Annotated in this window: 45 protein-coding genes and 6 pseudogenes (2 of these 51 running past the window's edge); 26 read left to right on the top strand and 25 right to left on the bottom strand. The window is 62.1% G+C overall.

Features of this window, described 5'->3' with window-relative positions:
• Positions 1-951 carry the 5' portion of a CaiB/BaiF CoA transferase family protein gene (locus QM841_RS28145; RefSeq protein WP_133988314.1) on the bottom strand. It extends 231 nt beyond the left edge of the window, so 951 of the gene's 1,182 nt are visible here — the first part of the coding sequence; its start codon is at positions 949-951; its stop codon lies off the left edge, out of view.
• Positions 952-1,501: 550 nt separating this feature from the next.
• Between QM841_RS28145 and QM841_RS28140 the strand changes: the two genes are divergently transcribed.
• The 5 genes and pseudogenes from QM841_RS28140 to QM841_RS28120 all read left to right on the top strand — a co-directional run.
• Complete coding sequence (locus QM841_RS28140) at positions 1,502-2,521, top strand: LacI family DNA-binding transcriptional regulator (RefSeq protein WP_349307425.1); 1,020 nt, start codon at positions 1,502-1,504, stop codon at positions 2,519-2,521.
• A 377-nt stretch (positions 2,522-2,898) separates the two neighbouring features.
• Positions 2,899-4,290 carry an MFS transporter gene (locus QM841_RS28135; RefSeq protein WP_133988313.1) on the top strand — a complete coding sequence of 464 codons (1,392 nt, stop codon included), beginning with the start codon at positions 2,899-2,901 and terminating at the stop codon, positions 4,288-4,290.
• 370 nt (positions 4,291-4,660) lie between these two features.
• On the top strand, positions 4,661-6,388 hold the full coding sequence (locus QM841_RS28130; protein WP_283334584.1) for a dihydroxy-acid dehydratase: 1,728 nt from the start codon (positions 4,661-4,663) through the stop codon (positions 6,386-6,388).
• Positions 6,389-6,411: 23 nt separating this feature from the next.
• Positions 6,412-7,758, top strand: coding sequence for an MFS transporter (locus QM841_RS28125; protein WP_283334583.1), 1,347 nt, complete (start codon positions 6,412-6,414; stop codon positions 7,756-7,758).
• Between the two features lie 1,181 nt (positions 7,759-8,939).
• Positions 8,940-10,083 (top strand): annotated as a pseudogene (locus tag QM841_RS28120) (ISL3 family transposase); the annotation flags it as partial.
• 540 nt (positions 10,084-10,623) lie between these two features.
• Here the strand turns inward: QM841_RS28120 and QM841_RS28115 are convergent.
• The 5 genes and pseudogenes from QM841_RS28115 to QM841_RS28095 form a co-directional block, all read right to left on the bottom strand.
• Positions 10,624-12,018: an IS1380 family transposase gene (locus tag QM841_RS28115; RefSeq protein ID WP_283334582.1), complete on the bottom strand. Its 1,395-nt coding sequence runs from the start codon at positions 12,016-12,018 to the stop codon at positions 10,624-10,626.
• 519 nt (positions 12,019-12,537) lie between these two features.
• Positions 12,538-12,723, bottom strand: a complete 186-nt coding sequence (locus tag QM841_RS28110) for a hypothetical protein (protein ID WP_133988310.1) — start codon at positions 12,721-12,723, stop codon at positions 12,538-12,540.
• A 574-nt stretch (positions 12,724-13,297) separates the two neighbouring features.
• The gene (locus QM841_RS28105; protein WP_133988309.1) at positions 13,298-14,719 is read right to left on the bottom strand and encodes an amidase; all 1,422 of its coding nucleotides are present in this window, start codon (positions 14,717-14,719) and stop codon (positions 13,298-13,300) included.
• Between the two features lie 211 nt (positions 14,720-14,930).
• A complete protein-coding gene (locus QM841_RS28100) occupies positions 14,931-16,394 on the bottom strand; it encodes a purine-cytosine permease family protein (RefSeq protein ID WP_133988308.1) in 1,464 nt (487 codons plus the stop codon).
• A gap of 673 nt (positions 16,395-17,067) precedes the next feature.
• Positions 17,068-17,260 (bottom strand): annotated as a pseudogene (locus tag QM841_RS28095) (transposase); the annotation flags it as partial.
• 210 nt (positions 17,261-17,470) lie between these two features.
• On the opposite strand from QM841_RS28095, the gene QM841_RS28090 reads away from it, so the two are divergent.
• Together QM841_RS28090 and QM841_RS28085 are read left to right on the top strand one after the other, a co-directional pair.
• Positions 17,471-19,492, top strand: coding sequence for an NADPH-dependent 2,4-dienoyl-CoA reductase (locus QM841_RS28090; RefSeq protein WP_133988307.1), 2,022 nt, complete (start codon positions 17,471-17,473; stop codon positions 19,490-19,492).
• A gap of 131 nt (positions 19,493-19,623) precedes the next feature.
• Positions 19,624-20,181, top strand: coding sequence for a PadR family transcriptional regulator (locus QM841_RS28085; protein ID WP_169693675.1), 558 nt, complete (start codon positions 19,624-19,626; stop codon positions 20,179-20,181).
• Here QM841_RS28085 and QM841_RS28080 read toward each other — a convergent pair.
• Positions 20,175-20,999 (bottom strand): crotonase/enoyl-CoA hydratase family protein, encoded by an 825-nt coding sequence (locus tag QM841_RS28080; RefSeq protein ID WP_283334581.1) that lies wholly within the window; start codon positions 20,997-20,999, stop codon positions 20,175-20,177. The genes QM841_RS28085 and QM841_RS28080 overlap by 7 nt on opposite strands.
• Before the next feature lie 165 nt (positions 21,000-21,164).
• Between QM841_RS28080 and QM841_RS28075 the strand changes: the two genes are divergently transcribed.
• From QM841_RS28075 to QM841_RS28055, 5 genes are read left to right on the top strand one after another with little or no spacing between them, the layout of a single operon-like run.
• The gene (locus tag QM841_RS28075; protein WP_133988304.1) at positions 21,165-22,292 is read left to right on the top strand and encodes an acyl-CoA dehydrogenase family protein; all 1,128 of its coding nucleotides are present in this window, start codon (positions 21,165-21,167) and stop codon (positions 22,290-22,292) included.
• Positions 22,289-23,062: an SDR family NAD(P)-dependent oxidoreductase gene (locus QM841_RS28070; protein ID WP_283334580.1), complete on the top strand. Its 774-nt coding sequence runs from the start codon at positions 22,289-22,291 to the stop codon at positions 23,060-23,062. The genes QM841_RS28075 and QM841_RS28070 overlap by 4 nt, the downstream gene beginning before the upstream one ends.
• Before the next feature lie 12 nt (positions 23,063-23,074).
• Positions 23,075-24,592 carry a class I adenylate-forming enzyme family protein gene (locus tag QM841_RS28065; RefSeq protein WP_133988302.1) on the top strand — a complete coding sequence of 506 codons (1,518 nt, stop codon included), beginning with the start codon at positions 23,075-23,077 and terminating at the stop codon, positions 24,590-24,592.
• A gap of 10 nt (positions 24,593-24,602) precedes the next feature.
• A complete protein-coding gene (locus QM841_RS28060; RefSeq protein WP_164060214.1) occupies positions 24,603-25,475 on the top strand; it encodes an SMP-30/gluconolactonase/LRE family protein in 873 nt (290 codons plus the stop codon).
• A gap of 37 nt (positions 25,476-25,512) precedes the next feature.
• The gene (locus QM841_RS28055; protein WP_206017105.1) at positions 25,513-26,604 is read left to right on the top strand and encodes a phosphotransferase family protein; all 1,092 of its coding nucleotides are present in this window, start codon (positions 25,513-25,515) and stop codon (positions 26,602-26,604) included.
• A gap of 234 nt (positions 26,605-26,838) precedes the next feature.
• On the opposite strand, the gene QM841_RS28050 is transcribed toward QM841_RS28055, so the two are convergent.
• From QM841_RS28050 to QM841_RS28035, 4 genes are all read right to left on the bottom strand, one after another.
• Positions 26,839-27,315 carry a hypothetical protein gene (locus QM841_RS28050; RefSeq protein WP_283334579.1) on the bottom strand — a complete coding sequence of 159 codons (477 nt, stop codon included), beginning with the start codon at positions 27,313-27,315 and terminating at the stop codon, positions 26,839-26,841.
• 293 nt (positions 27,316-27,608) lie between these two features.
• Complete coding sequence (locus QM841_RS28045) at positions 27,609-27,950, bottom strand: hypothetical protein (protein ID WP_283334578.1); 342 nt, start codon at positions 27,948-27,950, stop codon at positions 27,609-27,611.
• A gap of 203 nt (positions 27,951-28,153) precedes the next feature.
• On the bottom strand, positions 28,154-28,957 hold the full coding sequence (locus tag QM841_RS28040) for an enoyl-CoA hydratase/isomerase family protein (RefSeq protein ID WP_133988299.1): 804 nt from the start codon (positions 28,955-28,957) through the stop codon (positions 28,154-28,156).
• A complete protein-coding gene (locus QM841_RS28035) occupies positions 28,954-30,105 on the bottom strand; it encodes a CaiB/BaiF CoA transferase family protein (protein WP_133988465.1) in 1,152 nt (383 codons plus the stop codon). Before QM841_RS28035 ends, QM841_RS28040 begins: the two co-directional genes overlap by 4 nt.
• A 166-nt stretch (positions 30,106-30,271) precedes the next feature.
• On the opposite strand from QM841_RS28035, the gene QM841_RS28030 reads away from it, so the two are divergent.
• The 10 genes from QM841_RS28030 (at position 30,272) to QM841_RS27990 (ending at position 39,776) form a co-directional block, all read left to right on the top strand.
• Positions 30,272-31,606: an acyl-CoA dehydrogenase family protein gene (locus QM841_RS28030; RefSeq protein WP_133988463.1), complete on the top strand. Its 1,335-nt coding sequence runs from the start codon at positions 30,272-30,274 to the stop codon at positions 31,604-31,606.
• A 2-nt stretch (positions 31,607-31,608) separates the two neighbouring features.
• Positions 31,609-32,610: an NADPH:quinone oxidoreductase family protein gene (locus QM841_RS28025; RefSeq protein WP_283334577.1), complete on the top strand. Its 1,002-nt coding sequence runs from the start codon at positions 31,609-31,611 to the stop codon at positions 32,608-32,610.
• Between the two features lie 48 nt (positions 32,611-32,658).
• The gene (locus QM841_RS28020; RefSeq protein ID WP_164060212.1) at positions 32,659-33,279 is read left to right on the top strand and encodes a TetR/AcrR family transcriptional regulator; all 621 of its coding nucleotides are present in this window, start codon (positions 32,659-32,661) and stop codon (positions 33,277-33,279) included.
• A 214-nt stretch (positions 33,280-33,493) separates the two neighbouring features.
• Positions 33,494-34,678 carry an ABC transporter substrate-binding protein gene (locus tag QM841_RS28015; protein WP_164060211.1) on the top strand — a complete coding sequence of 395 codons (1,185 nt, stop codon included), beginning with the start codon at positions 33,494-33,496 and terminating at the stop codon, positions 34,676-34,678.
• 14 nt (positions 34,679-34,692) lie between these two features.
• Positions 34,693-35,559, top strand: a complete 867-nt coding sequence (locus QM841_RS28010; protein WP_283334576.1) for a branched-chain amino acid ABC transporter permease — start codon at positions 34,693-34,695, stop codon at positions 35,557-35,559.
• 73 nt (positions 35,560-35,632) lie between these two features.
• Positions 35,633-37,615, top strand: a complete 1,983-nt coding sequence (locus QM841_RS28005; protein ID WP_133988294.1) for a branched-chain amino acid ABC transporter ATP-binding protein/permease — start codon at positions 35,633-35,635, stop codon at positions 37,613-37,615.
• Positions 37,612-38,331, top strand: coding sequence for an ABC transporter ATP-binding protein (locus tag QM841_RS28000; protein WP_133988293.1), 720 nt, complete (start codon positions 37,612-37,614; stop codon positions 38,329-38,331). Before QM841_RS28005 ends, QM841_RS28000 begins: the two co-directional genes overlap by 4 nt.
• Position 38,332: 1 nt before the next feature.
• Positions 38,333-38,785: an FAS1-like dehydratase domain-containing protein gene (locus tag QM841_RS27995; RefSeq protein ID WP_164060209.1), complete on the top strand. Its 453-nt coding sequence runs from the start codon at positions 38,333-38,335 to the stop codon at positions 38,783-38,785.
• Positions 38,782-39,207 carry a MaoC family dehydratase gene (locus QM841_RS43515; protein WP_133988291.1) on the top strand — a complete coding sequence of 142 codons (426 nt, stop codon included), beginning with the start codon at positions 38,782-38,784 and terminating at the stop codon, positions 39,205-39,207. The genes QM841_RS27995 and QM841_RS43515 overlap by 4 nt, the downstream gene beginning before the upstream one ends.
• Positions 39,208-39,527: 320 nt before the next feature.
• Positions 39,528-39,776, top strand: a complete 249-nt coding sequence (locus QM841_RS27990) for a DUF3263 domain-containing protein (RefSeq protein ID WP_169693669.1) — start codon at positions 39,528-39,530, stop codon at positions 39,774-39,776.
• Between the two features lie 46 nt (positions 39,777-39,822).
• Here QM841_RS27990 and QM841_RS43510 read toward each other — a convergent pair.
• The 5 genes and pseudogenes from QM841_RS43510 to QM841_RS27960 all read right to left on the bottom strand — a co-directional run.
• Positions 39,823-40,157, bottom strand: a pseudogene (locus tag QM841_RS43510) (acetate--CoA ligase family protein).
• 178 nt (positions 40,158-40,335) lie between these two features.
• Complete coding sequence (locus QM841_RS27975; protein ID WP_283334575.1) at positions 40,336-40,821, bottom strand: DUF6262 family protein; 486 nt, start codon at positions 40,819-40,821, stop codon at positions 40,336-40,338.
• On the bottom strand, positions 40,821-41,753 hold the full coding sequence (locus QM841_RS43505) for a tyrosine-type recombinase/integrase (RefSeq protein WP_502943294.1): 933 nt from the start codon (positions 41,751-41,753) through the stop codon (positions 40,821-40,823). The genes QM841_RS27975 and QM841_RS43505 overlap by 1 nt, the downstream gene beginning before the upstream one ends.
• 1,031 nt (positions 41,754-42,784) lie before the next feature.
• Positions 42,785-43,879 carry a tyrosine-type recombinase/integrase gene (locus QM841_RS27965; protein WP_283334574.1) on the bottom strand — a complete coding sequence of 365 codons (1,095 nt, stop codon included), beginning with the start codon at positions 43,877-43,879 and terminating at the stop codon, positions 42,785-42,787.
• 175 nt (positions 43,880-44,054) lie between these two features.
• Positions 44,055-45,153 (bottom strand): annotated as a pseudogene (locus QM841_RS27960) (ISL3 family transposase); the annotation flags it as partial.
• Positions 45,154-45,457: 304 nt separating this feature from the next.
• Here QM841_RS27960 and QM841_RS27955 point away from each other — a divergent pair.
• Positions 45,458-45,625, top strand: a pseudogene (locus QM841_RS27955) (aldehyde dehydrogenase family protein); the annotation flags it as partial.
• 631 nt (positions 45,626-46,256) lie between these two features.
• Here QM841_RS27955 and QM841_RS27950 read toward each other — a convergent pair.
• The 8 genes and pseudogenes from QM841_RS27950 to QM841_RS27915 all read right to left on the bottom strand — a co-directional run.
• Positions 46,257-46,563, bottom strand: a pseudogene (locus QM841_RS27950) (thiolase family protein); the annotation flags it as partial.
• 51 nt (positions 46,564-46,614) lie between these two features.
• Complete coding sequence (locus QM841_RS27945; protein ID WP_283334573.1) at positions 46,615-47,382, bottom strand: enoyl-CoA hydratase-related protein; 768 nt, start codon at positions 47,380-47,382, stop codon at positions 46,615-46,617.
• Positions 47,363-47,710, bottom strand: a complete 348-nt coding sequence (locus tag QM841_RS27940) for a hypothetical protein (protein ID WP_283334572.1) — start codon at positions 47,708-47,710, stop codon at positions 47,363-47,365. Before QM841_RS27940 ends, QM841_RS27945 begins: the two co-directional genes overlap by 20 nt.
• Before the next feature lie 296 nt (positions 47,711-48,006).
• Positions 48,007-49,356 carry an MFS transporter gene (locus QM841_RS27935; RefSeq protein ID WP_283334571.1) on the bottom strand — a complete coding sequence of 450 codons (1,350 nt, stop codon included), beginning with the start codon at positions 49,354-49,356 and terminating at the stop codon, positions 48,007-48,009.
• 385 nt (positions 49,357-49,741) lie between these two features.
• On the bottom strand, positions 49,742-50,053 hold the full coding sequence (locus tag QM841_RS27930) for a TetR family transcriptional regulator C-terminal domain-containing protein (RefSeq protein WP_133988285.1): 312 nt from the start codon (positions 50,051-50,053) through the stop codon (positions 49,742-49,744).
• A gap of 431 nt (positions 50,054-50,484) precedes the next feature.
• Positions 50,485-51,369: an SMP-30/gluconolactonase/LRE family protein gene (locus QM841_RS27925; protein WP_133988284.1), complete on the bottom strand. Its 885-nt coding sequence runs from the start codon at positions 51,367-51,369 to the stop codon at positions 50,485-50,487.
• 54 nt (positions 51,370-51,423) lie between these two features.
• Positions 51,424-51,936 carry a cupin domain-containing protein gene (locus tag QM841_RS27920; protein ID WP_164060205.1) on the bottom strand — a complete coding sequence of 171 codons (513 nt, stop codon included), beginning with the start codon at positions 51,934-51,936 and terminating at the stop codon, positions 51,424-51,426.
• Positions 51,937-51,992: 56 nt separating this feature from the next.
• Positions 51,993-53,444, bottom strand: a complete 1,452-nt coding sequence (locus tag QM841_RS27915) for an amidohydrolase family protein (protein ID WP_283334570.1) — start codon at positions 53,442-53,444, stop codon at positions 51,993-51,995.
• Between the two features lie 346 nt (positions 53,445-53,790).
• On the opposite strand from QM841_RS27915, the gene QM841_RS27910 reads away from it, so the two are divergent.
• The 3 genes from QM841_RS27910 to QM841_RS27900 all read left to right on the top strand — a co-directional run bounded on the left by QM841_RS27910 (position 53,791) and on the right by QM841_RS27900 (position 56,955).
• Positions 53,791-54,684, top strand: coding sequence for an SDR family oxidoreductase (locus QM841_RS27910; RefSeq protein ID WP_133988281.1), 894 nt, complete (start codon positions 53,791-53,793; stop codon positions 54,682-54,684).
• Between the two features lie 201 nt (positions 54,685-54,885).
• A complete protein-coding gene (locus QM841_RS27905; RefSeq protein ID WP_283334569.1) occupies positions 54,886-55,959 on the top strand; it encodes a fumarylacetoacetate hydrolase family protein in 1,074 nt (357 codons plus the stop codon).
• A gap of 30 nt (positions 55,960-55,989) precedes the next feature.
• Positions 55,990-56,955 (top strand): zinc-binding dehydrogenase, encoded by a 966-nt coding sequence (locus tag QM841_RS27900; protein ID WP_133988280.1) that lies wholly within the window; start codon positions 55,990-55,992, stop codon positions 56,953-56,955.
• Between the two features lie 54 nt (positions 56,956-57,009).
• On the opposite strand, the gene QM841_RS27895 is transcribed toward QM841_RS27900, so the two are convergent.
• A protein-coding gene (locus tag QM841_RS27895) for a LysR family transcriptional regulator (RefSeq protein ID WP_283334568.1) crosses the window boundary here: on the bottom strand, positions 57,010-57,671 show its 3' portion. Its footprint extends 232 nt past the window's final position; only the last 662 of its 894 coding nucleotides appear in the window; its start codon lies off the right edge, out of view; the stop codon is at positions 57,010-57,012.

The following is a 57,671-nucleotide window of genomic DNA, read 5'->3' as shown; positions in this document are numbered from 1 at the left end:
GTTGACGACGGCTTCGTAGTCGTTGACGGGGGCGAACCAGACCTTGTGCTCGGTGAAGTGCGCCTCCCACTCCTGGGTTGTCCGCTCGGCGAGGTGTTTGGAGATGCGCTCGTTGATCTCCTCACGGCGGTCGTATTCGTCGTCCGCGGCGATCGTGGTGAACCAGTCGTCGTCGAACGCCTCGGAAAGGATCGACAGGGCGGTGATCGAAACGGTGATGTGCCCGTCCGCGGTGCGGTAGATCCCGTACGGCGCCTTGTAGTAGCGCGACCCGATACCGGTCGAGCTCCGCTCGCCCCGGAATCCGTTGAGATAGTAAGATATCGGTTCGATCTGCAGGTCGAGTGCGGCGTTGAGTAGGTTACTTTCGACCTTGCATCCTTTGCCGGTGCGTTCGCGGCCGAGGAGGGCACCGAGGATGCCGAACGCGCCCAGGACGGCACCGTGCTGATCGATGACGGAGGCGCCCACCGACGTGGGCGGTGAGTCGGCGCTGCCGGTCGCGTGCGCGAGCCCGGACAGCGACTGCAACAGTAGATCCTGGCCTGGCCGATCGCGGTACGGGCCGGCGGAGCCGTACCCGGACAGCGAGCAGTACACCAGCCGCGGATTGCGGGCGGACAGTTCCTCGTAGCCGAATCCGAGCCGCTTGAGGGCGCCTGGCCGGAAGCTCTCGATGAGCACGTCCGCGTCGTCGATCAGTTTCAGCAAGATCGACTTGGCCTTCTCGGATTTCAGATCGATCGACAGGCTCTGGACATTCCGGTTGCCGAGCAGGAAGAAGACGCTGGCATCGCCGACATAGGCGTCAGGTCCCGACCAGCTTCGCTCGAAAGCGCCTGCGGGAGATTCGATCTTGACTACCTCGGCACCGAGGTCCGCGAGCATCTGGGTGGCCGACGGCCCCTGCAGGAAATGGGTGAAACTGACAACGCGTATTCCGGACAGCATGAACCCTCCCGGGCGTGAGTGTGAATGACCGGTCGCATCGACCTGTGCGCTGCGAGCTACGGGCTGGCTTGTGGGCCCCGCCCGGTGTGTCTCGGTGCGAGGCAGTTGGTACTTAATGCAGTAAAGCACGGCAGCACCATTTGCACAACCGGTTGTTCATCGGGCTTTGCGCTATGCCTACGACGTCGGAGGGCAGGGCAATCGGTCGCCAGATGGCGAGCTGAGAAGCCTGGGTGCCACCTGGAGCAACGTCGTCGTGTGGCTTTGCCTGCTGGCCGAAGAGTCAGCGGCGTGATCCACGGCGAACAACTCGAACTCCTCGGCGACCGCCGTGACCATCAACGCAAGGTGTGGACCCGTGATCGATCAGGCGCTGCTAACGCGCCCGAAGGACGCGCACTCGAAGAACAAGAGAGACCTTCTGTCGAATCCCGGAGGTCCTCGACAACGTCGCCGCCCTCGCCTGGACATGGGTCAAGATCGCTGCGGCATCCGAGAGCCGCCATGACCGTGCCGGTGCTGATCGATATCCTGCTCTCTATACTGAGTCATGATGGTGAGCCTCAATGACGTCGCACGCGCCGCCGGCGTGTCGAAATCCGTTGCGTCCAGGGCGCTCAACGGTGACGTCAACGCACGGATTCGCGAGGACACCCGCACCCGAATCCTCGAGATTGCGGAGCAACTCGGGTATGTCCCGAACCGGCGCGCCATCGCACTGCGCTTCAATCGCTCCGGCGCCATCGCACTGATCGTCCCCGACCCGAACAACCACGTCTTCGCCGAGATGCTGTCCGGAATCCAGCAGGTTGCCACCCCAGCGGGGATCGATGTCCTCATCGGCACCGTCGACCACGCGCCGGAAGGCCGCGATGCCGTGCAGCGCCTGCTCAAGCAAGGGCGAGTTGACGGTATTTTGATCCAGCGCCGCGAAGACTTCGATGACAACGAGCTTCGCGAAGTTGTCCCCGAGGGCATCCCCACTGTCTTTGTCAACTGCCGACTCGATGACCGGACAGGATCGGTCATCTTGCCGGATGCCGAAGGCGTCCGTATCGCGACAGAGCATCTGATAGACCTCGGTCACCGCGACCTCGGATTCATTGGCGGATCGCCCACACACGACACCGCAGTCCGCCGCCGAATCGGTTTCGAGGAAACACTTGCCTCACACGGCCTTGCCTCTCGGCCGGAATGGGTACATGAGCTTGGATGGGAGGCTCCCTCTGGAGCGGCCGCGGTCGATGCCATCCTCGTCCGGCCCGATCGGCCAACTGCACTAGTGGTGGCGAGTGTGAACGCTGCAGTAGGTGCACTCTCCCAACTGCAGCGAGCGCAGGTGAAGGTTCCCGAGGAGATGTCCATCGTCGGGATCCACACCACCTGGGTATCGGAGACGGTATTCCCGGCCATCACCACCGTGCGAATGCCGCTGTCGAAGATCGGCAGCACGGCGGCGGAGATGCTCCTCGGGCACCTCGACGGGGAGGCGCTCTCCAATGTGACGATCGACGATCCCGCCCCCGAACTACTGGTGCGGGGCACCTCGATTGCCCCGACGAAGGCGTGACTCGGGACTAGCGGGCCCGATCGCGGACCAAGAACGACCTGCCCTTACCGCGGAAGCGTCCGCGGAGGTCAAGGACGCACCACCGTTTCAGCTCGGGTAGTCCGACTCGGCGGCGACTTGCCGCCCCGCGATCGATCAGCGAGCTCCACGATGTCGCCCCGGCGAAAGGAACCGCAGCGACATTCGACTAGCAGGCAGCGCGACCGTAAATTCGCCAGGATTCGGTCCCGTCAGGTTTCGAGGATCTCGAGTTCTGTTCTGGAAGCAATTGCACAACCGGTTGCGCACCGGGGGCAGTGGGTGCTTTACTTACTTCACCCGCCTTGTGACTGCGACCACAGTCGTGCGTCCAACCCCGCTCCTCCTGAAGGAATGCAATGAATCCTCCCGAGCGAACCTCGATGGCTTCGCCAATGACCGAATCGTCCCAGCCGTCGAATAACGGCCTGCGCAAGGTAGTCGCCGCCTCGATGGCCGGGACTGTCGCGGAGTGGTACGAGTTTCTTCTGTACTCCGCGGCTTCCGCGTTAGTCTTCGGCACCCTGTTCTTTCCGAAGACCGACAACGCCCTCGACGGCGTACTTAGTGCACTGCTCATCTACGCGGTCGGCTTTCTCGCCCGTCCGCTCGGCGGTGTGGTTTTCGGTCTCTACGGCGACAAGTTCGGCCGCAAGAAGCTGCTGCAGTTCAGCCTTCTGCTGGTCGGGATCTCAACGTTCGGAATGGGCTGCCTCCCCGGCTTCGGCAGTATCGGCTATTGGGCGCCAGGGCTTCTCGTGATTCTCCGCTTTATTCAGGGATTCGCAGTCGGAGGCGAATGGGGTGGTGCAGTTCTGTTGGTCAGCGAGCACAGCTCCGATCGTCGCCGCGGCTTCTGGGCGAGCTGGCCACAGGCGGGGCTTCCTTTGGGGAACCTTGTCGCGACCATGGTCTTGTCCGTGCTTGCCTTCGTCATGCCGGAATCGGCATTCCTTGGTTGGGGATGGCGACTGGCGTTCTGGCTCTCAGCGGTTATCATCATCATCGGCTACTACATTCGCACGCATGTCGACGACGCGCCGATCTTCCTGGAGTCGCTGAAGGCCGAGGAACAGCGCAGCGAGAACCGGTCCAGTGTGTCGCAGGCGATTCGACAGTATCCGCGGCAGATTGCGATCGCGATGGGACTACGTGTCGGCGAGAATATCCTATATCAGGTTGTCGTGACCTTCTCGATCACGTACCTGGCCTTCAAGGTCGGAATGAAGATCGAAAATGTCTTGCTGGTTATGTTAATTCCGCATCTGCTGCATTTCATCCTGATTCCCGTGATTGGCGGCCTTACCGATCGGATCGGGCGCAAACCCATCTATATGACCGGTGCGCTGCTAATGGTGTTGTGGGCGTTCACTTCCTACCCCTTAATGAACACGGGAAACATCGTGCTCGTGATCGTGGCGCTGACGCTTGGACTGGCCGTTCATGCGCTGGTCTACGCGCCGCAGGCTGCGATGATGTCCGAGATGTTCCCGACACGTATTCGGTATTCCGGGGTATCGCTCGGCTACCAAGTGACCTCAGTCTTCGCCGGGTCGGTTGCCCCATTCATCGCGACTTACCTTCTGCGTGAGTATCATTCGTGGATCCCGATTGCGATTTACCTGGTAGTCGCGGCGAGTGTTTCACTGGTCGCAATCTCGGCCGCGCGCGAGACCTGCGGCATCTCATTGCAGGATGTCGACGCCCAGGACCGGACGAGATTTCCACCGAGTTCGAACCAGCAGCGCTGAGAAAACAGCGCTCACCGGTACCCCCAATCTCTCATTTGTCCAGCAGGACAGCAGGTTGCCATGAGTAGGCTCATCGGCGACTACTGCGAGAGCCCGTACCTCAGCCTCGTTCCGAGACGCGGCGAAGGAAGTATCGTCGCCGGACGACCTCTCGGCGCCGATCATCAAAAATTGTCCTCTTACCGCGCAGTGTTTCGAGTACGGTCACGCCGCAGCACACGGACCATTCGATCGCCGCCGAACTCCATCGCCTACCGAGACATCGGTCGCGCAGAGGTGCGAAGGGGCATGCAACGTTCCGGCAGTGCACTCTGACCTTCCTATTTAAAGTTCTTCACGCGGTCATTTCGACTGCAGTACAGGAGTAAACATGCCCATCAACCGACCCATCTCCACGACGGCTGACGCGTTGCCAGATAATGATCGCGGTCAGCCCGGCCAACTCAGAAGTCGCTTCGTCCCTGGCACAACCCGGTGGGCTGTCCGTCGCGCCCAATGGACCGCGCTCGGGCGATCGGTTGAGGATCAGGGGCGACCACAGATCGCCATCGTAAACACCTCATCCCGGCTTTCTGTCTGTTTCGCCCATCTCGACGACATCGTCGATGTGGTAGCTGAGGCGATCTGGGAAGCTGGCGGCTTGCCGCTTGAGATACGAACTGTCGCACCAAGCGATTTCGTAACCAGCGCCGGACGAAAAGCGCGATACCTCCTTCCCACCCGTGACCTCATTGTCAACGATGTGGAAGCCGCAGTGGAAGGGGCCGTACTCGACGGAATGGTCTGCTTGTCCTCCTGCGACAAGACGGCCCCCGCCCATCTCATGGCGTCAGCACGACTAGACATCCCCTCCATTCTGGTCATCGGCGGGTATCAACGGGGAGGCACATACGCAGGCTGCTCGGTGGATATCGACACCGTCTACGAGTCCGTCGGCGCCGTCAAGGCCGGCGAGATGACCGTCGATCAGCTCGGCGACCTAGCCGATGCCGCGATTCAAGGGCCGGGCGTCTGCGCAGGACTCGCCACCGCGAACACCATGCACATCCTATCCGAAGCCCTCGGAATGACAATGCCTGGCTCGGCACCCATTCGAGCGAACTCAGACAGGATGCGCGAACGCGCTGCTGCTGCTGGTACTCGAATCGTCGAAATGGTTGCCGAAGGATTGACCGCACGAAAGGTGCTGACCAAAGACGCCGTCGAGAATGCTGTCGAAGTTGCCCTTGCACTGGGGGGGTCGGTCAATTGTATTCGTCATCTCGCAGCAGTTGCCAATGAAGCCGACCTCGATATGGATGTTGTCGCCACATTCGAGGAACGAGCAAAATCCGGCGTCCAACTCGCGGCAATACGACCGAACGGGACCGACCAGGTATGGGATCTCGAGCGGGTAGGAGGCACTCAAGCCGCAATGAAGGCTTTGCTTCCACGACTACACGGCACAGCGTTGACAGTGACAGGTGACACCGTGATGGAGCGAGCCGAGACAGCCCCTCAACCGGACGGCGAAGTGTTGCATGAACTCTCGGAGCCGATTCGCAACGAGAGTGGGTTGCTGATTCTTCGTGGTTCGCTTGCTCCTGATGGGTGCATCGTCAAAGTCGCGGGCGTCGGTAACGCACGTCGTCAGTTCTCGGGCTCAGCGAAGGTATTCCTAGGCGAGGACCAGGCAATCATGGCTCTCGGTAACCGGGAAATTACGCCAGGCGATGTCATTGTCCTTCGCGGTATGGGGCCACGCGGTGGCCCGGGCACGGTGTTCGCGGCAAGCTTCGTGGCGGCCCTCAACGGCGCAGGGCTCGGCGGCCAGGTCGCGGTCGTGACAGACGGCGAACTGTCAGGACTCAACCATGGACTAGTCGTCGGCCAGGTCATGCCTGAAGCAGCGGACGGGGGGCCACTCGCCGGCGTGGAACCTGGTGACATCATCTCCATCGACCTCGACACACGCACGCTTGATGCGGACCCTATTCGGCAGGGAGCGCCCGTACATTCCGGTACCCCGGGCCGAGAACGCGGTTGGCTCGGCCAGTATGCCCAACTTGTGGGCCCCATACAGCAGGGTGCGGTCCTGAGACGCCCGATATCGCAGTAGGCGTTCAGAAAGGAATCGAGACGTTGTCGAAAACAGCAACTCAGCCGAGGAGGGCCGCCATCGCCGCCCTCGTCGGAACAGTGCTCGAGTGGTACGACTTCATCGTGTACGGCACCGCCGCTGCGGTAGTTCTCAACAGACTGTTTTTTCCGTCCGAGAATCCGCTGGTGGGGACCTTGGCCGCCTTCGCCACATACGCGGTCGGGTTCCTGGCGCGACCCATTGGAGGGTTGATCCTTGGGCGAATGGGCGACCGGCTTGGCCGCAAGAAGGTCTTGGTTTCGACCTTATTGCTCATGGGCGGTGCGACAACGGCGATCGGCCTCCTCCCGACGTACGCGACCATCGGTATCGCTGCCCCCATCCTGCTCGTTGTTTTGCGCCTGATTCAAGGATTCGGAGCGGGAGGGGAGTACGCAGGCGCAGTAGTACTCTCGGTCGAGCACTCGGTACCCGACAAGCGCGGTCTTGCGGGTGCATGGGCGCCACTCGGTTTCTCAGTCGCCACGTTGCTGGCGAACGCCGTATTCTATCTCTTCCTACTCATGCCCGAGGAGCAGTTCGAATCGTGGGGGTGGCGAGTTCCGTTCCTCCTCGGTGCGGTGTGCGTAGTAGTTGGCTACATCATCCGGCGACGAGTGGAGGAGCCGCCAGCCTTCGAAAAGATGCAATCACACCGCACCGCACCACCGAAGCCGTCGCTGTTCGCTGCGCTCAAAGAGCATCCGCGTAGCTTCCTCATCGTCGTGGGTACGCGGATGGGGGAGAACGGTTTCGCCTACCTTCTGCCCGTCTTCGGTGTCGCCTACGTTTCGAAGACTCTCGAGTTGGGTGACTCGGTGGCGTTGTGGGCAGTGATGATTGCTTCAGCAATACAGCTGATTACTGTGCCGTTCTATGGTGCGCTGTCCGACCGAGTCGGCCGGAAACCCGTCTACATCGCAGGAGCGGTCGGGTCCATGCTGTGGCTCGCACCATTCTTCATGCTGACGGGGACAGGCTCGACGGGCGCAGTGATCTTGGCTTTCGTCATCGGGTTGGGTTTCGCCTACCCCGCCATGCTTGCCCCCCAAGCCGCCTGGTACGCCGAACTGTTCGATACAGAATTCCGGTTGTCCGGCTTTGCGTTCTCGCGGGAAGTCGGCTCCGTTCTGGCCGGCGGGTTGGCTCCGTTCGTTGCTACTGCCCTGTTCGCATGGACCGGGTCATGGTGGGCGATCGTGGGATACATGACAGCTCTGGCGGTGATTGCATTGGTGGCATTGTGGATGGGGCCGGAGACGTTGCGCCGGGAGATGGAGGCGACTGATGCCAAGCCTGGAGGCGACGAGACGACACGCTTTGCAGCGTCTGACTCAGGTCGGCAATGACACACAAGTCCAGCGACTTCGGTATTACGTGTCGGGCGGCTTTGATGCCGCGGTAGGGTACGCGCGGAAGCAGAGGACGCTTGTTCGGCTGCTCGGATGTCCCGCATGATCCTTTCGGTTGCCCCGTGGTCTTGATCAATTCGAACGCTGAAGAGCTGAAGAAGGGACAAGCGCGACACATGGGCGCCCGCCTCGATTGGGATCCCGCCGATTTCGGCGCAGTCACGAACGTGGCAAGTCGGTGAAGGCGCTCGTCTCCCTTGAGGTGAGTGCCGTCGCGACTGGGGAATCAGCATACAAACGCCCTGGAACGATAGAGATCCTTCCCGAACATCCAGAAACCGTGAGCAGGTAAATCCGTCGCGGGTCGCTCCGAACCGCCCCGGTGGGGCTGCCGTCAGCGGAACCGAAACTGACCCGACAAGAAACTTGGGCGGCAGCCCCTGCCCGGACGGATCCCGGCTACACCTTCACGAGCTGGACACCCCATGCACCACAAATCAACTCGAAGCCCCGACACCGTGCAGCGGCAGTCGCCCATGACGCTGTGGAACAGTCGCAGCGACGATGACATTCTCGACTTTGCGCTACTCTGGGCGCCGATTGGTGGTCCCACCCCGAGGAACATTACAATCGTCATCTCGATAGACGTCACGGAGTTCAAGCACCGAGTCCGAGATGCTGTGAGGCTCGAAGTGGCCCGACTTAGCGCGGTATCACCTCTTCGGAGAGAATCTATGGCCTGTCCGCGATTGCGGCACTCGATCGTAGTTCACGCACAAGCACGTCGTAGGAAGCGCTCATCGATGGCGGCGTAACCGTCAACTTGCTCACCCCGCCAAGGTCAGTGTCGCACCGCTTTGGCGTCAGCGACATTCATCCACAAACCACGCTGATCGCGTTCGGTGATCATGTGTTCGGTTCCGGCTGGCATGCAGGATTCCATCAGTGTCTTGGCCAACCTGGAGGCCTGCTTGTGCAGTGTGGCGTAACGGCGCGTCGCCTGTGTGGTCGAGGTCTGGTCCGGTTCTGGTGTCGACGAGGTGCGGCAGGTACGAGGCGATGGAGCCCAGCAGGTGAGTTAAGTCGAAAAAGGGGCTCTACTGCTGTGATCGTGGGTGGTAGCCGGGTCTGGTGTGGGCGCACGCCGTTGCCCCAGTAGCGTTCTGGCTTGTCTAGGGTCAGTCGGCTACATGTGTGGAGAACGGCGTGCGCGAAGCCCGGACTGCGGTCTGATCCGTACCTTCGTCGAGGCCGAGACACCCCGGGTGGCCTGCCGCGAACTCGGGGTGACGGTGGCCGCGGTGCCCTGGGCCCGGCACCGCGCCGGCCACACCTATTCGTTCGATCAGACGGTGGCGTGGCTGGCCACGCATACCTCCAAGGCGGCGACCTGCGAGTTGATGCGCACCGCGTGGCGTACGGTCGGGGCGATCGTGGAGCGGGTGTGGGCCGACACCGCACCCGCCCGGGATCCGCTGGCCGGGCTGCGGCGGATCGGGATCGACGAAATCTCGTACAAGAAGGGCCACAAGTATCTGACCGTCGTCGTCGATCACGACTCCGGTCGGCTGGTGTGGGCGGCCCCGGCCGCGACACGGCCACCCTGTCCGAGTTCTTCGACCTGCTCGGGCCCGAACGCTGCGCGAAGATCACCCACGTCACCTCGGACGCGGCCGGGTGGATCGCGTCGGTGGTGACCCGGTACTGCCCCGCCGCGATCCGCTGCGCGGACCCGTTCCACGTGGTCGCCTGGGCCACCGAGGCGCTGGACGCGGTGCGGCGGGCCGCGTGGAACCGGGCCCGGGCCGGGCGAGTAACGCCTCCCGCGGCGGCTGGAAACCGCGCCGACGCCCGAAGGCCGGGCCGGCTCAGACGGTCAAACGCAGCCGGTGGGCGCTGCTGAAGAACCCGGACACGCTCAGTGCGCAGCAACAGGCGAGTCTGCGGTGGATCGCATTGCACGATCCGGTGCTACACCGGGGATACCGGCTTAAGGAGGGCCTGCGGTTGATCCTGCAGCTCCCGGCCACCGAAGCCGCCACCGAACTCGACCGGTGGATCGGCTGGGCGAGACGGTCCCGGATCCCGGAGTTCGTCGCGTTGCAGAAAAGCATCCTCGCCCACAAACCCGCGATCCTCGCCGCCATCGAACACGGGCTCTCGTACGGCCGGATCGAATCGGTCAACACCAAGATCCGCCTCATCACCCGCCGCGGCTTCGGGTTCCACACCCCCGAAGCCGTCATCGCACTCGCAATGCTCAGCCTCGGGGGCGCCCGGCCACAATTACCCGGCCGAACCCAACCACGAATGAGTCAGTAGAGCCCAAAAAGGCGCGCCCAAGTGCAGCGACGCCATCCTCGTCTCCCTCTGAGGCATGACCGCCAAAAAGGACGGCGACATGTAAGGGCGATGACGGTAGGCGTGCGCGCATGCAGTGCCGTCGCTGTATCGAAGTGACGAGGTGTCTGAACGTCGAGGAGTGAAGTAGGAAGCTATCGGCTCGCTGGTGAGGGTGTCCTGTACCGCTCGGACACCCGTTCGCGCCCCGTCCTCGGGTCGGCGCAACTCCGCGGGATCGTCACTGTCTCCAAGCCGGTTCGGATGTTCCATGGACGTGTCGGGGTGACGGACACGAGGTCGGACTTGCCTTCCGGTTCATGCCGACCTCGAGTCAGTTCACCACGTTTGCAAGACTAAACCTGAATCCGTGGATCGGTGATTTCGGTTCCACCGGGTCGGATTCTGGTGATGTCGACGGGCGGGTGCCATGAGATGGGCATGGCTGACCTGCTGACCTGGTTGTCAGCTCATCCACGTTGGTGTTCTGGGGTCGGGACCGATATGGCCAGGAAGGTTGGGTCAGGCCGCTTGTGGCGGTTCGTAGTCGATGACGTTGTTCCAGAGGGTCTTCCAGTCGTTTTGCCGCGGCCAGTGGATCGGTAGGTGGAGCACGGGTTTGCGTGCCGGACGGGCGAATCGGGCCGGAACATTCACCACATGCCGGCGCAGGGTGGATCCACGGGCAACGGCGTGACTTCCTCCGCAGACGGTGCCCGCGGCGCGCAGCAGATTGTGGGTGATCGCGGCGCAGAGCACCCAGGCACTGTTCGCGCCGAAACGACCGGAGGGAACATGCGCGAGTGGTCCATCGATCAGATCCGCGAACACCGTTTCCACGATCGCGTGTTTGCGATGGATGATGTCTGCGTCGACGGTGGGCAGGTCGGAATTGGTGAAGAACGGGTGGTAGCGCCACACCGGGAACAAGGCGTCAGGGTGGTTCGCGTCCTTTACCCGGCGCACGATCAGGCGGGCGGTGACCTTGTGCCGTCCGGAGAACGCGGTGTACTCGACCTCGGCGACCTCGGCGTCGGAGATCAACTCCCCGGTATCGGGGTCGGTCACCGCACCGGGATAGTGCACCGGCGTCCACTCCTGCTCGTCGATACTCTCGATTGCCCGGGTGACCCGCGGGTTCCGGGTCATCACCAGCGAGAATTCGATGCCGGCGGCGACCGCGGCCCCGATGACGGCCTTGTTGCCGAATGCCGAATCACCGCGGACCATGATCTTGCCCGTCGCACCGCAGGCGCGGGCGGTGCTGATTGCCGAGCGCAGTTGGGAGGCGGCGCCGCGGCCGGATCCGGTCTTGCCGGCCCGCAGCCGCATCTCCGCGACCACCGGCGCCGCCTGCGCCGTGGACAGGGTCGTGACCAGCGGCGACAGCCCCTTGCGGAGCAGAGCGCGGCCGGCGATCTTCGCGTGCCCGTAGGACGCTCCCTGTTTCTGGTGCCCGTAGACCGGCCGCAGCAACGAGTCGATGTCGAGGAATGCCCGGCCGGCGATGCCGGGCAGCAGCGGGGTGCGGGCGGCGAGGCCGATCAGATGCCGGCGCAGCACCGCCCCGAGCTGCAGACTGTTCCCGAAGGTGAACTCGCGCAAGAAGATCCCCAACGTCGACGGGGCGTACACCTGGTCGAACACGATCGGGCTGCCGCCGGCGCGGATCGTGTCCACGTCGTCGATGCTGTCCGCTCCGGTAAGCATCCCGCCGATGATCGAGGTGAGTTTCCCTGCCGGGTTCGCCGCACCCGAGGCCACCCGCGTGGAGGCGAGGTCGACATGGGTGTCGATCAGCTCCGACAAGCCGGCTTGTTCGGCGAGTCCGAGGACCGGGACCAATCCTGCCGCCGACACGAGATTGTATTCGTCGAACACCGCGGACCCAGCCGTGAACGTGTGCGATGATTGCACTGAAAGTGCCTTTCCGTATGTGGACAATTGTGATGTGAGAATCTTGATTGTGTCACTACGGGAGGCACTTTCGTCATTCACACGCCGTTACGGCCGGCGCAGTCTCCACGGATCCAGGCTAAACGCCCCCTCGAGATCAATCGTATAGCCGACGAAGTCGGCCACCTACCGCGCATATCCCCCCTCGACTGGGCACAACCTGCGGACCTCTTCGCCGACGCTTGCAGGCACGGCGAAGAATTCTCGAACAATGCTGGGAGTGAGCGGAGTTCAAACCCAAACGACGTCTCGATCGACCTCCGACAGCAGATCATCCACCGCCGGAGCCGGTTCGGCGCGGTGGCAGAAGTAGGCCGAGTTCGCCCGCGCCATAATCTGCACTGGACACCCCGGCGGTGCTGGCGCAGCCGACGGCCTCCGAGTGAGCAGTCGCTCGCCGGTGTGCGATGCGGTGTTGCCGCGGCGCAGGCGGGCGCGGACGATGACCAGCGACGCGACCGGGTTCGGGGCGCCCGCCCGTTAAGCGTTCAAGCCACGGACGCCCGAGTATTCGAACTCGGCGGCCTGCTCGCCGCAGCCGTGCACTTCACCGATGGTGTCGTCGACATCGACGAACAGCATCTGATCCGCCCCGTCGAGCATGTCTGGGACTCGGGCTGACAGGCTGACGAGCAGGCGTGCGGCGATGGTCGAGTTGCAGGACATGGCCGTGGGTGAAGGACGAAAGAGGGCTTCCCGGTGTGGACGGAGCCCGCACCCCAGCGAAGAGCCGGTTCGTGGCACCGTGGCGAAGAACGTCGAGGTCGTCGAGGCTGTCCGTGCCTGCGAGAATCCCTGCGCCGATGCCGACGGACTTGACCACCGGGTTCGGTGTATCGACGCCCAGACGTCGGTCGAGTAGGTCGTGCAGGCCCGCGGTCTCGGCCAGCTGCATCACCGGAACAGGCGTGCGACCGAGACGAGGTTCGGATCATCGAAACCGGCGTGACGGTGTGAGCAGCTTTCCCCTGCGAGATTCTCCTGTCCTGGTGCCGGAATCTATTGTGTGGCAACTCAGAGCTTCCTGCCCTACAGGGGCTCTCGTGTACGCTCCGCTCACACAGTCAGGCTGACGGTGGATCAGAGCTGAAGCAGGCCGAAGCTCGGTTCGAGCGACCTGCCACATCCGAGGATGGACAGCTCAGTGCCCACCGATATCGCCCGACGACCGGGCATCGCCGTCAACCAAAGGTTCGGCAACTGGCAGAAGCAACTTCCCGTCGCCAACGTGTCGCGGAGGCTACGCCTTGCCCGACGTGTCTGAAACGGCGAACAAGGGTGCAGTCTTGCCGAACTGGCCGAAAGCTTTTTCGTATGCGTTGCCGGCGCGCAGGACCGTCCTATCCTCGAGCGGACGACCAACTACCTGCATCCCGATGGGAAGACCGATTTCCGTCATTCCGATGGGCACGGATAGGGCAGGTAGACCCAACAGATTTGCTGGCGCGGACAATCGCATGTAGCTCTCAGTCAGCGCCTCGGATGACCCGTCTGGCCATGTCACGTGTGTGTGATCGTGACGAGCGGGTGAGGAACTCAGCGTCGGGGCCGCCAGGACATCAATCTGCCCAAACATCGAACGCCACGCGTTCTGCATGAGCGCCCGTCCTCTGAGCGCCTGAATGTAATCCTTGGCGAATACGAACTCGCCGGCTTCCAACATCGTGCGTACCTCCGGGGTATAGAGATCGCCTGAGCTGCGGAGCATTTCGGAATGATATGCGTTGGCCTCTGGAAGAAGAATCGCCCACTCCAGCGCTTCTACGTAGTCAGTCATCGGGACTTCGATCTCGACGAGACGCGCCCCGAGCTGCTCGAATTGGCCGAGAGCAACCTCTACACGACGGACGACTTCACTGTCCACTCGGTCGAAGTAGAAGTTGCTGGGAACACCGATACGCAATCCGGAGACGCCACCATTGAGATCGGCTGAGTAGTCGCGTGCCTCGAGTTTCAGACTTCCCGGATCCTGGTCGTCATACCCTGCCATTGCGGTCAAAGCTAGCGCGGCGTCTGCCACGTTACGAGTGATGGGTCCGGCGTGGTCGAGTGACCACGACAAGGATGTGACGCCGCGCCGGGAGACTAGACCGTACGTCGGTTTGAGCCCAACCATTCCGCAGAAGGCGGCTGGGATGCGGATTGAGCCTCCGGTGTCGCTTCCGGTGGCCATTAGACACGAACCTGCAGCCACCGCTGCAGCTGACCCGCCGCTGGATCCGCCAGCGATAAATTGAGTGTTCCAAGGGTTGCTCGTGCCGGGTGTTACTCCACCGAAGGCGAACTCGTGGGTATGTGTTTTCCCAACGATCACCGCGCCTGCCGCAGTGAGTTTCTCCACCACAGCGCTGTCCTGAGTAGGCACGAATGCGTCACGGACGCGTGAACTAGCAGTGGTGGGAAGACCTCGCATATTGTACAGATCTTTGATGCCGATGGGAATGCCGTGAAACGGACCCCTGTAATGGCCCGACGAAATCTCGTGCTCGGCCACTTCTGCGGCTGCCCGCGCATTCTCGGCGAGTGTCAACGCGTAGGCGTTCACAAGCGGTTCCGTGGCTTCCATTCGATCGAGCACGGAAGCAGTCAGTTCTACTGGAGACAGTGCTCGAGACTTGATCAGGTGGGATGCTGCAGAAACCGACAGCTCATATGGTTGCATGCTCGTCTACTTCCAACGGGGGTCGAATGAGGTGGCAGGCGCTGTCTCGCCGCACTGTATGTGTGAGACTTTGCGGATGAACGAGTCGGCATGGTTCGCGGCCTCACACAGCTCAGAAAGTCGATGGTTCTCGACCACCAGATTGACTGTGGCGCTGAGCCGACGGATGTCGTCTACGTTATGGCGGGGTGTGGTCACTGTGTCCCTTTCCTCAGACGGACAGCGGGTCGTGGTCGTCGTCAGCCTCATCCAATGCGTTCACTTCGGTCTGGGTTGCAGTACGTTTCGGTGTGTAGTACCGACCGCCGGTCGCCCTGGTCAGCGCAATGTGAATAAGGGGACCGACGATCATTGCAACAAAAGAGGCGAAGTAGATCGGATAGATCCCAATGATTCCCATGGCACCGATAGTGACCGCAACTCCAAGCGACGTCAGGCCGCATGGGTTCCATTTCGGGACTTCTTTTTCGTGAAATTCGACGTTCTCGGGCTTACCGAGTTTCATCCAGCGCCGACACACGAAGTAGTCCGCGAGGATGATGAGCACCCAGGTATTGGTGAGAACGCCGGCAATCGCGAGGAAAGTACCGAGATGGTTCAAAACGTTGGTGACATAGAACAGAACTCCCACACCCCAAATGAGGAACATCCACCAGGGGCGGCCCGGCTTGATCTTCGCTGCCACCTCGAATCCGCTAGCCAAAGCAATCGAACCTGAATAGAGATTCATAACGTTGACGCGGATCTGTGTGACTACAACCAGAATAACGCCCAGCAGCCCAATTACGTTGACGAATAGGTAGCCGGGGTCCTGAGCGTACGACTGGGCGTCGGGACCGCTGAGCTCGCTGTACAGGTTGATGCCAAAGAAGCAGCCGAGTCCGATGACGATCAGCATGGGAATGAGTTCGAAAATCATGATCGAGGCGGTTCCACGGTATCGGATACGCTGAGATGCGAACCGTCCGTAATCGGTTGCCATCAGCCCCTGGAAGATGACCTGTCCGTTCGCGAGGCTGAGCGCGCTCATCATCGCGGCGAATGTGAGAGGTTGAGTCGCGGTCCAATCTCCAATGCCGACCAGATCGCGATCCCTGGAAAATATGTATACCGCCCACCCTACTGTGATGACGAAGAAGGGGAATCCCCATTTTTGCAGGAAGGACATTGCATGCATGCCGCGCCAGGCAAATGCAATTGTGACAAGTCCGAAGGCGGCGTAGATGAGGGTTCCGTTGAAGGAGTCGATAGGGATTTCGAAGTATATGGCAATTGCGTGGGAAACGATGGTGCCTTCGAAGAGGAAGTAGTAAACGTAGTTAATTCCGTATATGAATGACGTGACGGCAGCGCCCCTACTTCCGAATCCGAGGCCGCGGCTGAGTAGGTTGGGAGATAAACCCTCTCGGGATGCTACGCGCATCGTCAACATGCCCGTCAGTACTGCGCCGATGACGAAATAGCCGATTGGTATCAGGATCAGGGGGAATCCCACCAGGAACAGGTGTTGAGCGCCGTAGGTGAACCAGAACATTGCGGTTGCGCCACCGAGGAGGACGACGCTGATGGCAGGGATTGGCCATCGTTGATTCGTTGGAACTCTGTCGGTGGCAAAGCTTTCCACTTGATCGTCGATCGAGGTCGCGGGGCCGCGTAACTTCGCTTTCAGGGACATGGATGACTCCCGGGTTAGGATGCATGCTGCTGTGGACGGACGTGGAACCGTCGCAGCGGAGATTTATTCACGACGTTGCGAGGGCGCCGACCGTGAGGATCGGCATGGCGGAGAAGCTCGTCATCGGGTATTTCAGGGGACAAGTACAGCATGCCAACCAGGAACGCGCAACCGGTTGTTCTCTCGGTTTTGGTAACCATCGACGTCGGCGTGCGGTTGGCACTGTGTGCGTCATTGCCCCTATCCCGGATCGGAGGTTCGGGCATCGGTGCGGGGTGTACTCGTCATCCTTGGTGACCGACGCGTCGGACCAGCAGCGGTCTCGGGCGTCGGTTTCGAGGGCCTGGATGTCGGCGCCAGGTCCCGGCCGGACCGTAGTCGACGACGCTGCCGACCTCGAGATCGAGCAGTTCCCCGACCCGCAACCCTGCCCCGCGGAGCACCGCCAACCCAATGCGGGCGAACGGATCCTCTAACCCGGCTACAGTGCTCATCACCATGGCGTCGACGTCGGGTGCCGGCGCGCGAGGCGACGGGCTGGTGCGCGTCCGCACGGTCAATCGTCTGGCCCTCTCCGATCGAGCCGACACCGGCAGCATGCGCCCCACCCGGCCGTCGGCCATGGATCTCACGCCGCGGACGGAATCATGTCGCCCAAGGGCCGGTTAATCGATCGTGGATCGTTGCTCCAGATCTGTTTCCAAATCGGCTTCGGAAAAGCCGTGAACGCCAACAGGTCCGACCGTGCCGCGTCGAGGCGCTCGGCGACCTTCGGTAACTGTCTCCGACAGGGCGTCGATCATCCGATCATATTGTGCGTGAACGGAATCTACGTCCGGCTCGTCGTCGACCGAGTGCATCGTAGTGGCGCGGCTCTTGAATCCAGGGCGAAACCAGTTCGGAGCTGTGGCAGGTGAGGGCTGATCTATTGCTCGGGAGAGCGTCGCAACGTCAGCGATGCGCCGAGCGATCTCGGTCATTCGAGCGGCGTAGAGGTCTCTGTGCATGCGAACCTGCATTATGCTCCTTAGTGCATAATAGGCGAAACTACTCACTCCAAACACAGGAGATCTTTGATGACCCACTATCCCCGACTCTTAGAGCCCCTCGATCTCGGCTTGATCACACTGCCGAACCGAGTGATCATGGGATCGATGCACTTGGGTCTCGAGGAAGTGGCCGACGGTTTCGACCGCATGGCTGAGTTTTATGCCGAGAGGGCCCGGGGGGGTGTAGGGCTCATCGTCACCGGGGGCATCTCGCCGAACGATGATGGCAGGCCTTGGGATGACGGTGCAGCAATGACCAATTCGGACGATGTGACGGCCCATCGAGTGATCACCCAGGCAGTCCATGCCGCCGGCGGGCGTATCGCCATGCAGATCCTTCACTACGGTCGGTACGCGAAGCACGCCCGGCTTGTCGCCCCAAGTCCGCTGCGCGCCCCGATCAATACGTTCGTCCCGCGGGGTCTGGACTCCGCCGAGGTCGAAGCCACGATCGAAGACTTCGTCAACGCGGCGGAACTTGCTCGTCAGGCCGGCTATGACGGGGTGGAGATCATGGGTTCGGAGGGATACCTCATCAACACGTTCCTCGCGTCCTGCACAAACGAACGGGACGATGAATGGGGTGGCGACGCTCAGAGTCGTGCGCGGTTCGCACTCGAGATCGTGCGGCGTACCAGGGCACGCGTAGGCCAAGATTTTCTTGTCTTGTTCCGGCTCTCGATCCTGGACCTCGTTCCGGGTGGCTCCACGCTGGCTGAGACGATCGACCTAGCCAAGCAACTTGAGCTGGCGGGTGTTGACATCCTCAACACTGGAATCGGCTGGCATGAAGCTCGGGTTCCTACCATTGCGACCTCGGTGCCGCGCGCCGCGTTCGCGACAGCGACCGCCAAGATCAAGGCTGCGGTGGGCATCCCGGTGGTCGCCAGCAATCGAATCAACGCGCCTGACGTCGCGGAAGACCTGCTGGCGCGTGGGGCGGCCGACATGATCTCCATGGCTCGTCCGTTTCTGGCCGATCCCCAGTTCGTAGCGAAGGCTCGCGACGGGCAGGCTGAGCGGATCAACACGTGCATTGGGTGCAACCAAGCGTGTATTGACCACACGCTGAGCGGAAAGATCACATCCTGCCTCGTCAACCCTCGTGCGTGCAACGAGACGATGATTGATCTTGCGCCCACACGCAAGACGAAGGACATCGCCGTCGTCGGTGCCGGACCGGCTGGGATGGCGTTCGCTTTGGCCGCAGCACAGAAGGGTCACCGGGTTGTGCTCTATGACGCTGCCTCTACGGTCGGCGGTCAGTTCGACATCGCCCGTCGCATTCCTGGAAAGGAGGAGTTCAACGAGACGCTCCGGTACTTCCGTGCCGAGCTGCCGCGGGCGGGAGTCGACCTACGACTCGGCTCATGGATCGACGCGCAAGAACTGATCGAGGGGGACTTCGACGAGGTGGTCCTGGCTACGGGAATCGTTCCCCGTGCCCTTGAGCTCGATGGTGCAGACCATCCGAAGGTCGTGACCTACCTGCAGGTCTTGCGCGAGGAGGTATCTCTGGGTACCCGAGTCGCCATCGTCGGTGCCGGAGGTATTGGCTTCGATGTAGCCGAGTTCGTCACTCAAGAGGGAACATCCGCAAGCCTCGATGTGGCAAAGTTTTACGAGCACTGGGGTGTTGATCCGACCTTCGAGGCGTCCGGTGGTGCGGTGCCTGCGCACCCTCACAGCTCTGAGCGGCAGGTCTATCTGCTGCAGCGGAAGGCCTCGAAAGTCGGTGCCGGTCTCGGCGTCACAACTGGGTGGATCCATCGCGCTGAACTGGCCGCTCGGGGCGTCAAGACCATGTCCGGTGTGGCGTACGTTCGCGTGGACGACTCGGGAATCCACCTGGTGGTCGACGGAGAACCGGTGACGTTGGAGGTGGACAACGTGATCGTCTGCGCAGGTCAGGAGTCACAACGAGGTCTGCTCGCCGATCTGAATGCAGCCGGCGTCACGGCCCATCTGATAGGTGGTGCCGATGTGGCGTCAGAGCTGGACGCTAAGCGAGCCATACATCAGGGAGTTACTCTCGCCGCTGCAATCTGATCGCCGTTCTCGCCGGGCGCGCCGTCGGCCCCATTGTGGGGCCGCGGTGCACCGAGCGTGTGCGGCGGGTCAAACGATTGCGGGTACCGTGCTTTCAGCCGTCGGGTTCGCGCCGATCTTGGAGAGGGCATATGTCGCTGCGTCACGCCATACTCACCGCTCTGCTTGAGCGGCCGTCGTCGGGGTTCGATCTGGCGCGGCGCTTTGACAGATCAATCGGCTACTTCTGGTCGGCCACCCACCAGAGCATCTATCGCGAACTGGCAACGCTGGAACGCGAAGGGCTCATCGAATCGCTTCCGCAACCGCCTTCGCGAGGCAAGCGCAAGCTGTACGAGGTGCGGCTGGCCGGGCGCTCGGCACTGGTCGCGTGGCTCGGGCAGTATGAGGAGCCCGAACGGAGCCGGGATGCACTGCTTGTGCGACTACGAGCCGCCTCAGTAGTTGGGGCAGGACCACTCGTGGAGCAGATGCGGTTGCATCGCGAGGCTCACGAGGAGCGACGAGCGGAGTACCTGGAGATTGCCGAACGTGACTTCAGCGATCCTCACCCGGACGCGAGTGCACAAATTCAACATTTGATCTTGCTTGCCGGCGTCGGGCTCGAGACGTACTGGATGACGTGGCTGTCAGACGCGATAGAGCTACTCTCCGAAGTCGACCGCAGCGGCCATGCCGAGGATCAGTGACCGGTGAAATTTGCTGTTCGACGTTCCAGGAATGCGTTACGTGCCTCAAGGAGATCTTGGCTCGCCATGAAGGCCGCGTTCCATGCGGCCACGAACCTGAGTCCAGCTCTCACGCGGCTCTCTCGTTCATTGCCGAGCACCTCCTTGATGCCAGAAAGCACAAGAGGGGAGTTCCTCGCCATCTGTTGAGCGAGTTGCGCTGCGGCCGTATACAGAGCTTCGCTGTCGGTGAAGGCGCGGTTGATCAGGCCGATCTGTTGCGCCTCATCGGCCGCGATGTCCCGTCCTGTTAGGGCCAGGTCGCGAAGGTGCCCGTCGCCGATGATCCCGACAAGACGTTGAAGGCTGCCGAGGTCGGCGACCATGGCCATACGGGTCTCTCTGATGCTGAACTTGGCGCTCTGCGTCGCGAGCCTGACATCGACCGATGAGATGAGATCCACTCCAGCGCCGATGCACCAGCCGTCCACGGCGGCAATGACCGGCTTGCTGATACTGGCAACGCTGGAAAATGCCGTTTGGAGTTCGATGATGGAACGCAAGAACGCCTGACGTTCGCTAGCGCTTGCTCCCGGCCTGGCTAGGTCAAGCAAGGGATGCATGTCGACCAGGTCGAGCCCGAATGAGAAGTTGCCCTCACCCCCACGGACGATGATCGAGCGTACATCATCGTCGTCTTCCAGCCAGGCAAATGCCAAAGGCAACTCTTCGAAGTGCGCCACGCCCATCGATGGATTCGAACCGGAGTTGAGCAGCGTGACCGTGGCGACATACTCCGACACAGAGATCTGAAGCGCCGAGTAGACGGGAGGCTGCATGCCGTTTTGTCCTTTGTGTCTTGTAGAGGCGGGGTGCCGTTCGTTGCGAGCCCCCTTGCTCATGAGAACGTACGACATCTCGTTAATCTTGACAATAGTGATTCACCATTATACAAATTGACGAGCCGAACGACGGTGAATAATGCCTCAAGTGAGTAGGTGCACATGCTGACGGATCTCCAGCTTTCGGTACGGGATGTGACGCGCAGCTATGTGGCGCGCGAAATCTCGCCGCATATTCAGCAGTGGGAGAGCGAGGGTGAGGTACCCGAAAAGGTCTGGCGGGGACTGGGAGAGCAGGGGTTCTTTGGCCTCGCTGTCGATCCAGACTTCGGTGGCGCCGGAGCAGGAGTGACGGCATGGGCACTCATGATCGAAGAGCTCGCCCAGGGTGATTGCGCCATCGCCAACCAGGTTGGCGGGACTAACTTTCCGTTCGGATCGAAGCTGGCCGAGCTTGGTACTCCTTGGCAGCAGGAGCAGTTTCTCAAGCCGGCCGTCGCAGGGGAGTACTACATATCTCTGCTACTGAGCGAAGCGCATGCTGGCTCAGATCTTTCCCAGATTCGCACCAAGGCGACTAGGCGAGACGGCGGCTGGGTCATCAATGGGGAAAAGGTTTGGATCACTGGCGGGGCGACCTCGGGAGCAGGAATCTTGCTAGCGACGACCGATCCAGATGCAGGGGTCCGCGGATTGACGCTATTCCTTGTCCGGCCCGACATGCCGGGATACAACGTGATCAGGCGCGAGCCGAAAATGGGTCACCGCGTCATGGATATCTGCCAAATCTCCCTTGATGACCTCGAACTCACCGATGATCACGTTCTGGGAGAGGTGGGGACGGGTTATCGCAACATCCTTGACGGCTTGGATACCAGCCGAATCGGAGTCGCGGCGCAAAGCGTCGGCGTCGCGCAGCGAGCGTTCGACCTAGCACTCGAATACGCCAAGGAAAGGGCGACTTTCGGCAAACCGATCTTCCAGCACCAGGCGATTGGCTTCAAGCTCGCCGAGATGGCAACCAGCATCGAGGTCGCACGACAGATGTATCTGAGGGCGGCAGCTCTGAAGGAGTCTGGTGTGCGTTCGGTACGGGAATCGGCCATGGCCAAGCTTTTCGCCTCCGAGATGGCCGAGTCTGTATGCAGCGATGCTGTGCAGATCTTCGGTGGCGCCGGATTCGCTGGCGGCGGAATGGTGGAGAAGCTCTACCGGGACCAGCGGATTTTGCAGATCTACGAAGGGTCCAGCGAAGTCTTGAAGATGCTCATCCAAAGGGAGCTGGCATGACTCGACAGCTGAAGGACAAGGTGGCGTTGGTGACGGGTGGGGGCAATGGAATCGGGGCTGCCATCGTGAGACGGCTGGCCGAGTCCGGAGCGTCAGTCGGCATCATCGATCGCGATGAAGCGTCGGCGCGGGCGATTGCTGCCGAGCTGGAGGCATCTGGTGTGACCACTGCGATCGTGGCGGCCGACATCAGCAACAACTCTGCGGTCATCAGTGGCGTCAATGCCATTGAGGCAGCCCTGGGCCCGATCGACATCCTGGTCAACAACGCTGGATGGGACTCTCTGAAACCATTCCTCGACAATGATGAAGCCCATCGTGACCTGATCATCGACATCAACCTGAAGGGCCCGATCAATGTGACACACGCCGTGCTCGCCAAGATGGTCGAGCGTGGCCGGGGCCGTGTCGTCACGATCTCGTCGGATGCCGGACGCGTCGGATCCACCGGGCAAGCCGTCTACTCGGCGTGTAAGGCAGGCATGATCGCCTTGACGAAGTCGGCCGCGAGGGAGGTCGCGCGGCAAGGGATCACGCTGAACGTGGTGGCGCCCGGTCCTACGCGGACCAGAATGATGGCCGAAGCCCTCGATGGCGACGATGCGAGTGCCAAGCACGTTCTCGAGCGGATGACCAAGGCGGTGCCCATGCGTCGAATGGGTGAGCCTGAAGACGTCGCTGGGATAGCAGTATTCCTTGCGACCGACGATGCTTCTTTCATTACGGGCCAGGTCATCAGCGTGTCCGGTGGCCTCACGATGCACGGCTAGAGGGGCTAGAGGATGAACGTCGTTGAATTCATGGTGGGGCTTGAGACGGCCGTTGGTGATCGTCCGATCATCTACTTCCGAGATCGTGGTGTGACGGCCAGTGCCTTCAGAACTCTGGTTTCAGAGGCGGTTGCAGAGCTGGATGCAGCTGATGTCGGTGTCGGCGATCGGGTGGCGCTGTTGGCCGCGAACCGTCCGGAGTGGCTGGCGATCTACTGTGCCTGTCTGGCACGGGGTGCAACCCTGGTTCCCCTCAACCCAGCCTTGTCAGAATCGGAGGTCGCCTTCATCCTCGATGATTGTGCTCCGGTACTGGTCATCGTCGACGACAAGAGCCTGCCTCAGGTTCCAGATGGCCTAACGATCCCGGTCGACGTGCTGGTTGACCCTGAGGCTCGGTCATGGGACGAGGATGAGAGGAGCAGTTGGCCCCAGGTCGTCGATTTGGACGACATGCACCCTGCTCTGATCCATTACACCTCTGGCACTACCGGCCACCCGAAAGGTGCGGTGCTTCCGCATTTGGGAGTCGCGGCCACGCTTAGCCGAACGACCACCTGGGTCGGCTCCACGGTGGACGACACGATCCTCATCAACGGATCGCTCGCGTTCATCATGCACTCGACGATCGCCGCGATGGGGCACATCGCCATCGGCGCGACAGTTGTCCTGCAAGAGCGTTTCCACCCGTCAGAGGCGATCCAGGCGATTGACCGCTACAAGGCCACGGTCATCATGTGGGTGCCGACGATGTACGTCATGGTGTGCGAATGGATCGAATCGAATCCGTCCGATCGCGTCGGGTCCTTGGCTAGCCTGCGGGCATGTGTCTCGTCGGCAGCGAGTCTGCCGTGGAGCCTGGTGGAGCGTATGCGTGCCGCTACCGGTAAGACGATCTACAACGCTTGGGGAATGACGGAGGGCACCCCGCTGACTGGATTCCCACCCGGGTCTTCGCCGGTTCCCGACTCAGTCGGCCCCCCGATCGGGGACAGCGAGATCCGCATCCTCGACGCACATGGATCCGAGGTCGCGATCGACGAAGTCGGTGAGATCACCTTCCGCAGCCCCAGCAACATGATCGAGTACTTCAACCGGCCCGAAGCCACGAAGGAAACCATCATCGACGGCTGGGTGCACTCCGGAGATCTCGGTCGTCGCGATGAGGACGGGAACATCTACATCTCCGGACGGATCAAGGACATGATTATTAGCGGTGGTGCGAACATCTACCCCGCCGAGATCGAATCAGTGCTGACGGATCACGAGGTGGTGGCAGAGGCCGCGGTGATCGGAATTCCCGATGAGCGATTCGGGGAGATCCCGGTGGGCTACGTGGTTCTTCGAAGTGGTGAAGTAGCAGATGGCGAGGTTCTGAAGGACTACTGCAGCTCCCGTCTCGCCTCCTACAAGGTCCCCGTGTGGATCGCAGTTGTCGATGACCTACCTCGCGGCCCCACCGGCAAGACCTTGAAACGCGTACTGCGTGACCAGACCGATGTTGCCAACAAGCCTCCAACCAAGCACTGATCGGAACGTCATGAAAACTATTCAAGCTGAACAGATCTCTACGGGCCACGGCCTTCTGGAAGGACCGCTCTGGACGCCAGAGGGTCTGCTCGCGGCCGACGCCATCGCCGGGGGCGTCCTTCGCTTCACGGACTCAGGCTCGACCGAGACGGTGATCGAGCACAGGCGCGGGATCGGCGGAATGGCCCTGCACGCCAGTGGCGGGCTCGTGATCAGCGGCCGGAACGTGGCGGTCAAGGGGCTTGTCAGCAGCGATGACACAGCAACTCATGTGTTGCGTGAGAATGATCCGTCCAACGGTGTCGTCGGATACAACGACTTGACGGTGGATACCCACGGTCGCCTGTATGTGGGTTCGCTGGCCTTCGTTGCTTCAGAATCACGGGATGTCGATAAGCCAGGTCAGCTCTTTTGCATCGATCTCGATGGTTCGGCACGTATTGTGGCAGAAGATGTTCTGCTCACGAATGGGCTCGGATTTTCGCCGGACGGCTCGCTTCTTTATCACGCCGATACCCTGCGTTCGACCGTCAACGTGTATGACGTGGACGACCGAGGCGGGCTTGGTCCCAAGCGATCCTTCGTGACGGCGGGGGACGGCGAACAACCTGACGGACTCGCCGTTGACGCCGCAGGAAATGTGTGGGTCGCTCTGCCGCACAGCGGTCAGGTCGGCTGCTTCAACCAAGATGGAGAGCGTGTCGCGTCGATTCAGATCGACGTCCCGATGGTGACGAGCTTGACTTTTGGCGGCGATGATCTCCGCGATGTCTACATTGTTTCCGGTTCCGAAGGTCTCGACACCGACCGCGGAGCCGGCGTGTTCAAAGCGCGCGTCGAGACACCCGGTCTGCCTGCGGCCCTGTGCCGAGTTGAGTTTTGAGCACTATGGGCGGCCTGCGTACCTCGGATGACAGCCGATGAGTACTGCCGCGTCCGACGCAGATCGCCAGCAGCTGAACTCTGGAACAGGGGAGGTGCGTAAACAGCATCGGTTCGATGAGTCTCGATTGACCCAGTGGCTCCAGTCGAACGTGAGTGGCTTCGCGGGCCCCCTGAAGGTGACGCAGTTCCGTGGGGGCCAGTCAAATCCGACTTATCTGCTGAGTACACCCGATGCTGACTATGTCCTGCGGCGTAAGCCGCCAGGTGAGCTGCTGCCGGGGGCTCATGCCGTTGACCGGGAGGCACGGGTCATGATGGCGCTGAACGGCGCCGGTTTTCCGGTCCCGAAGATCCTGGCCGAGTCTCAGGATGAAGCCGTCATTGGCACGGCGTTCTATGTGATGGGTCACGTGGAAGGACGGATCTTCTGGGACAGCAGCATGCCCGCGCTTGACCCTGGTGACCGAACCATGATGTTCGACGACATGAATCGAGTCGTGGCCACATTGCATTCTGTGGACGCTGATGCCGTCGGGCTGAGCGACTTTGGGCGCAAAGGGGGATATCTGCGTCGTCAGCTGAACCGATGGTCCCGGCAGTACGAGTCAGGGTCTGGTGAGCGCGACACAGACATCGACTGGTTGCAGGGCTGGCTCCGCGAGAGATTGCCTACCGATGAGCGTGTCTCAATCACGCACGGAGACATCAAGTGCGACAACTTCATCTTCCATCCCACGGAGCCTCGGGTCGTTGCGGTTCTCGATTGGGAGCTTGCCACCTTGGGTGATCCGCTCGCTGACTTCGGCTACAACGCGTTGATGTATCATCTGCCGAGCGACCTCGCCGGTGGGTTGGGTGCCCGTTCGGTCGATCAGCTCGCAGAGCTGGGGATTCCCACAGAGGCTGAGTACGTGGCGAAGTACTGTGAGCGGACGGCGCGTGAAGGCATCGATGACCTGGACCTCTACCTGGCGTTCAACGCCTTTCGGCTCTACGCCATCATGCACGGCATTCGAGCGCGGATCGAGAACGGTACCTCAGCGTCGCCGCACGCGAGCCAGATGATCTCGTCGATGCCGCAACTCGCGAAGCTCGGTAGACACCTGGCAGAACGTGCCGGCAATTGACCAGTCGGCGTTCGTCGACCGGGTCGCATCCGCGACGCCCTGACCGTCTCGATGATGCGGATGAGTAGGAGGGGCGAGCCAGCACAGGATGTCGTGGGCGCGGATGCGTTCCTCGCGCCGGTGGTAGATGGGCCGCAGGTCGAGGATCTGCTTCATGTCCGCCAGCTGCGCTCGACTTCCATCAGCTGCTTGTAGCCCAGGGCGATGTCCTCGACGCTTGGGCTTGGGGTCCGATCAGCGTAGGAGGTATTTTCCGTCGAGGTTCTCCTCCGCCTTGATCCTGGCGTGGTCGATGCGGAGCTTGCCGGCGCCGGTGGTGCGCAGGTGGCGGTTCGGTCCGAGCTTGTCGGCGATCTTCCCGCGCACCTCGCCCCGCTTGAAGTCGCTGAGCGTGTCGGTGTCGGCGATCAACTCCTGCAGGTGGGTGACGAGTTGGGTGCGCATGTGCTTGTCGCGCACCGCCGATTCGAGGTTGTGGCAGATCACGAACCGATCGGTGTCGCTGATCCGTGCTTCCTCGACGCGCATGTTCTCGGCGACGTCCTGGTAGCGGCCCGGGCGGGACGGGGCGGCCTTCACCCGCTGATCCGGAGCGGAGCTTTCCCCGAGGATGTAGGCGTGGTCGCCCTGCCGCAGGTAGTGGCTGTTCTCCTCGCTGGAGAAGCCGCGGTCGGTCACCCACACGATCGTGTCCAGGGTCCAGTCCCGCATCTCGTCCTTGACCTGCGCATCACCGTCTGATCCGAGGCGTTGCCCGGCTAGCACCAGCAGCGCACCGGGATGCCGTCCAGGGTGACGGCCATGCCGATGACGATCTGCGGCAGGTCGTCGCGGGAGTCCTTGGACTTGCCGTAGGTGCGGAACCCGGTCTGCTTCGCGTCACCGCGCTCGGGGCCGTCGCCCAGTCGGCGGCCGGCGTCGTTACGGGCGACGGGCTCGTCGGCCTCCTCCAGCTCGAAGTAGGTGCTGGTTGGTGTCGAAGAAACGCAGGGTCACATCGAGGTTCAACAGGTGGCGACCTTGTCGAAGACCTGCTTCTCCAGGTCGTCGGTTACCTCGTGCAGCCAGTCCATCGACCGGTAACAGGGCTGTTCGCCGCTCTCGGCCAGCCCGTCGATGTGCACGTCGTGGCTGCTCCAGTCCGTGGCGGCGAGTTTGAACGACGGTGCCAGCGCCCGGTTGGCGACCAGGGCGAACAGCACCCGTTCGGTGGCGGTCACGTCCCGGCGGCCACGCTGGGACCGTCCGAGCTTGTCCTCGCGGCCGAACGTGAACAGCAGCACCCTGAGCACCGCCCGCTCCCTGGCCGGGTCCCACTCGTTGTGGGCCAGGTGCAGGTACCGCACGTGGCGGTCTTGTTCTCCCGCTTCGTCGTCTTCACGTACAGCTCTAGACCATACGAGCAGAGTCCAGGCCAGTGCAGATGAATCGAATATTCGCGTCTTTAGGGATATTTCGACTTCCGCCCCATGCAGCTCAATGACCTGCTCCTTCAGCTCCGCAGAACCTCTAGAACCCACAAATTGCGTCGAACCCAGGTCTGAAGTGGTCAGCTGAGCAGCCGGCTGGTGAACGTAGCCCGTCGGCGCTCACCGAATGCGGAAATCCCCTCTCGCAGATCAGAGCCGGAGAACGAGTCAACCCGCAGCTGCCGAAGCGCAGCGGACTCGACCGGACGGTCCAGTGCCTGTGAGATCACCAGCTTTGTCAGCCGTATCGCGTACTGCGACTGCTTGGCCAGCTGGCTCGTGTACTCGACGATCTCCTCGTCCAAGGTGGTCGCCGCCAACACCCTGTCGATCAGCCCCAGGCGGTGTGCGGTCGACGCGTCGATTCGGCGAGCCGTGAAGAGCAGGTCCCGGGCCGCGCCGACTCCGACGAGCTCGATCAGCCGACGCGTGGAATCTACGCTGTACGCGACGCCGAGGCTCGTGGGCGGCGTGGCGAATGTGGAGGTGTCGGTGGCAAAGCGCAGATCGCAGGCCATGGCGATCTCAAGCCCTCCACCGATGCAAAAGCCGTTGATACCCGCGATCGTCACTCGTCGGCAGCGCGCGATACTCGACTCCGCCGACGCGACGGCATCGATGTACCCCCGCCCAGCCAGCGGATCCCCGAGTGCTGATCGTAGGTCGGAGATGTCTGCTCCAGCTGCAAAAGCTTCGTTCCCGGCTCCGCGAATGACCAAGGCAACCACCTCGGGGTGCGCCTCGGCTTGCGCGATCAGGCCAGGGATCGCGAGCCACATACTGAGGTTCAGGGCATTGCGTGTCTCTTGCCGATCGATCGTGAGGGTGGCAATAGGGCCGGTGACTGATAGGCGCACCTCACCCTCAGCCTGCTTTGAGGTCACAGCTCGTTCCCGCCGTCGGCGCGGTCCAGCTGGCTGGGGTCCGAAACCCTGAAGTCTGGATCAGATGCTCCGAGCCCCGGAGCCGATCGTTCGTCGGTGCGTCGAAACCCCTGATGGAGGGGACTGGGGATCGCCGCAAAACGATGACCAGCCGTACCTGCGGTCTCCTCGAACGTCTTTCGAGCCGCCCAGTGCGGGTGGGCGAAGGCGACTTCCGGTGTGGTCATGACTGAGACACACACGTCAACACCGTCGAAGAGGGATCGCCAATGGGCACCGTCGTGTTGTGAGAACCGCTCTGCGAGGTGCGTCTGGACGGTCGTCCCGTCGGCGTCCTCCGGCCTGAGCTCGGCAGGGATGGCGAGCATGTCGCACAGGCGGAGCCAGAAACGTTCCTCGAGGGCGGCCACCGCCACCACTGCGCCGTCGGCCGCCGCGTAAAGCCCGTAACGGGGAGAGCCGCCGGCCGGATGGGCGGTGCCTGGATCGCTCGACTTTCCGGAGACGTCCACCTGGGTCCGAGTCCACCAGTGCCAGAAGAACACATTCTCGGTCATGGCGATATCAAGATGGCTCCCCTGCCCGGTCTGCTCGACCGAGCGGAGCGCCAGGAGGATGTTGACGACAGCCGGATACGTCCCGCCTCCGATGTCCGCGATCAGTGTCGGCGGAAGATGGGGGACGCCCTGTGACTGTGAACGTCGTGCCGAAGCGAGCAGGCCGGCGTCGACCAGATAGTTCAGATCGTGCCCGGCCCTGGATGCGAGCGGGCCGTTCTGTCCGTATCCGGTGATCGAGCAATAGACGATGCGCGGGTTGAGTGAGCGGGCGCGTTCGTAGCCAAGGCCCAGTCGGTCCATCACTCCGGGGCGGAACTGCTCGATCAAAACGTCGGCCTGCGCGATCAACGGCTCGAGCGCAGCTGTTGCTGAAGGAGCCTTCAGATCTATCGCGATGCTGCGCTTGCCGCGATTCAGGGTTTCGAAGTCACAGGGTTCGAAGATGCGCATCTCGTCCCCGACGCCGGGGCGTTCCACCTTGAGAACATCGGCGCCCGCGTCGGACAGGAGCAGACTGGCCAGCGGTCCGGGCACCAGGGTCGAAAAGTCCAGTACTCGGACACGGGCGAGGGGCAATTGTGCCGACATGGGAAGGATTCTCCGTTTCGATCTAGAACAGTAACGGTGATTCACCAGTTCATCTTTTGATCTAGTATGCATCAGAACCTTTTAGTACGCATCAGAGCCCGCTGAGTCGAGGAGACATATTTTGAGATCCCCAGGCACCACCGTGACACGCTCTCCAGAGACGGATATCGATCTGCGACACACCGATCGCAGTCGAGCGCTTCAGCAGCGGTTAAGCGCATTCATGGACCAGCACGTGTATCCGGCTGAACGGGCAGTGCATCAAGAGATCGAGCGGTTGGGGCCTTGGGCCCTCTACCCGACACTCCTTGGCCTGCGAGAAGAGGCCAAGAGTGTCGGATTGTGGAACCTATTCATGCCCGCGACACCCGATGGGCAGGGATTGACGAACATGGAGTATGCGCCGCTCGCGGAGATTATGGGGCGAGTCTTGTTCGGAGCGGAGGTGTTCAATTGTTCGGCCCCAGATTCGGGAAATATGGAGGTCCTGCACAAGTACGGCACTCACGAACAGAAAGCGCGGTGGTTGTCACCGTTGCTGGAAGGAAAAATCCGTTCAGCCTTCGCAATGACGGAACCGGACGTGGCGTCGTCCGACGCGACGGCCATTTCAAGTTCCATCGTCCGTGACGGAGACGACTACGTCGTCAATGGGCGGAAGTGGTACACGAGTGGTGCGACCCATCCGAACTGCGAAGTCATGATCTTCATGGGCAGGACGAGCCCTGATGCGGAACGTCACCGGCAGCAGAGCATGATCCTCATACCTCGCAATGCACCTGGCGTGCACGTTGCTCGGGCGCTGCCTGTGCTCGGCTCGTACCTTGACCGCGCGTGTGAGGTCTGGTTCGACGACGTCCGTGTTCCGACCGAGAACATCTTACTGGGAGAGGGGCGGGGGTTCGAAATCGCGCAGGGTCGGCTGGGGCCCGGTCGCATGCACCACTGCATGCGTCTGATCGGCCTGAGCGAACGAGCTCTCGAGCGCATGTGCCAACGTGTCGATAGTCGGAGCACCTTCGGCCGCATGATCTCAGAACAGACCGTGACGCTCGAGCGGATTGCTGAAGCTCGAATCCGCATCGAACAGGCCCGGCTGCTGACCATGAAGGCTTCCTGGATGATGGACACCGTCGGAAACTCCGAGGCGCGCCAAGAGATCGCGATGATCAAGGTTGCCGCGCCCGCGCTCGCGCAGCAGGTCGTGGACTGGGCCATCCAGGCTTTCGGCGGTGCTGGCCTGACGAATGACTTTCTGCTGAGCTCGATGCTCGCCAATTCGCGGTCGATGAGACTTCTGGACGGCCCTGACGAGGTCCATCGGAACCAGATCGGACGGCTCGAGCTTCAGCGGCAGCGTGCAAAGTCGACTGCGGAGGCCTCGGCTGAAGTGCTCTCCCGGGACGAGGCAGTTTCGATGTCCGACTCCGGTTTATGGCCTCGCCCGGTGGATTGGCCGAGCGTTCCGACGGCTATGTCACCGTCAGAGCGGCAGGGCTGAGAATGCGCGCCCTGGTATCACTCCTGCCCGGCGGCCCAGAGACTCTGCATTGGCTCGATCTGCCCGAGCCGCTGCCCGGACCGGGCGAGGTGCGCGTCTCGGTTCGCGCCGTCGGGCTCAACGCGACCGATCTGCTCATGATGCGCGACCTCTATCAAGACAAGGTGGCTCGCCCCTATTCACCCGGCGGCGAGGTCGCTGGGGTCGTCGAGGCATTGGGAGACGGCGTACGTGATCTGGCCGTTGGTGATCGAGTCGTCGCAATCACGGGCTCGGGGGGATTGCGCGAGCAGATCGTCCTGCCGGCGGCGGGCCTGATCGGTATCCCCAGCGAGGTCTCGTTCGAAGAAGCGTCTGTCCTGCCCATCGCGTATGCAAGCGCGCTTCATGCCTTGCAGGACCGGGCGCACCTGACTTCGGGTCAGCGTGTGCTCGTCACCGGCGCCGGCGCGGGGATCGGGCTCGCGACCGTGCAGATCGCTACACAGTTGGGGGCTGAGGTCGTGGCCGCGTGTTCGACGGACGAGAAGGTCGAGGCTGCTCTGGCGGGCGGGGCGGTCCGTGGATTGGCATATTCGGGCACCGGCGACGACGCGCCCGATCGCCGAGAGCTTCGGCGCCTGTTCGCCGAAGCTGTTGGAGAAGGCGGGGCAGATGTCGTCGTCGATCCGGTGAGCGGTCCGTATGCCGATCCGGCTGCTCGTGCTCTGGGCCTGGAGGGGCGATATGTGCTGGTCGGATTCGCGGCAGGCGTAGGCCCGCTACCTAACAATGTGGTTCTGGTGAAGCAAGCGAAGGTGATTGGATCCGCTCTCGGTGAATACTTGAAGGTCCGGCCGGAGCGTCTGGGAACGCTCATGGCCCAGCTCCTCGACTGGTGCGTGGCCGGGACTCTGAGGCCTAGTATCACGTCCGTGGTACCACTGGATCAGGCCGCCGACGGACTTGACATGCTTGATCGTCGTGCGATCACCGGAAAAGTGGTCGTGCAGGTAGGGAAGTGAACCACTACACGGTACGCATTGTGGTGCTGCCGATGAGAGGACCCGAGCGTGGCACGAGGACCCTATAAGCGGAATCCCGAACGGATCTCGGCAATGCGTCAACGGATCATCGAGAGCACAGCACGGATCATCGGAGATCGTGGCTATTCCGAGGCGTCGGTGGCTCGCATCGTCGAAGACGTAGGTATTTCTCAAGGGACCTTCTATCGATACTTCGCGACGCGGCAAGACTTGTTCGACGTCGTTCTGCCGACCTATGCCGAACGAATGCTTAACTTCATCCAGGAGCATGTGGACAAGGACTCGGTCGGTCTGGTTCGGGAGATGCAGAGGATGCAGGCGTTCCTCGATTTCGTGGCAGACCATCCTTGGTTCGCTCGTGTCGTGGACGAAGCGAACGTTCAGGCCCCAGCTGGAAATGCCGCCTACTTCGACAGAGTGGTCAACGGCTACGTGAGAACGCTGAATCGAGCGGTCGAACGAGGCGAAATCGTAGGCTATGAGCCTGACGAGCTGGAAGGGATAGCCATCGCGCTGCTCGCCGCGCGCAGCTACTACGCAAAGGTGTATCTCTCCAGCATGGGACCCATCGGTGAGTCACGTGCTGCTGTGCTGAAGGGCTATCGCGCCTTCATAGAGCGCGCGCTCTTCCTGCCAGCACCCCGATAAGGGGATCTGTCGGCCTGGTCGCGCTCCGGATTTCTGGTGCGACCAGGCCTGGTTTGCGTACCCGTACGGCTCTTCGGCGGTTGGGGATTCCCGTCTATTGACAATGATGAATCACGATTATAGGTTTTCATGGTCGCGGAGTGAGCGGCATCACACACTGTGCGGCGCCAAGTGCGTCGACGGCTAAGGGAGTAGCAATATGCACACACGATGGATGGTGCCAACCCTGGCCACCATGCTTATCGCGAGCGCCTGCGGCAGCTCGGGCTCGGAGTCGTCGTCCTCGGCCGACAGCGATGCCACGATCGGCGTCATCGGCCCGAAGACGGGGCCGGCCCCGCAGTTCTACCAAGACACTCAGCGCGGGATCGAGCTTGCTACGCCGATAATCGAGGAGCGTTACGGTCTCGAACTCGACTTCGTCTACGCCGACGACGCCGGTTCACCGGAAGGCGCCTCGCGCGCCGTACAGAAGCTTCTGAATGAAGACGATGTCGACGCCATTTTCGGTCCTCCGACGTCGGCTCCAGCTCTGCAAATCGCTGAGGTGATCGCCCGCTCCCAACGTCCGTACCTCTTAGTGTCAGCAAGCAATGCAGACCTGGTCCCGACCGCCGGCGATAAGAATTTTGCGTTCAGAACGCAGTGGGCCGGACCAGTGCTCAATGATGTCAACAGCCAGGTGGTCTTCTCTGATGTCGATGGGAAAAAGCCCGTGGTCGGTATCGCCTATGCCGCAGACGCTTTCGGGCAGGCCGCAGTGGCCCAGTATCAAGAACTGGGCAAAGAGCTCGGCGTGGAGGTGGTGGGAGAGTCGATGCAGCCCGGGGCCACAGACTTCACCGCGGGAGCGAAACGGCTCCGTGATGCTGGCGTGAACTCGGTGTTCTTCAACTTCACATCTGGGTCCGACATCGCCACCGTTACCCGCGATATGAAGGTCGTGGGCTTCGACCCGCCGCGCAAGACGACCACCAGCAACGTTCTCGCGAACTACCGGGAGCTGTCCAAGCCTGACGAGTGGGAAGGCTTGAAGTTCGTTGAACGTGAAGACTTGAACAGCCCGAACTTCAGGAAGGTGCTCGACGCCTACAGGTCGGCCTATGGTGAAGAGCCCCAGCTGCCTACCGTTGTGTACAACGTGTTTTCGGCGTTGGACGCTTACGGCCAAGGGCTGAAGGCCGGCGGCGCCGATCGCGAGGCGGTCCGAGACGCGATCGAATCGGCCCATACCGTGGAAGTAGAGGGATCAACCTATGACACTCCCTTTGCGCCGGGGGACGGCGAATTCTACGATGCCGACATCTCCAAATGGCATGTGATGGGATTCGACGACACGCCGGAGGGCAACATCGTCACAGATGGCACAGTCGCTGACTGCACCACGCGCGGCTGCTGAGGGATCGGAATCTCGTGGAGATCGTAGTATCGGGACTGGCCGCGGGCGGTTTGTTTGCCCTTGTTGCCCAAGGCTTCGTCCTCACCTTCCTGACCACTAACACCTTGAACTTCGCACTCGGCGAATTCATGGTTGTCGCCGCGTTCCTCGCGCTGGCAATCAGTTCATGGGGCTGGCTCCCGTCCGCGGGGAAGATCGTTTTTGTGATCGCTGTTTTCGGTGTACTGGGGGCATGGACTTATCGATTGATTGTGCTGCCCTTCAGTTCCGGGCACAACGACACGCGGTGGCTCCTGTCGACCGTAGGTCTCTCTTTCATCATCATCAATATGACCACCAACGGCGAAGGTGTGCTGCGCCAGCCGCTCAACTACGGTGGAATGGACGAAGTCGTCGAGTTCCTGGGGGTCCGCCTTCCGTCCCAACAAGGCCTCATCGCCGTGACAGCGGTCCTTGTCACTATTGCGTTGGTGATGGTGACACGAATGACCGGGCTGGGCACCCGCATGCGAGCCGTGTCAGAAGACGCCGAAGCGGCATCACTCATGGGCATCTCGTCCAAGCGGATCGGAATGATTGCCTACGGCCTAGCCATGTCGGTGGTGGCTCTGGCAGGCGTCCTGTGGGCGGCCGAAGTCGGCGTCTCGCCGCAACTAGGCGAGCCCCTGCTTGTGGGCGCATTCGCGGCGGGCATCATCGGCGGTCTCACCTCTCTCTGGGGACCGCTCCTCGGCGGCGGGATCTACGGGCTGGTCACCGCCGCGGTCGGCGAATCCGCCGGTGTCATGTGGGGCGAAGTCTCCGGACTTCTAATCGTCCTGGCCGTTCTGATGTTCCGCCCGGAAGGTTTGCTGGGACGGCGAGTAGACGTGAAGCTCTGACCCCAGCAGCAGCCCGCAAATTGGACACACAAAGCTCGGTCCCGAGACGAGCACGAGCACGAAGGAACACCCAATGAACACGCGCTTTCTGGGTGCGACAAAAATACTCGCACGCTGGTCTGACGTCTCGCCGCAGCGTCGAGACGGTCTGTTCGTCATCGCCCTAGCCCTCGTCTGCTTTCTCGCGCTGACTCCAGGCCTGAGCGGCGAAGGGACATCAATTCCTCACATGCAACTAATAGGCCTGATGGCCGCGATGGTCGTGGCAGCAGTGGGACTGAACCTGGTTTCGGGGTTTGCTGGTCTCATCTCGCTAGGACAGGGTGCGATGTATGCCGTCGGGGCATATGTCTTCGGCTACCTCTCGCTTAAAGGTGAACTGCCGACTCTGCTAGCCGTTCCCATCACGTTGATCGTGTGTGCTGTTGTCGGTGTGGTCGTTGCCCTAGGAACTGCCCGCCTGCGAGGTCCACAATTCACGATGATCACGTTGGTCCTGGCGGTGCTAGTTCACAAAGTCCTGGTGGAGTGGCCAGAACTCGGTGCTGCGTCGGGGTATCCGAACACCCTGCAGCACCAAACTGGCCTCCTTCCCGAGGCGACCGTCTTGGGATTTTCCTTCGTGCCGCCCCTATTTGGTGGCGAGTTCGCCTCGGTACTCGTGCTGGTGTTGGTACTAACCGTGGTGGCGCTGGTGTTGTATAGGAACCTGAGCCTGTCATCATGGGGTCGGTCGCTCAGGGCTGTCGGCGAGAGTGACATGCTCGCCTCGCATCTAGGTGTTCACGTCTTTCAGCGGAAAGTCGCTGCGCTGGGAATCACAAGCGCACTCGGAGGTCTCGGCGGCATTTTCTACGCCCTGCTGTTCGCCCACCTTCAGCCGGAGTCTTTTGACGTATTCTTCTCAATCACCATCTTGCTTGCCGTCATCCTCGGAGGCAGCGGCACCGTTATCGGGCCCGCTGTCGGCGCCGTGATCGTCGTGTGGCTGGAACGCTCAGAGGTGCTGGACGGGGTTACAGAATTACAGCGTCAATATTTGAGTGACCAGTGGTACCTGTCCACACCTGGAATTATCGGCCTGATTCTCATCGCAGCACTGTTCATACTCCCGCGCGGAGTCGTAGGAACGATCTCGGACTTCGCGGCCAAGAGGACGCGCCGAAACCTCACCCAACTCACGGCACCCCCACTGCCCACTGAGCCGCTGTCACCGTCTAGCTTCTTGGCTGTCAACGTCGATGAAGCCGAAACAAGGACCCTGTTGGAAGTGGCCGGTGCAACGAAGCACTTCGGAGGGTTGCTGGCAGTTAACAGAGTTGACCTCCGCGTAGGACCGGGAAGCATCCACGGTGTGATCGGACCGAATGGGGCCGGCAAGTCTTCGCTAGCGAATTTGGTGAGTGGGGCATATCGTCCCGACAGCGGCTCGATCCTCCTGGACGGGGTCGATATTGCGGGCCGCCGCCCGGATCAGATCGCGCGGAAGGGACTTGCCCGAACGTTCCAGACTCCACAGCTCTTCAGTTCGGCCACCGCACTTGAGAATGTGAAGGCGGGATTTGCTGACACAGGCCAGCTGTCGTGGTGGAGGGCCGCGTTGAAGCCACGCGCTCAGTATCGGCGAGAGGTCGAACTCGAGCGGATGGCGACTGCGTTGCTGCGACGGGTGGGTCTGCTCGACGAGGCCTATGTCCTCGCCGGGAGCCTGGCATACGGCAAGGCGCGTGCACTGGAAATTGCTCGAGCGCTCGCAAGTCAACCAAAGGTTCTGATCTTGGATGAGCCAGCCGCCGGGCTCAACTCGACCGAGGTCATGGAGCTGGGGCGCTTGTTGACGGACCTTCGTGCCGATGGTCTCGGCATGATTCTTGTCGAGCACCACATGGATCTGATCTCGACGGTGGCGGACGAGGTGACGTGCTTGGCGCAGGGGACCGTCATCGCCCATGGAACTGCATCGGACGTCTTATCCGACGAGTCGGTGATGGCGGTATACCTCGGGGCGGCCGATTCTCCGCCAGCGGAATCACTCACCGAAGGGAGCCAGGGATGAGCCTAATCGTTGAAGATGTCAGTTCCGGTTATGGCAGGGCGACGGTGATCGAGTCGATCAATGTGGAACTGGCACCCGGCCGTATTTCAGCGGTGATCGGGTCGAACGGCGCAGGCAAATCGACGTTGGCGCGAACCGTGTGCGGCTTGCTGACTTGCCGTTCTGGGTCCATCATCCTCGACGGCAAACCCGTCCAGAAGCTGTCCGCGGCCCAGCGAGCTCGCGCCGGTATCGTCATGGTGCCAGAAGGTCGGCGGCTGTTCGCGAAGCTGACCGTTGCGGAAAACATCCGCATGGGCTCCTACGCGGCTGCGGGACGCGGAAAGGCATCGACGCAGCACGTCGAGACGCTCCTCGACGCGTTCCCCATCATCCGAGATCGCTGGAGCCAGCGGGCCGGCCATCTGTCCGGCGGCGAACAACAGATGGTCGCACTGACTCGAGCCGTCGCCTCGGCACCCAAATATCTGTTGCTCGACGAACCGTCGCTCGGCCTCAGCCCCAAGCTGACGCAGGAAGTCTTCCGCCTGATCCAACTGATCGCAGACGAGACGAACGCCGGAATTTTCTTGATCGAGCAGATGGCTGACGATGCCTTGGGCCTCGCGCAGCATGCCAATGTGCTCGAACAGGGACTAATCACGATCAGCGGGCCAGCTGATGAATTGCGGACTTCGCCCGATGTTCGCGCTGCCTACCTCGGAAAGATCCATTGAGATGTCTACCGAACTGACTCACTTCATTGGCCGGCAGCTCGAAGGCTTCGATCGTCAAGTGACACGAGAGATTGTCGGTGAGTTCGCTTCCGTCATCGGTGAAAACGACCCGATGTATTTCGATGTCGCGGTCGCTCGGGAGCTCGGGATGAAGGACATCCCCGCTCCGCCTACGTTCCTGATCACGTTGGAGATCGATAATCGAGACAGTCTTCGCTTCATCCGCGAACTTGGTCTCGACACCGCGATGGTCCTCCACGGAGAACAAGCGTTTCACTTTCGCTCGCTCGTCTACGCGGGCGACGCGATTCAGGTTCATCGCCGAATCATTGATGCTGGTTCTAAGGGAGCCATGACCTACCTCGTCACTCTAAACACCTTCCAACGCGGCGACGACATGGTCGCCACGTCTGAATGCACTTGGCTGATTAAGAGTAGGCAGGACAGTCGATGACCGACCATTTTCTAGTCCCAATAGGACGTTTCGGACCGGTCACCAGATCCATGTTGTCTGAGTACGCTCAGGCATCCGGGGACAACAATCCGCTTCACCTCAGTGATGCGGCAGCGCAGCTTGCGGGTCATCGCGAGGTGATTGCTCAAGGGATGCTATCTATGGCATTTGTCGGCCGGTGGGTGACGTCTTGGTGCCCACTTGACCAGATCCACTCTCTGAGCTCACGATTCACCGCTCCCACACCGTTAGGCTCACACCTCATATGCGAAGGTCATGTCACCTGCAAGGAACAAGAATCGGCGAAAATCGTCTACACCGTAACGACCGAGATGAACAATGTAGTAACGATCAGAGGTACGGTTGTGGTTAGTTCTTCTGCGCTAGAGCGGCGTTCGGGACCGACGGGCCTAGACTCGTGACACAGACGACGACCATTGAAACTGCACCGATCGCCGCCTTGAGCGCAGCCCGCCAAAATGGGGATGGACTTTCGAATCGGACGGTCAAGTATCAACTACGTTGTCACCCGCCGCAGATACCAAGAACGGCACGCAACAATGCTGCCGATGCGGATATGCTCGCCGTTCCATCGCCAGGGTGCGCTAGCGCCGTACGCGCTGCGGTGCAATGGTCTACGTCATCAGCTTAGTGACCGTAGATAGAGTCGGGAACAGGTGCGACGATCTTCGCAATGAGTAGCGTTAGTCCTGCCAAAAGTCTGTGGTGCAGAGGATAATTGGTGTTTGTGAACATTGAAGGACTGTCCAACGAGCAGGCCGCTATGCTCAAGTTTGCGTCGCGGTGGCAGCCCTACGGCGGCGGGGACCCGGGAGACATCCTGATCGAGTTCGGCCTCACCGATAGGGACTTCTTCACCCGGTTGTCGACGCTGCTCGACACTCGCTCACTGGTTGCCGGTCTCGACCCGGCGACGCTAGCAGCGATACGTGCGACCTGCCGTCTGCGCTTGGCGCATCAGCGTCGCTAAAGCTCAGCACGTCATATCTGAATCTCGCGGTAAGGTCCGCGGGACTTCAGCTGCAGTGCACCGACACGCTATCCAGGATCCGGGTGTGGCGCAACGCGGCGAGCGCGTCTGCAGCGATCGCGCCGGCGCGGCCGACGATGAGCGGATTGACATCGACCTCGGCGAGGACGTCCGCGAGGTCACCGACCATTTCCGAGAACCGGGTCACAGCGTCGATGAGTTCGTCGATGTAGTAGCCGGGTCGCCGCGGAGACCGGTGAGGATCTTGTGAAGGCGAAGCGACTCGGTCGCCCGGCGCGCGGTAACCGCCGTGACCGGTGCCAGCTGGGTCGAGACGTCACGGAGCAGTTCGACGAAGATGCCGCCCGAGCTGCGCCGCACTTGTGGACCTCCTTCGCAACAACGTCAGTGATGTCGAACGTGAGAGGCGCTCCTCACCTTTGTGTGGGTAGTTTGGGGTCGATTCCTCCGAGGTTCAGGTAGATCATCGAGGTCAGCGATTCGGCGGAGTGGTGCCCGTAGCCGCGAGCGTTGATCAGTCGGATTTTTGAGTTCACCGTTATCTGGAGCGTGGGGTTGTGATCGTTGTTTGACCTGCGGGATTGTGTGGGAGACATGTCGTCGACGATGGTCGAGCCAGCGGTTCGGGCGTGTCTCGGGGACTGGTTGCGGTGGCGCGTTGCTCGCCGAGCAGTAGCGCGAGTTTGTCGCGTAGCTTGATGTTCTCGGCCCGTAGGACCTTGACGTCGTCGAGGAGGTTTTCGACCCGTCGGGCGAGGGAGGTTTCGGTTGCCCGGTGAGCTGCGGGCTGTCGTGGTGACGTCGATCGGGTGGAATGGCGGAGACGTTCGACCTCGTGGCGCAGGTCAGGGTCCCGGTAGAGCAGTGCGCGTGAAACGCCGCCGGCGACTGCCACCGAGGTGAAGGTGACGGGGCTGCCTTCACGGTCGAGTCGCCGCAGCGTTTCGCGGGCCCGGTCGCGGGCGCTGGCGGAGCGTCGCCTGGTTGCCGCGGCGAGGTGGGCGTGGTTGTCGGCGGCGGCCATCAGTGGTGCTCCTGTTCCTCGAGGGCCTCCAGTGCGTCGATGACGTGCTGGAGGTTCGTGGCGACCTGTCGGTGGTTGGCGGCCAGTCGGGCGTTTCCTCGGCGTTCGGCGAGGTCGATGAGTTCGAGGGTGTCGTCGCGTTGACGGATGTGCAGCGGCAGAAAATTGGGTGTGGTCTGGAAGTCCGGGCAGGTCAGGCAGGCATTGGGATGCGGGCAGTCCTGCTGGGGAGGCCGGCCGCAGTACCCGTTGGGCAGGCTCGCTTGGACCCGGGCGAGGTTGTGCTTGACCCACTCGGCATCCGCGGTGGGGGCGTCGGGATCGAAGTCGAGTCGCTGACCGCCGATGTCGACGCGGCGGCGCTGATAGTCGTCGAAAGCGGCGCGCACGGTGGTGTCGTGGATAGTGGCGTATCGGGCGGTCATCTGCGGGGACGCGTGGCCGAGAAGCTGTTGCACCACGTGCTGGGGCACGCCGGCGTTGATCAGTCTGGTCCCGACGGTGTGCCTGAATTGGTGTGCGGTGACGCGGACGGCCTGCCCGGTCTCGTCACGGAGGTCGATCACCTTCTGCCAGTGAGCCAGGCGGGTGCTGAGGGTGGCGTAGCTGAAGGAGCGGACTCCGTCGGGGTTGGCGTGCGGGGAGGGAAACAGTCGGGCGCAACCGCTCGGCCAGCGGGAAAGTAGCTGGGTCTGTTGAGCACCGATCGCGTCGGCTGCCTTCTGGGACAGTGGGATTAGCTGTTCGCGGGCCATCTTGGTGTTGAAGAACTTCAGGCATGGCCAGCCGACGCTGTCGGCGATCAGCGGGTTCAGTGGCAGCGCGCAGGCGTCGTTGGCGCGCAGGCCGGTTTCCATGATCAGCACCAGCAGGTGACGGGTGGTCTCGTCGGGCAGCCGGGACAGGTTGTCGGGGTTCTCGAGCTGGGCCATCACGAACTCGGGGATGAACCGCGGCAGCGGGCGGGGGCGGGAAGGAAGCTCGTCGAGGTAGATGGCCGCGTGAGACGGCAAGCCGGGAAGCCAGCGGTGCCGGTGGCAGGCGTCGAGGAATCCGCGCAGGACAACCAGGTAGGTGTTTGTGGTGTTGCCGGACAACCGCGATGTGGCGGCCAGCCAGGATAGGTAATGCTCGAGTATCTGCCGGGTAATCCCGCTCGCGCCAGTGACTTCGGGGTGTTGCTCGGTCAGGAACGTGGAGAACCAGCGCAGGGCGCGTTCGTCGATGCTGACGGTGCCGAACGACTTCCCGGCCCCGAGGCGGTAGCGGGAACAGCGCTTGACCGCCTTGCGCAGCCACGGCTGGTCGATTCCGTCGAAGCGGATCTGGTGTGGCGGCCTGGTTTGCGCAATCCCGAGCATGCCGGCCCGCCATACGTCGCCGGCGAATTCGGTTTCCGCTTCGGGGCCGTCGGCCAGGTCGCGCAGATGCCGCAGGGCGTAGCGCAGCTGCCCGATCGTCCTGCCGCCGCAATCCGCCGCCGCGTGTTCGTGGGCCGTGTCCGTCCATCGCTGCGGGGACAGATCCAGCAGCGAGTCCACGCCCGAGCCGGTCACCAGATCTATGAGGCCGCTGATCATCGTCGGCAGCAGCCGCACCGCCCGGTCATCGTGGCGGCACTGGATGGAGTAGGCGATCTCCAGGCGCAGCTGCGTCGGCAGGGCCCGCAGGTCGAACACGTCCACCAGGCGCGAGTTGGACCTGAGTCGGATCGGTCCGGTGGTGGCCACGAACGCGTCCAGGTCCGGCTTCCCGAACCGCCGCCATCGGTTGTAGTGAGCCGAGCACACGAGCCGGCTCCATGCGCCCCGCTCGCAACCGTCGACCCCGCACCGGCCCCGCGCGAACACCGGGTCGTCCGGGTCGATTCGGATCACCTCGCCGGCGAAGCCGGGGCGAACGGTCGCCGACAGCGTCTCCAGCAGCGACTGCCCGGCGGTGCGGGCCGGTGCCAGTGCCCTCGTCATCGGGACACATCCGGCTCGGCCCACACCCCGGCACGGACCAGTTCGGCGCGGACATCCTCCACCGTCAGGTGCACGTAGGTGTCGTTGGTCGTCGTCACCGACCGGTGCGTGAGCATCTTCGAGACCACCTCGATCGGGACGCCGGAACGGATCAGCTCGGTCGCCCGAGTGTGACGAAACATGTGTGGGGAGAATGCGATACCGGTGCGATCCCGGATCCTGCCCACCAGTTTGGCAACGGCGTCGTAGCGCAAAGGGTGACCTTTCGGGCCACTCCAGAGGTTGACGAAGACGTAGTCGCAGTCCAGGTCCCCGTATTCGGTGTGCATGTAGTCGCTGTAGAGGCGGACCAACGCCGTCGACACCGGCACCGCGGTGATCGTCGCGGTCTTGGCCCGTGCCCCGTTGGCATTGTCGGTTCGCGGCACGATCCGAACCTCGCGGCGCCGGGAGACGAAGTCGGTGTGCCGCAGCCCCAGGGCCTGCCCGATCCGCATGCCCGTTTCGGCAAGAAGGGCAAACAAGAACCTGTCCCGCAGCCGCGTGCAGGCGCCCAGGACGACAGTGACCTGCTCCACGGTCAGCGTGGCCGGCAGCCGCCGCGGTACCCGCAACTTGACCGGGCGGGTCGGGATCGCCCGACCCTTGGTGACGTGATGCAGGAACGGTTTGAACGATCCGCGGGGCACCCGACGCCAGGCGACCAGGCTGTCGGCCAGGCGCACACCGGTTCGGGCATGAAAGTCGTAGAAGCCGAACAGGGCCGCCAGGTGCCGGTTGACCGTCGCCGCGCAGCGTCGGTCCGCCGCGGCGTCGAGCACGATCACGTTGGGGGCGGGAGCACGCAGCCAACGGACGAACTCCGACACGTCGTCGACCTCCACGCCCGACCATTCGGGCCCCCGCTGCCCGAGGAAGTCGAACCACAGTGCCAGACTGTGAGCATAGGCACGAATTGTGTTCGGGGACCGCTCGATTGCGGAAAGGTGTGCCAAGTAGCGTTCCGCCGGGCGCACCGGGTCCAGATCGTCGTCGAGCACGGTCCACGACTCCGCGCCCGACACCGGCATCACCAGCCGCTGGGCCCTCACCCTTCCGCCCTCCACCGAGGTCGGCTCGACCGAATAGTCGAACTGTTCCAGGTCTACTCCCGTTCCTGTGGAAACTGTGGGACGTCGAAGACACGCTCCAGATAACGTGTCGCCGACGAGGTTCCCACACCGCGTCGGCTACATCGGAGACACCCGATTCATGGCTCCAGATAATGATACCTTCGATGAGTCCGTTGGAGATGCCGAGTTCTACTGCGGCGATGATTCCGTCGTAGTGCTTGTCGATCTGTTGGGCGAGCATTGTGAATGCGGGGATTCCGCTGTGTGCGGCGTCGTCGATCCATGTGCGTAGATGCCGTTTGGCGCGTGAGGGTTTGACGACGCGGAACAAGTCCCGCATTTGCTCTTTCAGTCGCCATGCGTGCCCGACCTGCTGATCCTGATCTGTGAGGGTGTCGAGAAGGGCGCGGCGCTGGTCGGTGAGTCGTTCGGCGCCGGTTCGCAACGCGATGCGGACCTTGCGCCAACTGCCGCTCGAGAGCTCGATTCTGCGGCGGTTGGCCGAGGAGGCGTCGGCGAACACTCGGTCCAACGCCCGGTTCACCCACTGCATGACATGGAATGGGTCGAAGCAGATTCGGGCGTTCGGCACGTGTTCCTCGGTGGCGACGCGATAGGCCTTCGATCCGTCCATCGATACCGCCTCGATCGAGTCGAGGTCGGACTCGTGTTGCTGCTCATAGAAAGCCGCGAGTGATTCAGTGCTTCGGCCGGGTTCGATATGCACCACGGTCTTGGTGTCGTGGTCGCCGATCACGGTCAGGTACTTGTGCGGGTGTCGGTAGCAGATTTCGTCGACGCCGATGCGGTAGAGCCGGTCGAGCCGTCGGGTGTCGAGTAATTCGTCGACGGTGCGGTTGATGATTGCGGTGACCGTTTCCCACGCGCAGCGCATCAGCGTGGAGACCGAGGTGCGGTCGGTGCGGGCGGCGAGCCAGAGGACGGTGTCTTCGAAGTCTCGGGTGTGCCGGGCGGTGGGCCGCGCCCACGGCACGTGTTCGGTGCGCACCCCGCAGTGTGGGCAGTCGATGCGGCGGATCTCGTAGACCAACCACAGGCGGTGTGAGGTCAAGGTGCCGCCACCGGCGTGTGGACCGGTCATATGTTGCCGGCGACGTGTGCCCGCAGGGGCACTCGAGTCGGCGGGCACGCAGGCGTAGCTCGACCTCGACATCGGTGTCTGTGATCGACACCGCGGACACCGATGCGCCGGGGATCTTCAGGAGACGGTTAAATGCAGTACTGACGCGCACGTGTAGCGGGCCTCCGGGTTGAGGTAGGTGTGGTAACCCCGAAACCTAGAGGTGCTGCGCGTGCGCGTCCCTCATATCATCGGTGAAACGCCGAACAGTGCGGCCAACAACACAACCCACCCTGAGCAGCAGAAATGGCGCCCACATAAACCCGAGGAGCGCCACGTGAGATCTATGCGCCTATTGAGCCCCGCGGTTACTCCGTAGGACAAAGCCCCGACGAAACTTACTTCTCGTCGAACTGAGGGAACATCTCGGGTGATCGAGCTGACCGAAACGCAGCTCGATATCTTGCAGGACAACGGCTGCCATTTCCTTTGTGGGGTCCACCCCGGTTGCGCGTGAGATCTAGCGCCGATCCGCAGCTGCCGACAGGAAGGTGCAGGCACTGGGTGGAGCGAACAACCATATGGTCGTCATGCCTGACGCCGACCTGGAGGCAGCGGCGGACGCACTTGCATCGGCTACCTTTCCGCTTTGCGCGGTTCGAACACCACCTCGCTCTGAGGCCCGTTGAGTGAACGCATCACATCAACGAATATGTCCAGTCCGCCGGACTGATTCAAGATCCCGTCGCCGACCTTTTAGAAAACTTCTGGAATGACCGGCGCGGCGGTCTAATCGACACCAGCCACTCCAGAAGATTGAGATGAAGCAGGCGCACTCACCCAACTTGTGCGTTCCTCCCACATCAGAACAGTGGCCCTCGCGCGAACGCTGTCGGAACAACTCACAATCGGTGGAGAGCGTGGGCATCGACCCCAGCAAGCGCTACGGGTCGCCGTTCATTGGGGATAGAGAGATCCCGCCAAATGCCGCATTAGCCAGCCAGTCAAAGGCCCCACCGACGGCCAAATAAAGTTCGCGCCGCGGACGTCCAACCCGAGAAATGTCACCGACCTCTACTGGAGTCGTTCGGCGAAGGCGCAGCGACCGAAATAGACGGAGACAAGGACATTCAGCCATTGCGACTTCTGGGGTTCGACTCCGACGAGATCGAATTGATTGCGTAAGACGAAGGCTTTCCAGTATTTGGAGCGCGCTAGCAGATGTTCAGAGAATGCAGCGCCATTCGGCAAGGACCATGTCTTCGAGGACCTCGGCCGGTCGCTGTAGTCGTAGAAGGGCATTCGCGACATCGATTCACTGCCACCAGCGACCACCACCTGCGCTTGCCCGCTTGAGCTGCATTGCGGCGCCCCAGATGGCTTGCAGTCCGCTCCCACAAGGACGGTTCACGTTGTACGCGAGTACTCCGACGTCCAGCCCGGCGGCAAGAGAGACGTCGTCGACGTCACCGCCATCCACGCCAGCCCGACGAGGGGCCTCACGGACAACAGCTCCAAGCTCGTGCGCCGAGACTTCCTGGAACCGCTCGATGGGTGTCCGTGCCCCATCGAGGATCACAATCCTCTCCGAACGGCACTCACAGGGTTCCTCCTTTTAGTATGAACGGCGTAGTCATGACCCCGACCATTGAGGTGGGCGCCTCTCAAGAAACGCAGCGACGCCCTCCTTGGCATCGGCCGACTGCCGGACCGCCTGCTTGGCACGCTCCGTGCTTATCCACGCCGCCTGGTCTTCATGGCGGTAGAGGTCGTTGAGAGTTCGGAGCGACTCCTCTACGGCCAGCGGCGCATTGGCGAGTACGGCGTTCGCGAGGTCGAGCGCCTCCTGCACCGTCTCGCCGGGCTCGACCAGTCGATTGACCAGGCCCACCTCGAAAGCGCGCGCCGCACTCAGCGGACGCCCCGTCAGTGCCAGCTCCCGAGCGAGGTTGAGTGGCAAGGCGCGCGGACCACGGAACAGCCCTCCGCACTCAGCGATGAGGCCCAAACTGACCTCGGGCAGGCTGAACGCGGCCTCGTGCGACGCCACGATCAACGTCGCGGCGAGTGCGATCTCGAAACCTCCGCCAGCAGCGACCCCCTCGACGGCGGCGATCACCGGCTTCTGCAAATCACGGCCAGCGATGCCATACGGACCACCACGCTCGGTCGGTTCTCCGGCCCACCGCTGCACATCGGTACCAGCGCAGAACACCGCGGGACCACCGGTCAACACCGCCACCCGCGCGATCGGGTCGTCCTCGAAGGCGTTCAATGCCTCATCGAGGGCCGCGGTCAACCCCTCGTTGAAGGCGTTGCGCTTGCCTGGTCGGTCCAGCGTGAGCAGCCAGACTAGCCCGGTGCTCTCGGCGGCCACGACCTTATCCACCATGACGGTCATTGTCTTTCTCCCTTCCGAAACTTTCGAAGAAGGCCAAACTGTCCGGTCGGCGCAAAGCGGCCGCATCGGCCACGTCACTTGCTCTCGCGCCCTGCAGGATCTCTTTCACGGGTACTTCGAGCTTCTTGCCTGACAGCGTCCTGGGAACTGCCAGTGCTGCCACGATTCCATCGGGCACGTGACGAGGAGAGAGTTCTGTCCTCAGCGCAGTGGCCACCGCTTCCTTCACCTGCTCCGATAAACCCACCGCCGTCTGCCCCACGACGAACAGGATCAGCTCGTCGGCGTCGCCCTGATCTGAGTCGAGGTGGACAATCAACTCCGCCAATCCCGCCGATTAGGCCAGGATCGCGTCGGACACGCCTGCCCCCACGGAGGTGATGGTCCCAGCGACACAGCTTCCCGGGTGAAGGGCAGATCCGGCGTGACTTAGTAGGAGCCGTGCACGGTTCGTTGACGAGTGTGAGCTGTCTCGGGTCACCCAATGCGGTGCAGATCAGACGTTGCACGGATACCAGCCTCCGACGAGGTTTACTCATGAGTGCCCACAGGGTCAGGAGGGCGTCAGGCGGGGGCTTGATCAAGGCTGTACCTCTTCGCCGACCAAGACCTCTATGATGTGCGCTAGTTCAGAACCTCGTGATCGTCGACGATTTCGGTGTCCGTTGCGATCGTCGAACGTCCGAGATACAACGGAATTCGCGTCACCCAGGCCGCGGCAACGAGGAGGAGTGCGCAGCTGAACAATGCAAGGAGGAGGGGTGCGCGGACTCCGACAGTGTCGATGAGAGGGGCCAGGCTGAGCGGCAGCAGGCCGGCGACGACGGCCACTCCAACGTTATAGGGAATGGCGTACCCCGACTGTCGGATCGCGGTCGGGAAGAGGGAGGCCAGCAACCCAGGCACTGCTCCGGCGAGTGAGGCGACTCCGATCGCCGCCGGCAGTGACACCACGAGCAGCAGTGGGGAGTCCGTGGCGATGGAAGGCAGAACAGAGAAGGCAGCGATCGAGCTGATCATCGAGGCAACCGCGCCGCAAACGAAAAGAGCTCGCCACCCGTAGCGATCTGCAAATCTGCCCCACAGCGGGATTGCGATCATCGCGCCGATGATCGCAAGGAGGCTGCTCGACAGGGCCATGTTGGCCGAATGCCCGAGATTGACCTGAAGGTACGTCGGCCAGTACTGAAAGAACACGATGTTGATGATCGACAGCGTGCCGATGAGCAGAAATCCGAACATGACGGCAGGGCGGTGTTCACGGAGGACTGCGGACAGCGACCCCTGGCGTTCAGAACCCTGCGGGCCGACCTGTTCCTCAAGTTCCCTGAACGCCGGGGTCTCGTCCAGCTCCCGACGGAAATACAGAGCCACGACCCCGAGAACCCCACCGATGATGAATGGCAAACGCCACTCGAGGGAAGGTGAACCGGTCCAGATGTTGTCCGCGAGAAAGTTCGCCACGTAAGCGGCGCTTGCACCCATCAAGAATCCGCCGTACGCCAGCGACTGAAGGTAGGCACCTGCGTAGCCAACGCGTGACGGTCCGGCGAACTCGGACACAAATACCGCCGCAGCAGGCAATTCGCCGCCGACCGCACATCCCTGAAGCACTCGCATCAGCAGAAGGAGCATGGGCGCCAGCCAACCCACTGTCTCGTAAGTCGGGAGCACGCCGATACCGAAAGTGGCAGCGGACATGAGCCCCAAGGTGAAGATGAAGATCTTCTTACGGCCGATCCGGTCGGCGAGACGAGACATGAAGATGCCCGCGACGGGGCGTGCCACGAATCCGATGGAATAGATTCCGAAGGTCTGAACTAACCGGAGCGTTTCTGAACTGCCTTCCGGGAAGAACGCCTGACTAATCGCCGAGGCAACGTAGACGTAGGCGACGAAGTCGTAGTATTCAAGCGTTGCGCCGAGCGATGCAAGCCTGAGGTTTTTCCGCTCCTTGCGGTTCGCGGAACTCATGGTGCCTCCAGGTGAAGGTTCGACGGTTCATGCCGCAGAGGCTGGCGTTGACTTCAGCCGAGCGGCGCGTCCGGGTGCTCCGGGCCACACCGAGTCTGAGACGTACGTCACGCGAATGCCAATATCGTTTCTGAATCCCGCCTATGCCGGATCCGAATGGGCTGGCTGCGCAAATAGGTGACATGGTGGCCTTGCCGGCCGATGTCGATGTCACGGTTGCCTAACCTGTAGCTGGGCGCTCCGCGTCGCGACCAAACGACCCGCACGAGAACAATGTGGCTTGCGTCGGTGAACGTGCTCGCCACCTGCGCCGAGAAGACGGCCACTGGTTCCGGATGATCGCACGATCAGTGCAGTTGTGGATCCCAACTCGCTGCTGGCGACGTCATCGTGTGGGGATGCCTACTTTCGTGGCTGATGTGAGACCCGACGGCGCGCCCGGCTCGCTTGATGGCGACCTGCGCAGGGTGTCCATCACGATGCGCTGGATGAAGGCCTCGTCGATCGGACGCGCCGTCACATACCGCCGGAAGTAGATCGGTGCGAGAATTCCTTCGGCAATGTCGAAGTCTGCTGGATCTTTCTCACCACGACTCTTGGCTCGTTCGGCGATGGGCGACAAGGTCGCATAGCCTCTCCCCGTATCGACGGCTGTCGCCAAGCCGTCCGGGTTGCGCCCACGAAGGATCGAATGCATGGAGCTCAATTTCGAGGGCACGCTGCTCTTCGGCCTGCTCCACCTTCCGCAGTGCTCGGCTTCGCGTCAGGTCAAGCCCCAGAGTTCGCCGCGAACCTCGTTCTGGTGCGCAACCGAACGACTATTGACGAAACGGGGCGATTGTTGGTCATGAGAAGTCGGTGGTGCCATCGGGAAACGCCCGCCTGCTCTCCGAAGTGTTCGCGAAGATTGCACTGGCGACCTACGCCCGTCGATTCCGACCGTCGCTGCCCTTGCGCGAGGCCGGGGACATCCGCCACGTAATCGGTCACAGACAACCTGTCGGCAGGTAGTCCTTCGACCCTAATTCTCACTGTGGTGTCGGCAGGGATGTTCCATCGAGATGCGGCAGTCGACCCGGAGACCCCGACACCGAGGGCAAGGGCGATCGGCGGAGTAGCGCTCCGAATTCACGCCAATGGCACCTGGACGCGAGTCGAACGCAATGTCGAGTCGCGCGTGTTGGCCCGTTCGCGTTCTAAGAAGCTCGGGGACACGGCGAGAAACAAGGTGTGCCCGTCCGACCCGCCGAGAGTGACGTCGAACACCTGGCCGTCCTTGACAGTGATCTCGTCGTACACGGTGCCGCCCTCACCGACCCGCAGAGCCCGTTGATGGAAAGGATCAGCGACCCAGATTGCTCCCTCAATATCTTTCTCGGCGATCCCGTCGGGGGTCACCGACACGTACGCGGCGACTTCGCTCGCGTCGCGGCTTGCCGGCATGTCGCCAAAGTGGGACCATTTCCGTCGGTTGCCCAGCGATCCATCCGATCCGACGTCGAAGGCTGTGAGGCAGTTGCCGAAGAACTCGGCGACGACCAGGCTGTTTCCGTCGCAGACCGAGCCGTTGGGGCACCAGACGTCATCAGCGACGACCTCGACAGTTCCGTCCGGATCGACGCGAACGATGACCGCAGGCTCCATTGATGCGGAGTTGGTGACGTCGAATCCGAAGCACCCTACCCAGCATCGACCCTGTGGATCCACCGCCATATCGTTGATCTGCCACCTCGCGTACCCGCTGAGGTCTGCATGGGTGACGAGCGTCCCGTCGTGCTCTCGCCTGAGGATGAGCTGATCTTGCATCGAAGCGACCAGGAGTCGACCGTCGGGAAGCATTCCCAGCCCCGATGGGTTGCCGGGCACCAATGCCTCTACCCGTGGATCGGTGCCGTCCTCCCTCACACTCAGGACCCGTTGCGTGTAGCAATCGCTTACCCAGATGCGGTCGCCCAACCAGCGCGAACCCTCCAGGAAGCTGGCGTCACCCAAGACAGTTGAAAACTCTCGCATGCGTACATTCCTTGCATCGTAGAACCGTGGTTGAGCCGAGGGTGTGGCGCCAGGTCAGTTGGGCATGGGGCTAATTGCCCCGTCCAGCGATGTCAAGTCATCGCGGAGGACCAAGTCGCCCACTCGGGCCGGCGGCGCATCCATCAGCACGTATAAGACACGGACGGGCTTGCTCCCTCGCGGCACCCATTCGTGCATGGTTCCGCGCTGAATGAGGAAGTCGCCCGCCTGGAGGCTTTCGACGACCTCGCCGCCATCCAGCACGAGATCGAGTTGGCCCGAGATGACCACTGCGACATCCTGGGTCTCCGTCCGGTGCATGCTGGGCACGCTGAAGCCTGGGTCGAACTCGGCGGTCCGAAACAGGACCCGGCTGCCCGCGGGCCCCGGAGCGCCGTCATCGAAGTCTTCTTCATCGTTGCTGGGCGGAAATTGACTGGAGCACCACACCACGCTGGCGTCGTATCCTGGAAGCCGCGGTTCGGCATTGACCACGCGGTCCGACTTAATGATGGCCTTGCCCTCGGTGTCGTGTCCTGTCACGACACGTCTGAAGCTGAACGGCATGGTGTGTCCTCCGGCATGCATCGTTGGTTGATTGGTTGGTCTTTGGTTGCGCGTCGTCAATCGTCGAAGTCGATGGCGTCGTGCGGCCATCCGACCGTGCGCAGCAGGTACGCGTGCGACTCCTCGACAACGTGCTGGACGCGTGCCATGTCGACTCCCAGCAGCTTCCCAGCCCACTTTCGGATCCGTCCGTTGACGAGGACCGTGTCGACTGAACCAATGCCCGCGCCCTGAACGACCGACGAGAGCACATTGTTGCGCGGGAACAGCGGCAGGCCGCCGACGTCGAGCAGGATGATGTCGGCCTTCTTTCCTGGCGTGAGTGAGCCGACGACGCTCGAAAGTCCGCAATTGTCGGCACCCTTTTGAGTTGCAGACTCGATGACACCGCGCAGGGACACCGACTTGGGCCCACCGCGGTGTTCCTCGACACGCTGAAGTAGGTACAGCGCGCGCATCTCGTTGAACATGTCGATACCGAATGTCATCGGATTGTCGTTGCTCAGACCGGGGCGAAGGCCTTGCTCAGCCCACTCGGTGTACGGGATCTCCCCATAGCGGAATTGGGTCTCGATCCGAGGACAGACATTCACCTGGCCACCGCCATCGATTACCGCCTGTCGTTGGCTTGACGACAAGAAGTTGGCATGATTGATCGCCTCACGGCCATCAAGCCATCCGCTGGCGTAAAACTCCTCAACTGGCTGGCTCTCGATCCCACTGTCGAACGAAATCCAGACATCGAGATCCTTGCGCAGGGCGAACAACGCGGTGTTGTCGTCGAAGCCTGTCGTGAAAAGGCGCATGGTTTGGAGCGAGTCGTCGCTAGAGAAGAACGTGTCACGAAGGCGGAATGCGTCACGCGGCAACTGCCCGGCCCAGTCACCGTAGCGAGGCGAGCCGACCGCGTGAACGCCCCGGCCGCCAGCCGCGACCATCGCCTCGATGCCAGCATCGGAGTGCTCCGGAGACCGGGCATTGTGCATGTTGTCGACGACGGTGGTGATGCCACCCTCAAGAGCCGTCAGAAGCGTAATCAACGTTCCGGCGTAGATGTCTTCTGGCCGGCATGCTGGTCCGAAAAGCTGGTGGGCTGCGTGCATGTAACTGCGGCTCGACGTCGGGGCGCCGTGGACGGCAGCGACAGGGTTAGTCGTGAGCTGCGGCACATTCTCTGGGATAATCCGGCCGAGCGCACCTTCCCAACAGTGAATGTGTGGATCGCAGAATCCCGGCATGACGATACGGTTGCGGGCGTCGATGACAGTCGCACCGGCTTCCGAAATCGACGGGCCGATCTCGGCGATCCTGGCCCCCTCGATCAGGACGTCGCCCACCGGGTAGTCGCCCACGTGACTGTCCATCGACAGTATGGAACCGCCCTTCAGCAGGATCCGTTCCTTGGGATCCGCCGTGAATCTGTCGGACGTGTGCCGCTCCAACAGTCGCTCAAGGCGCTGCTGCGAGAACTCAGCGTCGGGGTAGATGGGGTCCATGAATGTCTTCATGGTTGAGGTCCTTCCGGTCCAGAACGTTCGAGCGTTCGAGCCGCCAGGATGGGTGCTTCCATGGCACGGCTTCCGAGCACGTGTTCGAACGTAACAACGGTCCGACCGACTGGCTAATGCAGTTTCGGCATGCCCGATATACGCGAATTGAATGCCGAACTCAACCTGCGATCGTGGGAAATTCGGCCGCGGAGATCGTGTACGCCCTCGGCGAGTTGCGTCGGGCCGTCTTGTCAGTCGCTGAGCGCATGCCGGGCATAAGCATTCGGTGTTGGCGTGAAGGTTTTGATAGCCCGTAACGTGACGAAGCAACAAAGGTCTAGGTCCAATACGAGGAGTTGACGTCATGCGCGTATTCGTCACGGGAGGAACGGGCTACATCGGTTCGGCTCTGATTCCTGAGCTCGTGGCCGCCGGTCACACTGTCCTGGGACTCGCGCGATCCGAGGAGGCAAGTGACACGTTGCGGGGTCTTGGGGCTGAAGCCCATCGAGGCGACCTCGGCGACATCAGCAGCCTTCGAGAAGGCGCGCAAGCGAGTGATGCGGTGGTGCATCTTGCCTACAATCATGACTTCTCCCAAATGAGCTCCGCAGGGGAGGTCGACCGGGCGGCGCTATCGGCGTTCGCCGAGGAGTACGCCGGTACCAGCAGGCCGATCGTCGGGGCGTCCGGGATTCTTGGCCTTCCTCGAGACCGCGAGGTCACCGAAGTGGACGTGCACGAGGCCTACGACTGGCTGCCGCCGCGGGACCGCGCCGAGCGTCTGTCCAAGCAGTTTGCCGAGACTCACGGAGTCATGAGCTCAGTCGTCAGGCTCGCCCCAACTGTCCACGGCACTTCCGATTGGGGGTTCATCACCACCTATGTGCAGACTGCGCGCGATCGCGGCACCGCGGCCTACGTCGGCGACGGCACCCAGACATGGCCTGCAGTCCACCGATCTGATGCGGCTACGCTCTTCCGGCTAGCGATCGAGAAGCCGGTGGCGGGCGAGGTGTTGCATGGGACGGCGGAGAACGTCGCGATGCGGGATCTTGCCGATGCCGTGGCGACCAAGCTGGGTGTCTCCGTGTCGTCGATTCCCGCGGAACGAGCAACTGATCATTTCGGTGCCGTGGGGCACTTCTTTACCTTGAGTGCGGTAGCGTCCAGCGCTTGGACGCGTACAAGATTCGGCTGGGAGCCCTCAGGGCCAAGCCTGTTGCAGGACATTGCCAGCGGCGCCTACACCGACTGATCGCTAACGAAGCGACCGGTCAGAATCCTGGCGTCGCCACGGCTCGTGCGCCAATGGGGCCGAGAATCTCGACTTCGAAATTCTCGGACCTCCACATGCTATCGGCTCGCCCATCAGCGTTCCGTCTGTCCAAGCTCGGGGCCCATCGCCGAAGCGCACGCGGAGTCATAACCATCAACACTCCACTCGATCTCTTGGCGCATGGAAAATCTCGCCACGGATGTCCCCGCCTCGCTGTGCTACCAAATTTTACAGACTTCTGATTCTTCCAAATTCCTTGGCCTGGCTGCACGTCACGGTGAACCGTCGCCAGGCCACACCAACGAAAATGGGGACCGCATGCGATTCGTGACCTGTAAGACTTCCGAGCACGGCGACCTGGTGGGAGTCATCGAATCAGACGGCATCTTCACGCTGTCGCCGGGTATTTCCCTGATCAGCCTTCTCGGCGACGACGGGAGCAGGCTGCGCGAGTCCGGCGAGCAGGCACTTGCAAATCCATTCTTGGTGCTCGAAACACTTGAGACGGTTCTGCGTTCGCCAATTCCCGAGCCGAGAAGTATTCGCGATTTTGTGACGTTCGAGAGCCACACGGAAGGCACAGTCAAGCTTGCGGGCATCGGATCCAAGCCTGATGACATGTGGTATCAGATCCCGACTTTCTACTTCTCAAACCCCCACGCCGTCGTCGGCCCGCGGGATGACGTGCCCATGCCGCCTGGATGCGAGCTGTTCGACCTGGAGCTCGAGGTCGCCGCGGTCATAGGCAGGGCGGGGCACAATCTCAGCGTCGCCGAGGCTGAGGACCACGTCGTCGGATTCACGATCATGAACGATTGGTCTGCTCGTGACATTCAGTTTCAAGAGATGCGCATCGGACTTGGGCCGGCCAAGGGCAAGGACACCGCGATCACTCTCGGACCGTCCCTTGTCACCAAGGATGAACTCGAGCCCTATAGATCAGGAGACTCATACAGCCTGACGATGGAGGCACGTATCAATGGCGAGGTCCTCGGGACGGACGTGCTCTCCAACATGGCATGGACCTTCCCTGAACTTGTCGCGTACGCCAGCCGTGGCACGGCGGTCGTCCCTGGCGACGTTCTCGGCTCGGGCACTTGCGGCATGGGTTGCCTGGCCGAACTGTGGGGTCGCCAGGGGTACGACGCACATCCCTCGCTGCAGATCGACGACGTTGTCACCCTGACGGTCTCGGGATTGGGCGAGGTCTCCAATCGAGTTGTCGCGGGAGCACATCTCCTCCCGCTGCGCTGACTGAACCCGCCGACTGAGTAGGACCACACGATGCGATCCGTCTTCGCCGCCCATCCAAGCCCCGACGACCCCTTGGCGGCTCTCCGACTCGACGACCGGCCGGCACCCGAAGTGCCGGACGGCCACGTTGCCGTCAACGTGCGCGCAGCGAGCGTCAACATGCATGACATCTTCACCCTGCAAGGCGTCGGAATCAGGCCCGATCAGTTCCCCATGATCCTCGGAATGGATGGCGCAGGGACACTCGATGACGGCAGTGAGGTCGTGATCCATTCCGTCGTCTCCTCGCCCGGGTGGCATGACGACGAGACACTCGATCCGCGCCGCAGCTGCCTCTCGGAGCAGTATCAAGGAACCTTCGCTGAACGCGTGGTCGTACCTAGCGGCAACGTGCTGCCCAAGCCGCCCCTGCTAACCTACGCGGAGGCGGCGTGCATGGGTGTCGCGTGGCTGACGGCCTATCGGATGCTCTTCACGCGATCAGGCCTACGACCCGGCGCTACGATTCTCGTTCAAGGCGCCTCGGGCGGCGTGGCCACGGCGCTCATTCAACTGGCATCCAAGTCGGGGTTCAAGGTCTGGGTCACGGGTCGCACCGAGGAAAAGCGTGCGCTGGCGTCCTCCCTCGGCGCGAACGAAGTCTTCGAGCCGGGCGCACGCCTTCCCGCTCGGGTCGACGGTGTTTTCGACAGTGTCGGCAAGGCGACGTGGGCTCACTCGATCAAGGCCCTCAAGCCCGGCGGCGTCATTGTGACTTGTGGTGCTACGACCGGAGATCCCGAGGCGGCTGAACTTCATCGCATCTTTTATCTGCAGCACCGGATCGTCGGCTCGACCATGGGTACACGGTCCGAACTCGAGGGCCTCCTTGCGTTCTGCGAGGGCACGGGGGCGCGTCCCCGCATCGCAGCAGAGGTACCTCTCAAGGATGCCGAGCAGGCGTTTCGGACCATACTTGCGGGCGACACCGCCGGTAAGATCGTTCTGACCCTCTAACGAGGCGGCACCGCCCCGCGGCGGCCGACGACCGGCGACTGAGCAGCATCGCCGTCACCTGTCCGCCAGTTCCGTGAGTCGAGCACGAACCGACTCGATGACCGCGTCGACCGCGCCCGTTTTCCGGCGACCGGCGCGAGTCGCGGCGACGAGTTCTCGATGCACAGCGGGCTGAAACGAGACCCCGTGCAGCGCGCCCTTCTCAAGGTCGTCCCGGACGTAGGTGTATGGCAAGGCGGAGCAGTATTCACCTCGCAGGACGAGGGTTCTCATCATGTGGAGTGAATCGATCTCGATCCCCAGCGTCTGCTCGGTGTCACCCTCGACGACCATCCTCACCAGATTCCGGAACCCGGGAGTCAGCGCGAGCGGAATCGACCGGAGATTAGCTGAGTCGATGAACTTGAGGCCTGGCTCGAATGACCCCGGGGCGCCGACGAACAAGAGTTCGTCCAGGGCGAGGTCCTCAAACTCCAACCGTGGCATGTCCACATCAGGCGCCCACCGAGTGAAGATTCCGACGTCGAGACGGCCCATGTCCAGCCACTCACACAGGAACATCGGCAGTCCCTCGGTCAGGTGAAGTTCAAGCGCGGGATGAATTCGCGCAAAGCCAACCGTGAGGATCTGCGCGAGCTCTGGCATGAGGGACGGTGAGATACCGACATTGACGACGCCTCTCAGATCGGTGACCGCTTCGCGGACCGATGGGCCGA

Origin of the sequence: Rhodococcus sp. IEGM 1307 (genome assembly GCF_030056915.1) — a bacterium.
Classification (GTDB): Bacteria; Actinomycetota; Actinomycetes; order Mycobacteriales; family Mycobacteriaceae; genus Rhodococcus_F; species Rhodococcus_F opacus_D.
Note: the sequence above shows the minus strand (reverse complement) of the source record. Positions and strands in the feature narration are given on the sequence as shown.

Excerpts from the sequence above, each read along its gene's own strand:
- QM841_RS28075 (WP_133988304.1), top strand. The coding sequence starts at position 21,165 with ATGCTGACGGATCTCCAGCTTTCGGTACGGGATGTGACGCGCAGCTAT.
- QM841_RS28110 (WP_133988310.1), bottom strand. The coding sequence starts at position 12,723 with ATGTCCTGCAACTCGACCATCGCCGCACGCCTGCTCGTCAGCCTGTCA.
- QM841_RS28000 (WP_133988293.1), top strand. The coding sequence starts at position 37,612 with ATGAGCCTAATCGTTGAAGATGTCAGTTCCGGTTATGGCAGGGCGACG.
- QM841_RS28050 (WP_283334579.1), bottom strand. The coding sequence starts at position 27,315 with ATGCGGGACTGGACCCTGGACACGATCGTGTGGGTGACCGACCGCGGC.
- QM841_RS27975 (WP_283334575.1), bottom strand. The coding sequence starts at position 40,821 with ATGGCCGCCGCCGACAACCACGCCCACCTCGCCGCGGCAACCAGGCGA.
- QM841_RS43505 (WP_502943294.1), bottom strand. The coding sequence starts at position 41,753 with ATGGCCCAGCTCGAGAACCCCGACAACCTGTCCCGGCTGCCCGACGAG.
- QM841_RS28070 (WP_283334580.1), top strand. The coding sequence starts at position 22,289 with ATGACTCGACAGCTGAAGGACAAGGTGGCGTTGGTGACGGGTGGGGGC.
- QM841_RS28005 (WP_133988294.1), top strand. The coding sequence starts at position 35,633 with ATGAACACGCGCTTTCTGGGTGCGACAAAAATACTCGCACGCTGGTCT.
- QM841_RS27945 (WP_283334573.1), bottom strand. The coding sequence starts at position 47,382 with ATGACCGTCATGGTGGATAAGGTCGTGGCCGCCGAGAGCACCGGGCTA.
- QM841_RS27930 (WP_133988285.1), bottom strand. The coding sequence starts at position 50,053 with ATGCATTCGATCCTTCGTGGGCGCAACCCGGACGGCTTGGCGACAGCC.
- QM841_RS28060 (WP_164060214.1), top strand. The coding sequence starts at position 24,603 with ATGAAAACTATTCAAGCTGAACAGATCTCTACGGGCCACGGCCTTCTG.
- QM841_RS28080 (WP_283334581.1), bottom strand. The coding sequence starts at position 20,999 with ATGCAGCCTCCCGTCTACTCGGCGCTTCAGATCTCTGTGTCGGAGTAT.
- QM841_RS27900 (WP_133988280.1), top strand. The coding sequence starts at position 55,990 with ATGCGATCCGTCTTCGCCGCCCATCCAAGCCCCGACGACCCCTTGGCG.
- QM841_RS28105 (WP_133988309.1), bottom strand. The coding sequence starts at position 14,719 with ATGCAACCATATGAGCTGTCGGTTTCTGCAGCATCCCACCTGATCAAG.
- QM841_RS27910 (WP_133988281.1), top strand. The coding sequence starts at position 53,791 with ATGCGCGTATTCGTCACGGGAGGAACGGGCTACATCGGTTCGGCTCTG.
- QM841_RS28140 (WP_349307425.1), top strand. The coding sequence starts at position 1,502 with ATGATGGTGAGCCTCAATGACGTCGCACGCGCCGCCGGCGTGTCGAAA.
- QM841_RS28055 (WP_206017105.1), top strand. The coding sequence starts at position 25,513 with ATGAGTACTGCCGCGTCCGACGCAGATCGCCAGCAGCTGAACTCTGGA.
- QM841_RS28035 (WP_133988465.1), bottom strand. The coding sequence starts at position 30,105 with ATGTCGGCACAATTGCCCCTCGCCCGTGTCCGAGTACTGGACTTTTCG.
- QM841_RS28085 (WP_169693675.1), top strand. The coding sequence starts at position 19,624 with ATGTCGCTGCGTCACGCCATACTCACCGCTCTGCTTGAGCGGCCGTCG.
- QM841_RS27905 (WP_283334569.1), top strand. The coding sequence starts at position 54,886 with ATGGAAAATCTCGCCACGGATGTCCCCGCCTCGCTGTGCTACCAAATT.
- QM841_RS43515 (WP_133988291.1), top strand. The coding sequence starts at position 38,782 with ATGACCGACCATTTTCTAGTCCCAATAGGACGTTTCGGACCGGTCACC.
- QM841_RS27995 (WP_164060209.1), top strand. The coding sequence starts at position 38,333 with ATGTCTACCGAACTGACTCACTTCATTGGCCGGCAGCTCGAAGGCTTC.
- QM841_RS28090 (WP_133988307.1), top strand. The coding sequence starts at position 17,471 with ATGACCCACTATCCCCGACTCTTAGAGCCCCTCGATCTCGGCTTGATC.
- QM841_RS27935 (WP_283334571.1), bottom strand. The coding sequence starts at position 49,356 with ATGAGTTCCGCGAACCGCAAGGAGCGGAAAAACCTCAGGCTTGCATCG.
- QM841_RS27925 (WP_133988284.1), bottom strand. The coding sequence starts at position 51,369 with ATGCGAGAGTTTTCAACTGTCTTGGGTGACGCCAGCTTCCTGGAGGGT.
- QM841_RS28015 (WP_164060211.1), top strand. The coding sequence starts at position 33,494 with ATGGTGCCAACCCTGGCCACCATGCTTATCGCGAGCGCCTGCGGCAGC.
- QM841_RS28065 (WP_133988302.1), top strand. The coding sequence starts at position 23,075 with ATGAACGTCGTTGAATTCATGGTGGGGCTTGAGACGGCCGTTGGTGAT.
- QM841_RS27920 (WP_164060205.1), bottom strand. The coding sequence starts at position 51,936 with ATGCCGTTCAGCTTCAGACGTGTCGTGACAGGACACGACACCGAGGGC.
- QM841_RS28100 (WP_133988308.1), bottom strand. The coding sequence starts at position 16,394 with ATGTCCCTGAAAGCGAAGTTACGCGGCCCCGCGACCTCGATCGACGAT.
- QM841_RS28135 (WP_133988313.1), top strand. The coding sequence starts at position 2,899 with ATGAATCCTCCCGAGCGAACCTCGATGGCTTCGCCAATGACCGAATCG.
- QM841_RS27915 (WP_283334570.1), bottom strand. The coding sequence starts at position 53,444 with ATGAAGACATTCATGGACCCCATCTACCCCGACGCTGAGTTCTCGCAG.
- QM841_RS28025 (WP_283334577.1), top strand. The coding sequence starts at position 31,609 with ATGCGCGCCCTGGTATCACTCCTGCCCGGCGGCCCAGAGACTCTGCAT.
- QM841_RS28130 (WP_283334584.1), top strand. The coding sequence starts at position 4,661 with ATGCCCATCAACCGACCCATCTCCACGACGGCTGACGCGTTGCCAGAT.